Origin of the sequence: Microbacterium sp. MYb64 (assembly GCF_002979495.1) — a bacterium.
Classification (GTDB): Bacteria; Actinomycetota; Actinomycetes; order Actinomycetales; family Microbacteriaceae; genus Microbacterium; species Microbacterium azadirachtae_A.
In genome coordinates this window covers 56,674-97,193 of sequence record NZ_PCOW01000015.1, presented here as the reverse complement: position 1 = coordinate 97,193, position 40,520 = coordinate 56,674, and the positions used below count along the sequence as shown (strand labels likewise).

Below are 40,520 nucleotides of genomic sequence, written 5' to 3'. Positions count from 1 at the left end.
GACGCCAACCCGGCCCCCAGCCCGCGGACGGCGTCGCGCAGGGTTCCGTCGCCGCCGGCCACCAGCACGAGCGAGGCGCCGGCGGCGGCCACGGCGGCGACCGCGGCGGCGGTGTCGTCGGGCGTGGTCGCCACCGACGACGGGGTGAATACCACGACCGGCTCGAGCCCCGCGTCCGCCACGGCGGCGGCGCCCATGGCACCGGCCGCGGTGAGGATCCGCACCCCGGGGTGCGAGCGCGCGAGGACCGCCAGCGCCTGTCCGGCGCGTTCGTGCGCGCGCGGGACGGAGCCGTGCTCCGCCGCCCGCGCCTGCACGGCCGCGCCGTCGGAGCCGGCGAGGCCCGCGGGCCCGCCGACTCCGGCGACAGGGTTGACGACGAGTCCGATCACGGGATCAGGCCCCGGCGGTGGCGCCGACGAGCTCCGCGTCCGGCAGGCCGCTCGCGGCCGGACCGGCCGGGATCTCTCCGAAGTACTTCCGGCGGTAGGCGCGCCAGGTGATCGCCCAGCGCTCCGGGTCGTCGAGGTCGTCGTGGTGCGTGTGGTGCACGGTCTGGTTGTGCGGCGCCGTGCGCACGAGCTCGGGGTTGTCCCTGGCCTCCTGCGCGACCTGCGCCAGCGCCGCCACGTACTCGTCGATCTCGGCCTTCGAGTAGCACTCGGTGGGTTCGAGGGTGAAGGGCTGCGGCACGACGTACGGGTGGTGGCTCGTCCAGTAGTGGAAGCCGTGGTCGGCCATCCGGATGCCGATCTCCTCCGACGTGATGCCGGTCTCCTCGAACAGCTCCTGCCACGAGTACCGCACCTGCTCGATGCGGCGGCGACCGGTCGCGTACGGCGCGGACGCCCCCGGGATCTCGAGCACCTTCTTGAGCAGGTAGTTGTTGTTCAGCGCCGCGATCTGCGAGGCCGCGAGCATGCCCTCGGCGCCGAGCGCCATGATCCATGCGTACGCCCGCACCACGTGCAGGATCACGCCGTGCGCCGGCGCCACGTGCCCGATCGACAGCTCGCCGGGCTCGCGGACGACGAAGCGCCCTTCCACCTGCTCCACGCGCGGTCCGGGCAGGAACGGCGCGAGCGCCGCGCTCACCGCATTGGCCGCGGCGCCGGGGCCTCCGCTGCCGTGCGGTGCGGAGAACGTCTTGTGCAGGTTGAACTGGCACACTTCGAATCCGGCGTCGCGGGCGCGCGTGATCCCGAGGATGCCTGCGGCGTTGGCCTGGTCGTAGGAGGCGAGGGCCCCGACCTCGTGCGCGGCGTCGACCCACTCCTTGATCGCGGGGTTGTAGATGCCGGTGTCCTCGGGGTTGGTCACCATGATCGCCGCCGTCCGCTCGGAGAGCGCCGCCTTGAGCGCGCCGAGGTCGGGGTAGCCGTCGGCGTCCGGGTAGATCGTGATGACCTTGTATCCGGCGACCTTGGCCGCGGCCGCGTTGGACGGGTGGCTGAAGATCGTCGTGATGACCTCGTCGCGCTGATCCGCCTCGCCGCGCGACGCGTGGTAGGCCCGGATCATCGCGATGTTGGTCCAGATGCCGGCGGATCCGCCCGGGGAGGCGAGCGACACGGCGTCCATGCCGGAGATCTCGGCCATGAGCCGCTCGAGGCGCCAGATCGTCTCGAGCGCGCCCTGCGTGTCGGCCGGATCCTGCGCCGGGTGCAGGGCCCGCAACTGCGGAACCTCGATGAGCTGGTCGTTGATCTTCGGCGAGTACTTGATCGTGCACGTGCCCTGGCCGATGTCGACGTTGAGGTCGGATCCGAGGTTCTCCTGGGACAGGCGCAGGTAGTGCTTGAGCACGCGCATCTGCGCGATCTCCGGCAGCGCCGGCGGGGTCTGACGGCGCATCCCCTCGGGGAGGGCGGCGACGACGTCGCCGACGGCCTCCCGCACCGCCGGCTCGACCGGTGTCACGAGGACGCCTCTCTCGCCGGGCGTGGACAGCTCGAAGACGATCGGCTCATCCCAGCTGGCCTGCTGGAATCGGCGGGGGCTCTGCTTCGGGGCGATGGGAAGGCTCACTTCGTCTCCTCCTTGCCGTCGTCGCTCAGTGCGTCGCACGCGTCCTGCTCCTCGGGGTCGATGGCCGTCGCGAGCGCGGCGGCGAGGCGGTCGATGTCGGATGCGGAAGTGGCCTCGGTCACGCACACGAGCAGGGTGCGCTCGTCGACGACCACGCCCGGCTCGATGCCCTGCGCGCGGAGCGCCGTCACGACATCGGCGGCACGGGCCGAGTCGAAGCGGACCGTGAACTCGCGGAGGTGCAGCGCGTCATCGCCCAGGGCGACGCCCGGGATCGCGGCGAGCTGCCGCTGCGCATACGCGGTGCGGGCGAGCAGCAGTTCGCCGAGATCGGCCATGCCCTGCGGTCCCATGAGCGCGAGGTGCACACCGGCGGCGATGCCCCACAGCGCGGCCGCGGTGCCGACCCACTCCTTGCCTTCCTCGCGGTGCGCGAAGGAGGTGCGGTCGTAGGCGACGTCGCCGAAGCCGTACTCGCCCGGCACGTCGGTCGACTCCAGGCCGAACAGCCGGGACGGCATCTCCATCACGAACCGCGGCTCGTCGTGCACGGCGACGAAGCCGGCGTGCGCACCGCCGAACCACTGATGCAGACCGAGGGACTGGATGTCGCCCGTGACGATGTCGGCCCCCTGCAGGGCGGGCGGGGTCAGCACGCCGTACCCGATCGGGTCGGTGCCCACGACGACGACCGCGCCGGCGGCGTGCGCCGCCTCGGCGATCTCGCGCAGCTGCGTCTCGACGGCGCCGGTGAAGCTCGGCGTCTCGATCCACACGGCCGCGACATCGTCGGAGAGCCGTGCCCGCAGGGCCGCGAGATCCGCGATGCCGCCCGCGGTGGGGATCCGCTCGATCTCCAGGTCGGCGCGCGTGTAGTCGCGAACCTTCGAGTCCTTCTCCGGCAGCACGTCGCTCACGGCGAGCACGACGCCGCGGCCGGTGAGCCGGCCCGCCATCGCGAGGCCCGTGGCGGCGGCCTGGTAGCCGTCGTAGGTCGGCACGTTCACGACGTCCATCGCGAGCAGCTCTGCCATGAGCGACTGGTACTCGAAAAGCGCCTGGAACCGGCCGTGGTCCTCATACGGCTCGCCGGCGTACGCGGTGAGGAACTCGCTGCGGCGGATGACCTCGTCCACGACCGCCGGCACGTAGTGGTTGTAGGTGCCGGCGCCGAGGAAGCTCAGACGCTCCTCGGTGGTGCGGTTCTGCGCGAGGATCCCGCGCACGTGCCGGGCGAGGTCCTGCTCGGCCGGCAGCGGCGCCGGCACGTCCAGCGGACGGCGCAGGCGCAGGTCCTCCGGCACGTCGGCGTAGAAGTCCTCGACAGAGGCGGCGCCGACGGCGGCGAGCATCTCCGCGTGGGTCTCCGGCGCCGTGTTCGGGATGTAGGGATGCACGAACGTCTGCGTCATGCCAGCTCCTTCGACGGGGTGGCCTGGGTGGGCCGGGGGGTATGGGCAAAGGTGAGGAAAGGGATGCGGTCCGTGCTCGGCGAGGCGATCACGGCGACGCCGTAGGCGCCCAGCGCGAGCTCTCCCGCGGCCTCGGATCCGGTGATCAGATCGCGGCCGGACATCGGCAGCCGGAAGGTCACGGGGTCGGCCGCGTGGTTCAGGAGGAACGTGTAGTCGGTCGTCCCGTCCGAGCGGGTGACGGCCTCGGCCTGCACGGAGTCGTCGTCGCGCGCGGGCAGGCCCGCCGTGCGGAGGACGTCGCGGAACACCGCGGCGAGGCCCTCGGGCCGCAGCATGGCGCTGAGGTACCAGGCGGATCCGGCTTCGTGCGCCCGCCGGGTGACCGCGGGGCGCCCCGCGAGCTCGCCGGTGGCGTACGCGCCGCGGATCTCGACGTCGGGATCAGCCTCGATCCACTCGCCCCAGTGCGGCACCGCGAGCGCGTCCTCCCCGTAGGAGAGGTGCTCGAGGACGCCGTCCGCGATCGGCCACTGCTCGTCGACCTCGACGCCGAGCAGGTCGCGCAGCGGACCGGGGGCGCCGCCGTCGTGCACCTTCTCGGTGCTGTCGACGACGCCGGAGAACGGTCCGACGACGAGCGTCCCGCCGCGGGCGACGAAGGCGCGCAGCGCCGCAGCGGGCTCCTCCTCCAGGATGTAGAGGTTCGGCGCCACGATCACGTCGTAGCGGTCGAACGGGGTGCCGCTCGCCTCGCCGCCCACGCGCACGGCGTCGACGGGGTGCCCCAGTGCGTACAGCGCGCGGTGCCAGCCACGGGCTTGCTGCGCCCACTGCAGCCGCTGCGAGGGCAGCGACTCGACCGCGCTGGATCCCCACCAGGAGTCCCAGTCCACGACGAGGCCCACGCGCGAGCGCACGCGGCTGCCGCGCACCGGCTCGAGCCTCTTCAGCTCGAGGCCCAGCGCCTTGGTCTCCTGGAAGCTGCGCGACCGCTCTCCGCGGTGGCCGAGCATCGACGAGTGGAACTTCTCCTGGCCGTACTTCGCCTGGCGCCACTGGAAGAACATCACCGCGTCGGATCCGTGCGCCACGGCCTGCAGACTCTCCACGCGGATCTTCCCCGGGGCCTTCGGCACGTTCACGTCGCGCCAACTCGTCGCGCTCGCCGACGACTCCAGGAGCAGCCAGGGGCGCCCTCCCTTGAGCGCGCGCATGAGGCCGTAGTTGAGCGCGGCGCCGACGTGCGAGGTCGGATCCATCGGATCCGGATACGCGTCGTCGGTCACCACGTCCTCGCGCTCGGCGAAGCGCCAGTAGTCGAGGTCGCGGAACATGCTCATGAAGTTCGTGGTCACGGCGATGTCGGGGGTGACCTCGCGCAGCACGTCGATCTCCACCTGGAAGAGCTCGAGCATCGCGTCCGAGGAGAACCGCTCGAAGTCGAGCAGCTTCGTGGGGTTGATCGGCCCCGGCGCCTTCTTCGGCGTCTCGATGTGCTCCCACGACGTGTAGCGCTGGCCCCAGACGTTGACGCCCCAAGCCTCGTTCAGGCCGTCGAGGTCGCCGTAGCGGTCCTGCAACCAGCGCCGGAAGTGCCGGGCCGACTCGGGGCACCAGCAGCGCGAGACGTGATCGCCGTACTCATTCGAGATGTGCCACATCGCAAGTCCGGGGTGCTCGCCGTAGCGCTCGGCGATCGCACGCGTCATGCGCGCGACGTTCTCTCGCCAGATCGGCGAGGACGGGCAGTAGGTCTGCCGCGAGCCGAACTCCAGGCGGTGCCCGTCGGAGTCCCAGGGCGCCATCTCGGGGTGGGCGCGCAGCAGCCAGGACGGCGGAGTTGCGGTCGCGGTCGCGAGGTCGATGCGGATGCCCGCGTCGTGCAGCAGATCCAGGATCCGATCCAGCCAGCTCCAGTCGTAGACGCCGGGCTCCGGCTCGAGCTGCGGCCAGCTGAAGATCGGCAGGCTCACCATCGTGACGCCGGCCTCCTGCATGAGGCGGACATCCTCGAGCCACACGTCCTCCGACCACTGGTCGGGGTTGTAGTCGCCGCCGAAGGCCAGGGCGTCGATGCGGACCTCGCGGATCCGCTCGTCGTCGAGATGCTGGGCCACGAAGGCTCCTCCCTGAGTCTTTTCGTGCACGTGCCGTGCCGATGACGACGTTTCCCATCGTCAGGTGTATTTTGTATACATAACACTATGACGCGATCGAGATCGCGTCAACAGCACGAGCCTCGAGCACTGTCGCTAAGGTTCCACTGGAGGGGAAAGATGGCCATCGAACGCAAGAACCTCCGTTCACAAGTGCGCGAGGAACTCCTCGCGCGCATGCGCACGGGGAACGTCCGGCCCGGCGAGGGCATCAACGAGGTGCAGCTCGCCGCCGAGCTCGGCGTCAGCCGCACGCCGCTGCGCGAGGCGCTGATCGCTCTCGAGTCCGAGGGGCAGATCTCCAGCGAGAACGGCAAGGGCTTCCGCTTCGTGCCGCTCAGCGCCGGCGAGTTCGAAGACCTGGCGCCCGTGATGGCGACGCTGGAGAGCCTCGCCCTCGAGCTCAGTCCCGTCGAGGAGCTGAAGACCGTGGGCGCGCGCCTGGTCGAACTCGCCGAAGCGTTCACGGATGAGCACGTCGAGCACTCCCTCGTGATGACGAAGGACGACGAGTGGCACACCGTCATGCTGTCGGCCTGCCCGAACCGGCGCCTGCTCGACGTGATCGAGAGCGTGCGCGGATCCTTCCACCGCTATGAGGCCCTTCTCGTCGCCGAGGACGTGAAGATCGACCGCGTCGCCGCGGAGCACGCCGCCATCGCCCACGCTCTCGCGTCCGGCGACGTACCCGCCGCGATCGAGGCGCTCAAGGTCAACTGGCTGCACGGCATGCGCCGGATCCTCGACAACTCGTCGAGCGCGTACTTCTCGGCCTGAGCCTTGCTCGGGCGAGCCGTCACCCCTTGACGGCTCCCCCGAGCAGGCCGGCCACGAATTGCTTCTGGAACACCAGGAACAGCACGAACAGCGGAAGCGTCGCGAGCAGGGATCCGAGCATGAGCCCGGAGTAGTCGACCCGGCTCAGGCCGATCATCGTGTTCAGCGCGACCGGGACCGTGTACCTGTCCTCGCTGTTCAGCATGAGCAGCGGCCAGATGAACGAGTTCCACTGGCTGATGAACGTGTAGATCACGAGTGCCGCGATCTGCGGGCGGGCGACCGGGAGCACGATCCGGTAGAACGTGCGCAGCTCGCTCGCGCCGTCGATCCTGGCCGCCTCGATGAGCGTGGCGGGGAAATCGAGGAACCCCTGGCGCATGAGGAAGATGCCGAACGCGTTCGCGAGGAACGGGACGATGAGCGCCTGGTAGCTGTCGATCCATCCGGCGCTGGCCATCATCTGGAACAGCGGGACCAGCAGCACCTGCATCGGGATCATCATCGTGACGAGGATCACGCCCAGCAGCACCCCGCGTCCGCGGAACCGATAGGTGGCGAGGCCGTAGCCGCACATGATGCTGACCAGCGAGCTGAACACCGTGTAGACCACGGCCACGAGCACGCTGTTCAGCATCACCTGGCCGAACCCGATGCTCTCCTGCAACCGGCCGAGGTTCTGCCAGAACTCGCCACCGGGAAGGAGCGGCAGCGGCGTGACGAACAGGTCGCTGGTCTTGTGCGTGGAGGCGATGACCATCCACAGGAACGGGACGAGCGCGAGCACGCTCGCCACGACCATGACCGCGTAGACGGGCGCCCGAAGGACGATCCTGCGCATCAGCGGCTCACCGGAACGTCCGGAGGGCTGACCGGCGCGCCGACCGCGGCCGGTGGTGATCAGCTGCGTCGTCATGGCTTCTCCCTCAGGATGCGGAACTGGATCACGGCGATGATCCCGGTGAGGATCACGAGCATCCACGCGATCGCACTGGCATAGCCGAAGTCGAACTGCTGGAAGCCGATCTTGTACAGGTACAGCACCGGCGTCAGGGTCGCATTGTTGGGACCGCCCCCGGTGAGGATGAAGTTCTCGTCGAAGAGCTGCAGCGCGCCGATCGTCGACGTGACGCTCGTGAAGATCAGCACGGGCCGCAACTGCGGGACGACGATGTGCCGGAAGATCTGCCAGCGCCCCGCGCCGTCGATGCGCGCGGCCTCGTAGAGCTCGGGCGGGATCGACTGGAGCCCCGCAAGGATGATGACCATGTTGTAGCCGGTCCAGCGCCAGGTGATCGAGGCGATCACGGCGACCCGCGCCCACCACTCGTTGTTCAGCCAGTCGATGGGCCCGGCGCCGAACAGCGCGAGGAACTGGTTCAGCAGGCCGCCGTCCGTGGTCATGATCACGCGGAACACGACGGAGTAGGCCACGAGCGTCGTGATGGCGGGCAGGAACGTGAGCAGGCGGAAACCCGCCCGGAAGCGCAGCCACGCCTGGTTCAGCAGGTAGGCGAGGCCGACGGCGAGCGCCATCATGATCGGCACCTGGACGACGAGGATCAGCAGCGCGTTGCCGAGGCTCTTCAGCACCAGCGGATCCCGGAGCATCCGCGCGTACTGGTCGAATCCGACGAAGGTGCTCACGCCGCCCGAGGTGCGGAAGAAGCTCTGCAGCAGCGACACCGCGAGCGGGTACGCGAAGAACAGCACGAGCAGCGCGGCGGCGGGAAGCGCGAACCACATCCCGGGTCGCTGCATGCGCGCGGCGAAACGACGACCCGTGCGGGGGGACTCGCGACGACTCTCGTCGCGACTCCCCTCCGCCGGAGGCCGCCGCACAGTGGCGACGGTCATGTCAGCCCGCGATCTTGCGGCCGGTCGAGTTCGCGATCTGGGCGGCCGCGTCGTCCAGCGCCTTCTTCGGATCCTCGCCGTTCAGGACCGCGGCGCCGACGGCGTTCGTGACGGCGTCGCTCGCGACCGACTGGTCGGATGTGAAGGTGATGGACGGGATCTTCGGCGTGAGCCGGGCGAAGGCCTGGAACACCTTCTGCCCGCCGAAGTAGTCGCTCGGCTGCTCGAAGAAGTCGGCCTTGAGCGCCGGGAGGTACGCCGGGAAGAGGCCCTCCTTCTGCATCATGCTCGACTGGTTGCCGCTGTTCGCCAGCACGTAGGCCATGAAGTCGGCCGCGAGCTGCGGGTTCTTCGCCTGCGCGGGGATCGCGAGACCGGATCCGCCGTTGTTCGACGTCGGCGCACTGCTGCTGTCGAAGACCGGCAGGTCCCGCACGGCGTACTTCCCGCTGAGCTCCGGGGCTTCGCCCTCGAGCGTCCCGATCCACCAGACCGCCTCGGGCGTGACGGCGGAGTCGCCGTCCTTCGCGCTCGTGACGCTCGCATCCCAGCCCTTGGCGTTCTTGATGAGCCCCTTCTGCTGCATGGTCTGCAGCAGGGTGAGCGCCCGCACGGCGTCGGGCGAGTTCACGGTGATCTCGCCCTTGTCGTCGAAGTAGCCTGCGCCCTGCTGCTGCAGGTACATCGAGAGGGATCCGCCCGCGGAGAGATCCGCCGTGAGCAGGGTGTGCCCCGTGGCGGCCTTGATCTTCTCGCCCGCCGCGACGAGGTCGTCCCAGGTCTTCACCGCCGAGGGATCCACGCCCGCGGCCTGGAAGTAGTCGGTGCGGTAGTACAGGCCCACCGTGCCGGAGTCCCAGGGCGCCATGTGCAGTGCGCCGTCCTTGCCGGTGCCGGTCGCCCACTTGAACGGGTCGAAGTCGGCCTTCTTGTCGCCGAGCACGGGCGAGAGATCGGCGAAGCCCTTCGGGAACTGGGTGAGGTAGCCCTGGTTGTGATCCGTCTCGAGCGTGATCATGTCGGGGAGCCCCGTGCCGGCCTGCAGGCCGACCGAGATCTTGTCGTAGGCGTTGTCGTAGCCGATGTCGACGACCTTGATCGTGGTGCCCTTGTGCGCCTTCTCGTAGTCGGCGCCGAGCCGCTTGAGCGCGGTCGCGGCGACGTCCCACGACCAGATGGTGATCGTGCCCGTTCCGACCCCATCCGCTTTCAGGGCCTCACCGCTCGTGGGCGCCCCTCCGCCGAACGCGCACCCGGACAGGGCGACAGTCGCCGTCGCCCCGATCGCCAGCGCGAGCATGCCGCGTCGCTTCATCATGACCTCCTCGTCAGAACTGGATATTGCATACAGTACACGCGTGGTTACGCAAACACCAGGTTCATCGAGGTCGACTCCGCCGACGCCCCTACCGCACCGCAAGACGTCGAAACCCCCACGGAGCGTCGGGCCCCCTCCTGCTTGCGCACTTGCGAGGGGGTGTCGAATCTCTGTGGGGGTTTCGCGCGTCAGCGGCTGAGCTCGACCGCCAGATCGATGAACAGCGCGGCCGACCAGGCGAAAGCCGTCGTCGCACGCTCGGCCTTGAGGCCCGTGCGCGGGTTGAAGTACTCGTGCGGACCGCCGCCGTGGATCACCAGACGCACGGTCTGCTCGCGCAGCGCCCTCGCTCGCTCGGCCTGACCGGCCGTATCCAGACCCTCGGCGATGAGCGCGCTGGTGTTGATCCAGATCGGGCCGCGCCACATCCGCTCCGGGGAGAAGTCGGGATCCGCCGCCGAGACCGTCGGCAGCCCCCACTCCAGCGCATACCGTTGCGGGTCGTCGATCGCCTCCCGCAGCGCGGTGCGGGCCTCGTCCGGCAGCCCCTCCACGCGCAGCGGCAGGAGCCCCACGACGGTGTCGCTCGCGATGCGCGCCTCGTCGCCTGCTCCCGGACCCCTGGCGATGAAGCGCCGCTCGGCCGGATCCCACAGCCGCTCCATGAGGAGCGCGGTCGTGCGCTCGGCGCGGGCCAGGTGCGGCGCGACTGGATGGCCGGGCAGGTAGCGCGCCGCGAGCGCCGCGATCTCCCTGTCCTGCTGCACGAGGTAGGCCGCGAGGTCGGGAGCCGTCGTGGGGATCGGCCCGTCGAACACCGGGCTGTCGTCGAGTCCCGAGGAGTACGGATGGCCGTATTCCGGCAGCCCGTCGCCGTCGAGGTCGGATCCGTTCCGCTCCGGCCCCGCGAACCACCAGTCCTGCGAGCGGATCACCCGCTCCAGCTGGGTCGCGGCCCACTCGGGCGCGTCCTCGACCTCGAGCACCTTGCGCAGCGCCCACGCGGCGAGCGGCGGCTTGGTGAGCGGCACGGGAGCACTCGGATCCGCGGCCTGCGAGCCGGCGCGACGCAGCGTCGCCCGATCCGACTCCGGCAGGTCGTCGCTCGTGGCGAGCACGCCCTGCTCGTGCACGACGTCGGGGAGCTGGCCGTTCTCACGCGGGAACCGGAACGCGAGCTCGAGCTGCTCCCTGGCGAGCTCCGGGTCGCCGTGACGCAGGCCGACCGCGATGAAGTACGCATCCCACTGCCAGAGTCCGACGTAGCCGATCTTCGAGGGCACGATCGCCCGAGCGCCCTCGAGCGAGGGCAGCTCCACGATGTTCGCGCCGAGCACCCACCAGCAGAAGGCCGCCATGTCCTGCAGGTCCTCGCGCACCCGCGGGCAGCGGTCGAACCACGCCTCCCACAGCGTCTCGAGCGCCTCTTCGGCCGCGTCGTGGGCGCCGTCGTGCTGAGCGGAGACCGCGACCGTGCGATCGGCGGCGACCTCGATGCGGATCCCGGATCCGACCTCGTGGCGGGACTCGCCGCCGTCCGGCAGCACCAGGCGGACGGAGGCCGCCGGATCCCCGCCGATGCTGAGCGTGCGCAGCCCGTCGAAGGTGAGGGTCACGGCCCCGAATGAGATCCGGTGCGGCTGCACGTCGACGATCGGGAGGATCCGGCCGGACGCGTCGTGCACGACGAGCGCGTCGAGCACGCGGCACTGATCGAGCCGCCGCTCGTACTCGGACGTGTGCACGCGCACACCCTCGCCCTCGCCCTCGCCCTCGCGGAACACCAGCAGGCGCGAGCGCGGCATCGTGAACGGGGCCGTCACCAGGTCGAGGTGGCGGCCCGCGGCGAGCGCGAGCTCCGCGGCGGAGGCGACCCCGGCGGTCGGGATGGGGACATCCGTCACGTCAACGCCCTCCGAGACCCGACGCAGCCATGCTGTTCAGGATCCGGCGCTGCCCGATCACGAACACGATCAGCATCGGCACGGTCGAGATCGCCGAGGCGGCCATCACCAGCCCGTAGTTCACCGAGCCGAACTGCCCCTGGAACGACTGCAGCAGCAGTGGCACCGTGAACAGGTCGGGGGTGTTGAGCAGCACGAGGGGGAACAGGAACGAGTTCCACACGTCGAGCGCGACGATGATGCTGAGCGCAGCGAGGCCCGGCTTGAGGTTCGGCAGGATCACCTGGAAGAAGGTGCGGATCCGGCCTGCCCCGTCCACGAGCGCCGCTTCCTCGAGCTCCCGCGGCAGCGACAGCACGAACTGGCGCATGAGGAAGACCGCGAAGGGGTTCGCGATCATGCCGGGGATGATGAGGGCGAGGTGCGAGTCCACCCACCCGAGCTGCGACATCAGCAGGTAGAACGGGATCAGCGTGACCTGCTTGGGGATCATCTGCGTGGCGAGGAAGACGATGAACAGCACCTTCGACCCGCGGAAGCGGATCCGCGCGAACGCGTAGCCGGCCATCGAGGCCGTGATGAGCGTGCCGATGACGACCAGCACCGCGATGTAGGCGCTGTTCAGGTACGCCTGCGCGAACGGCACCGCGTTCCAGGCCTGGACGTAGTTGTCGAAGGTCCACGGGCTCGGCAGCACCGACAGCGGGTTCTTCAGCAGCTGCGGCAGCGTCTTGAACGAGGTCAGCAGCATCCAGATGAACGGGAAGACCATTCCGAGTCCGGCGACGACCAGCACGACGTGCAGGATCGTCGCGGACAGGCGCCGGCGCCCCTTGCCGGCGACGCGCGGACGGATCCGCCGGCCCGGCGCGACGAGGGCGATCGTGGAATCGGTGGCGGGCGCGTGTCCGCCGGTCGTGATGCGCGTGGTGTCGACGCTCATGCGGGGTCATCCTCGTAGTGGACGAACTTCTTCTGCGCGGCGAACTGGATCCCCGTGATGACGAGGGTCAGCAGCAGCAGGATGATGCTCGCGGCCGATGAGAGGCCGAAGTTGAACTGCTTCATGCCGAGGTCGTAGATGTGGTAGACGATCGTGCGCGTCGCATTGTCGGGTCCGGCGTTCTTGACCAGGACGTAGACGGTGTCGAACGTCTGCAGCGACGAGATGAACGCGATCACCGAGGAGAAGAAGACGATCGGCGACAGCAGGGGCAGCCGGATCGCGGTGAACAGCCGCCAGGCGCCCGCGCCGTCGATCCGCGCGGCCTCGATCACCGACGGCGAGATGTTCTGCAGGCCGGCGAGGAAGATGATGACGTTGAGGCCCAGGGACGACCAGATCGTGACGATGCACACGGCGATCAGGGCGAGCCGCGGATCCTGCAGCCAGTCCGGCGGCGCGACCCCGAAGACCTTCGAGATCGCCGACGACAGCACGCCGTCCGCGCGGAACATCTGCTGCCACATCATCGCGACGGCCACGGTCGAGGTGACCACCGGCGCGAAGAACAGCACCAGGTAGAGCGTGCGGGTCTTCAGCTTCTCGAGCGCGACCGCGATCGTCACGGCCAGAGCGAGGCCGATCGGCACCGTGATGATCGCGATGAGCAGCGTGTTCAGGATCGCGCGGCCGAAGAGCGGATCCGTGAGCTCCGTGGCGAAGTTGTCGAATCCCACCCAGCTGAGGTCGGTCAGGCCGTCCCAGTGAGCGAACGCGAGCACGAGGCTCGCGAGGAAGGGCACGAGCACGAAGAGCCCCATGCCCACCAGCTGCGGCCCGACGAAGGCGTAGCCCCAGCGCCGGTCGCGGCGGCGCCAGGCGGCCTCGCGCCGCCACCCGGGCGCCGTCGTCGACGGCGCCCGGGTGTCTACAGCCTGCGTACTCATGGTCACTTGCCGTCCTGGACCAGCTTGCCGACGGCGTCGAGCGTGGCCTGGGCGTCCTGCTTGCCCTGGTAGAGCGCGAGGAACTGGTCGCCGATGCCGCCGCGGATGCCAGGAAGGCGCGCCTCGGTGGGGTAGTTGACGAAGCCGATGTCGCGCATGTCGAGGAAGGTCTGCGCGTGCGCCGGGTAGCCGTCCAGCACGACGTCGTCCGCGCCCTTGATCGACGGAACGGCGTTGCCGCCGCCCTTCAGGCGGAGGGTCTGGCCCTCGGCGGAGAGGAACTCGGTCCAGAACGTGAAGGCCGCGTCCTTGACCTTGGTGCCCTTGTTGATCGCGAGGAACGAGGTGGCGACGCCGGTGGGCGCAGCCTTGCCGTCGGGCGTGGGCCACGGCGCGATGTCGTACGAGTCCTTGGATCCGGCGGCCTCGACCGTGCCGATCGTGTAGCGCCCCTGGACGAAGAAGCCGGCCTTGTGCGAGACGAAGAGGCTGTCGGCGCCCGCGCCGTCGGGCAGAGTGTCGGCGACGAGGAACGTCTTGTCCTGGAACAGGGATCCGAGCTGATCCAGCGCCTTGACGGCGCCGGCGTCCTTGTTCGCGACGAACTTCCCGCTCTTGTCGTACGGCGCGGAGACGCCCTGTGAGCTCAGCCAGCTCCACTGCGTGGACCAGTAGTTCCAGAACATGGTTCCGGTGAGACCCGCATCGCGGAGCTTCTTGTTCATGTCGAGGAAGGCACTCGTGGTCCACTTGCCCTCGCCGGCGAGCGTGGCAGGATCCTCGGTGATGCCGGCGGCCTTGAGCGCCTCCTTGTCGTACCAGAACACGTCGGGGTTCGAGTCGTTGGGAGCGGCGTAGATCTCGCCGTCCTTCTCCGCCGCACCGAACAGCCCGGGCGAGAAGTCGTCGACCTTGCTCTTGCTCTTCGCTCCGTCCATGAGGGACTTGAGCGGCATCAGGCGGTTGGATCCGACGAACTGACCGACCATGTCGTCGCCGACGTAGAAGACGTCCGGCGCCGTGTTGCTGGTCAGCTGTGCGAGAAGCTTGGAGTGGTAGTCGTCGTAGCCGGCGACGGGCTGCAGCTTGACCGTGATGTCGGGGTGCCGCTTCATGAACTCCTTGTCGAAGTCCTGATAGCGCTTGAGCTCGTCGGCGCTGCCCCAGGTCGACCAGACCACGGTGGATTTGCCGCCGGCAGCGCTGCCGCCACCGGAGGCGCCGCCGCTGCACGCGGCGAGGCCGAGCATCAGCGCACCGGCGGAGACCGCGGCGAGAGTGCGCAGGAGTCGAGGGTTCGAGCGGGGCATGACGCCACCTCTTTCGTCGTTGAAGGGCCCTTCGGGAGTGCGGGACGCACTCAGTATTATGTATACAGAGCGCGATCCTGTCAATGAGTGCTCTTGTTCCGGGTGACGCGCGCGACCGAGCACGCCGAGTGCACGGCCAGGTGCCGAACGCACGGCCTGTTCACGCGAAGAACCGGTGCACCCGGCAGGATCCCGTGCACTCGCGCTCGGTACCGGCAGGATCCGGTGCACTCGCGGCCCGCCCCCGGGGCACCGGGGGCATACGCTCGAGGGGTGAGCCTGCTCGTCACCGTCCCCACCGCCGAACTCGCCGCCGACATCGCCGCTCAGGGTCCGCTGCCCGACGGCGTGGAGGTGCAGGTCTGGGACATGACCACGCCCCCGCCGGCACCGCGGATCGACATCGTCGTGCCGTCCTACCTCGGACGGCAGCGCTTCTCCGCGCTGGACGGCATCGAGGTCGGTCTCGTGCAGGGGCAGATGATCGGCTACGAGGCTGTGATCGACCGCGTGCCCGCGGGGGTTCCGTTCGCGAACGCCGCCACCGTGCACGAGCCCGCCACCGCCGAACTCGCCCTTGCACTGACCCTCGCGGCGCAGCGCGAGCTGCCGCGGTTCGTGCGCTCGCAGGATGCGGGCGTGTGGGATCGGGCGTTCACGTCGAGCCTTGCGGATCGCCGTGTGCTGCTGGTCGGCATCGGCGGCGTCGGCAAGGCGGTGGCCCGTCGCCTCGCCGGCTTCGAGACCGCCATCACCGCGGTCGCGCAGACCGCCCGCACCGAGGTGATCGACGGCGTCGGCGAGATCGCCGTGCATGCGCTCGCCGACCTGCCCGCGCTTCTCCCCGACGCGGAGATCGTCATCCTGTCGCTGCCCGGCGGATCCGCCACGCACCGGCTGTTCGACGCGGCCATGCTCGCGCGCATGGCCGACGGGGCGCTGCTCGTCAACGTCGGCCGTGGAACGCTCGTCGACACGGACGCGCTGGTCGCCGAGAACGGCCGGATCCGCGCCGCCCTCGACGTCATGGATCCGGAGCCGCTGCCCGAGGGCCACCCGCTGTGGACCGCGCCCGGAGTGCTGTTCACCCCGCATGTCGGCGGTGCCTCGACGGCCATGAGCCCGCGCATCGCGGCCCTCGTGCGGACCCAGATCGACCGCATGCTCGCGGGCGCGGAGCCGGTGAACCTCATCCCGCGCTGAAATCCGGTGACACGCCCCCACGAGATCGCCGCGTTTCGTCTCGGTCGCCTCCGGCTGGTCCCTGAGCCTGTCGAAGGGCGCTCAACGACCGGGGCGGGAAGCTCCTGATCGAACCGATTCGATCCCCGCGTTTCCGGGATGCGCCGGCGTCCCGGTACCCTGATCGCATGGCCGAGATCGAGCAGCAGTCCGCCCCCGGATCCGAGTGGTGGCGCACCGCCGTCATCTACCAGATCTACCCGCGCTCCTTCGCCGATGCGAACGGAGACGGCATCGGCGACCTGCCGGGCATCACGTCGCGCCTCGACGCGCTGCAGGACCTCGGCGTCGACGCGATCTGGCTGAGCCCGTTCATGCCCAGCCCGCAGAAGGACGCGGGCTACGACGTCTCGGACTACCGCGGCGTCGATGCGCTGTTCGGCACGCTCGACGACTTCGACGCGATGCTCGCGGCCGCGCACGCCCGCAGCATCCGCGTGATCGTCGACCTGGTGCCGAACCACTCCTCCGACCAGCACCGCTGGTTCCAGGAGGCGCTGACGGCCGCCCCCGGCAGCCCCGAGCGCGCGCGATACATCTTCCGCGACGGCAAGGGCGAGCACGGCGAGCTGCCGCCGAACAACTGGCAGAGCGTGTTCGGCGGCGGCATGTGGACGCGGATCACCGAGCCGGACGGCACACCGGGCCAGTGGTACCTGCACATCTTCGACCCGAGCCAGCCCGACTTCGACTGGACGAACGAAGAGGTGCGCGAGGAGTTCCGCGGCGTGCTCCGCTTCTGGCTCGACCGCGGCGTCGACGGCTTCCGGGTGGATGTCGCCCACGGCATGATCAAGAAGGCGGGGCTGCCCGACTACACGCCCGACGACGGCGCCGACTCCATGGGCGGCGATCAGGAGGACGTCCCGTACTGGGGCCAGCCCGGCGTGCACGAGATCTACCGCGACTGGCACGACGTGCTCGCGGCCTACGACGGCGACCGCGCCCTGTGCGCGGAGGCCTGGCTGCCCACGCTCGACCAGATCGCGCTGTGGGTGCGCCCGGACGAGATGAATCAGGCGTTCAACTTCAACTACCTCATGACGCCGTGGAACGCGAAGGAGCTCCGCGCCGTGATCCGCGACTCCCTCGACGCGTTCGGGGCGGTCGGCGCCCCCAGCACCTGGGTGCTCTCGAACCACGACGTCGTGCGCCACGCCTCGCGCCTCGCCCTCACCTGGGACAACCCGCAGGGCGACGGCATCGGCCCGCGCGATGAGCCCAAGCCCGATGCGGCCCTCGGTCTCACGCGCGCCCGCGCCGCGACCACCGTGATGCTGTCGCTGCCCGGATCCGCCTACCTGTACCAGGGCGAGGAGCTCGGGCTGCCCGAGGCGATGGAGATCCCGGATGAGTTCCGGCAGGATCCCACCTGGTTCCGCACGAGCGGCGAGCGCTACGGACGCGACGGCTGCCGCGTGCCGCTGCCGTGGAGCGGCACCACGCCGTCCTACGGCTTCAACGACACCGGCGCCTCCTGGCTGCCGCAGCCCGCCGAGTGGGCCGAGCACGCGCGCGCCGCCGAGGAGGGCGCGGACGGCTCCACCCTGGAGCTGTACAAGACCCTGCTGCGGCTGCGCAAGGAGCGCGGGCTCGGATCCGGATCCCTCATCTGGGAGGACCTGGGATCCGACGCGGTGGCGTTCCGGCGCGGGGATCTTCGCGTCGCGGCGAACCTCGGCGAGGCGCCCCTGTCGCTCCCGGCGGGTGCCGCGATCGTGGTGCACAGCGCCCCCGAGGCCGGGACCGTGCTGCCGGCGAACTCCGCCGCCTGGTACACGATCGGCTGATACCCCTCAGGTCGTTGAGCGAGGACGCGCAGCGACCGAGACGAAACGCGGCGCCCTCTCAAGGAGCGGCAGAGGCGTCACGCCGGGTCGAGCGCCTCCACGGGCGGCTCGCCGGCGTCGACCGGAGCGACCGCCGCGTCGCGGCGACGCTGCGTCGCCGCGGTCACGAGCTGCACCCCGAGCGTCACCGCGAGCACGACGCCCGAGAGCAGCAGCAGCTGGTCCGGCACGGCGCCGGCGGCGAGCGCGAGACCGCCGAGCGCGCTGCCGAGCGCACTGCCCAGCATCATGGCGCTGTTGTTGAGCGCGAGCACGAGGGCGGCCACCGCCGGCGGCACCATCGTGGCGAGCCGGGTCTGGGCGGCGACGCCGGATCCGCCGTTGAAGAAGGCGCAGACCAGGAACCAGATGAGTCCCGCCACGGCGCCGGCGGCGCCGGGCAGCATGAGGCCGGCCCAGCCGAGCAGCGCGGCGGCGAGCACCGTGGCGACGATGACCGTGAGCACGGCGACGGGGCCGCGGCGATCGGTCACGCGTCCGGAGACGATGTTGCCGGCGAGACTCACGATGCCATAGCCGAACAGGGCGCCGATGATCGGGTACCCCTCGCCGATGCGCGGGCCCAGGATGAGCGTCGCGTAGGTGAAGCAGAAGTAGCTCGCGCACATGAGGCCCATCGGCACCAGCAGCACGAACAGGATCGCCGGGCGCGTGAGCGGGCTCAGCGCCTCGCGCAGCGAGAGCGGCGGGAGGCGCAGCGGGCGCACCTTCCACAGGATCCCGACGAGCGCCGCCGCGCCGACGCCGACCACGAGGAACAGCGGGATCCGCCAGTCGGCCTGTCCGATCACGAGCCCGACCGGCACGCCGAGCGCGGTCGCGAACAGGAAGCCGCCCATCACGAGCGAGAGCGCCCTGCCGCGGTAGTGCTCCGGGGTGCGCGCGATCACGTAGGAGCCGATCACGGCGTTCAGCAGCGCCCCGCCGAGGGCCGACACCACCCGGCCGCTCATCGCCCAGAAGTAGGTGGGCGCGAGGCCCACCATGAGGTTGCCGAGCACGAAGACGCCGAGAGCCAGCACGATCGTCGACTTGCGCTCCCAGCGCCCGGTGAGCGCGCCGAGCACGGGACCCGCGATCGCACCGGTCGCCGCGAACACGCTCATGAGCTGCCCGGCGGCGGCCGCATCGACGTCCAGGTCGGTGGCGATCTGCGGCAGCAGCCCCGCCAGGACGTAGCCGTCGATCCCCATCGAGAAGGTCGCGACGGCGAGCCAGATCAGCGCTCCTGGCCGGAAGCCGGTGTCGTCAGCAGTCGTTCGCACCAGGTCATCCAACCAGAGCGGATCCGCTCCGCGCTCCCCTTTTGCGAGGATTCCGGACGAATTGTCGGACACCGCCTCAGCCGACCACCTCGAACGCGGCGGACAGCAGGGTCTCGTCCCGCGACGACGGCCCGACCAGGAGCTCGAAGGCGCCGGGCTCCACCCGGCGGATCCCCGCCGCGTCCACGATCGTGCAGTCGGCGACCGGCAGCTCCAGCCGCACGCGCGCGGACTCCCCCGGAGCGAGGTCGACCCGGCGGTAGGCCTTGAGCTCCTTGTCGGTCCAGCTCGCGCTCGTGACAACGTCGCGCACGTACACCTGCACCGTCTCGCGCACGGGACGGGATCCGGTGTTGGTCGCCGTCACCTCGGCGACGATCGTGTCGTCCGCGACGAGCGTCGCCGACACGAGCCCCAGCGCGGAGTACTCCACGGTCGTGAACGAGAGCCCCTCGCCGAACGCCCAGGCCGGCGCCTGGGTGAGGTCGGCGTAGCGGGTGCCGTGCTGCCCGCGGATCTGGTTGTAGTACGTGGGCTGCTGGCCGACGTGCCGCGCGAACGAGATCGGCAGCCGCCCAGAGGGCTCGATCGCACCGATGATGAGCTCGGCGATCGCGCGCCCTCCGTGCATGCCGGGGTTGGCGGCCCAGATCACAGCGGCCGCCCCCGCCGCCGAGGCCGGGAGCACGAGCGGCTTGGAGGCCAGGAGCACCACGACCACGGGCGTGCCGGACGCGATCAGGGCATCGAGCAGCGCGTTCTGGCCGCCGATGAGCTCGAGGGTCGCGGTGGAGCGGCCCTCGCCGACGAGCTCGATCCTGTCTCCGACCACGGCGACGACGACGTCCGCGGCCTCGGCGGCGCGGACCGCCTCCGCGAGCAGGAGCGGATCGGACGCGGCCGGCACCACGACCGGCGGCCTGGGCTGCCCGTCCGGGAACGTCGCTCCGAGCGGATCGTCCTCGAGGGTGAGGATGTCCGCGCCCTGCGCATGCCGCACGGCGAGGCCATCGACCGCGCGCAGCCCGTCGAGCACCGTCGTGATCATCTCGCGGGGCTGGCCGTCGAGCCAGCCCGCCTGGCCGGATCCGCCGGCCCAGTCACCGAGCTGGGTCTGCGCGTCGTCGGCGAGAGGGCCCACCACGGCGACGCGGATCGGATCCGCGGCCGTGAGCGGAGCCGTCGCCCCGAGCGGCAGCACCCCGTCGTTCTCCAGCAGCACGATCGACCGCCGCGCCACCTCGAGGTTGAGGTCGGAGTGCGCCGCGCTGCCCACCACGGCGTCCAGATCGGACGAGGGCAGGCGCGGATCCTCGAAGAGCCCGAGGTCGAACTTCAGCGTGAGGATGCGGGCCACCGCGGCATCGAACGCCTCCGGCCCGAGCAGGCCCTGCTGCACGGCCTCGAGCGCGCCCTCGTAGAAGTGCGGGGTGGTCATCACCATGTCGTTGCCGGCGCTCACCGCGGCGGCGGCGGCATGCGCGTAGTCGGGCTGCACGCGCTGCTCCCAGACCATCCTGCCGACGTTGTCCCAGTCCGTGATCAGCGTGCCGGTGTACCCCCACTCGCCGCGCAGCACGTCGCTGAGCAGCCAGTCGTTGACCGTGATCGGCACTCCGTCCGTGGTCTGATAGCCGAGCATGAACGTCCGGCACCCCTCGCGTGCGACCCGCTCGAACGGCGGCAGGAACCAGCTGCGGAGCTTCCGCCGGGAGATGTCCGCCTCGCTCGCATCGCGGCCGCCCTGGGTCTCCGAGTACCCGGCGAAGTGCTTCGCCGTGGCGAGGATCGCGGTCGGATCCTCGAGCCCCTCCCCCTGATAGCCGCGCACCATCGCGCTCGCGAGCTCGCCGATGAGGAACGGATCCTCACCGAACGTCTCGCTGATCCTCCCCCAGCGCAGATCGCGCGCGATGCACAGCACCGGCGAGAACGTCCAGTGGATCCCGGTCGCCGCGACCTCCTCGGCCGTGGCGCGGGCGACCTGCTCGATGAGCACCGGATCCCAGGTGGCGGCCATGCCGAGCTGCGTCGGGTAGATCGTCGCGCCCGGCCAGAACGAGTGCCCGTGGATGCAGTCCTCGCCCACCAGCAGCGGGATGCGCAGCCGCGTCTCGGCGGTGAGCCGGTTGGCCTCGAGGATGCGCTCCGGCGAGGTGTGCAGTATCGAGCCGACGTGACGCCGCAGCACGTGGTCGCGCAGGTCGTCGCGCGCGTCCAACTGCAGCATCTGACCGACCTTCTCCTCGACCGTCATACGACCGAGGAGGTCGGCGACGCGTTCGGCCGTGCCGAGGCTCGGATCGCGGAAGGGCAGGACGTCGCTCATGCGGTGGTGGTGCTCTCTGGTTCGGCGGCCGCTCCGGCCGCGGGGGACGAAGCCGGCAGCGCGGCGGGACGCACCGCGGTCACGGCGGCGTTCTGGTCGATGCCGCGCTTCTTGAGCGCGCGGGCACGCTCTCCGGCGGAGCGCAGGCGGGGGTTGACGTATTCGTCGATCCCGAAGTTGATCAGCGACAGCGCGACGCCGAGCAGGGCGATGCAGAGCCCGGCCGGCACGTACCACCACCAGTAGTCCGGGAAAGCGTTGTTCTGCTGCGCCCAGAACAGGATCGTGCCCCAGTTCAGGTTCGACACGGGGATGACCCCGATGAACGCGAGCGTGGTGAGCCCCAACACGGCGGCGGTCATGGTGCCCACGAAGCTCGACGCGATGATCGCCATCAGGTTCGGGAGCATCTCGACCAGGATGATCCGGTGCAGCGGTTCGCCGTTGGCGCGCGCGGCCTGGATGAAGTCGCGATTGCGCAGCGACATGGTCTGCGCACGCAGCACCCTCGCACCCCACGCCCAGCCGGTCAGCCCCAGCACCGCGGCGATGATCCACAGCGGCGGATCCTGGAACTGCGACGCGACGATGATGATGAGCGGCAGCGCAGGGAGCACGAGGAAGACGTTCGCGAGCGCCGAGAGGGCCTCGCTCTTCCAGCCGCGCAGATAGCCGGCCGTGACCCCGACGACGATGGCGACGACGGTCGCCATGATCGTCGCGAGGAAGCCGACGAGCAGCACGCCGCGGGTGCCGTAGACGAGCTGACTGAACACGTCCTCGCCGATGTGCGTCGTACCCAGCAGGTGCTGGAGCGACGGCGCCTCCAGCGTCTGATCCAGGTGCTGCGCGGTCGGCGGATACGGCGCGATCCACGGGGCGAAGATCGCGACGAGCACGAAGGCGCCCAGGATGATCAGGCCGGTCGCCGACTTGGGGTTGCCGAACATGGCGAGCGAGGCGCGCAGCTGCGACCAGAACGTGCGCCGGGATCCGGCTCCGGCGTCCGCGGTCAGCACCGCGACCGTCTCGGGTGCGCCGGCGCCGGGGGCCGGTGCCAGGAGCTCTTGCTTCGTGGTGGGAACGTTCATGCTCAGCCCTCCGTCTGACGGGTGCGCGGATCGAGGACGGCGTAGACGATGTCGGCGATGATGTTCGCCACGAGCACCGCCATCACCAGGACCAGGAAGATGCCCTGCATCAGCGCGTAGTCCTTGGCATTGGTCGCGTTCAGCAGGAGCAGGCCGATCCCGGGGTAGGAGAAGACCATCTCCATCACGATCGTGCCGCCGACGATGAAGCCGAGCGAGAGCGCGAAGCTCTGGATCTGCGGCAGCACGGCGTTGCGCGCGGCGTACTTCCAGAGCACCCGCCGGTTCGGCAGGCCCTTCGCCTGCGCGACCGTGATGTAGTCCTCGTCGAGCACCGTGAGCATCATGTTGCGCATGCCGAGCACCCAGCCGCCGAGCGACGCGATCACGATCGTCAGCACGGGCAGCGCGGCGTGCGAAAGCACCTGGCCGATGAACTCGGCGTTCCACCCCGGTTCGACGCCGACCTCGTAGGCGTGCCCGGCCGGGAACCAGCCCAGCGTCGAGGAGAAGAACGCGATGAAGATGAGGCCGAACCAGAAGTAGGGCACCGTGCCGAGGAAGGTCGTCACCGGCACGAAGACGTCCAGCGCGCTGCCGCGCCTCCAGCCGATCACGGCGCCGACGCTCGTGCCGATCGCGAAGGAGATCACGGTGGCGACGCCGACCAGCCCGAGGGTCCACGGCAGGGCGGAGGCGATCGCCTCGCCCACCGGCGCCATGCCGGTCGAGATCGAGACGCCGAGGTCTCCGCGCAGCAGCATGCCCCAGTAGTCGAGGTACTGCTGCCACAGCGGCACCGAGGAGTCGAGGCCGAACATCAGGCGCAGCGCCTTCTCCGCGGCGGGCGTGAGCTGCCCCTGGCTGCGGGCCATGAACGAGTCGACCGCGTCGCCCTTCATCATCCGCGGGATGAAGAAGTTGATCGTGATGGCCGCCCAGGCGGTGAACAGGTAGAACGCGGCGCGGTTCAGGATGAAGCGCCACGGCACGCGGATCCCGCCCCGCTCGGCGCGGGTCGCGGTGGTGCCGACGAGCGTCGGGTCGACGGCGGGGGCGGTCGTCGGTTCGGCGCTCACAGCGCACCTCCTGCCACGGGCACCGCGGGCCTGCCGAAGTGCTTCTCGGGATCGGGCGACGCGGCGCGCAGCTCGCGGGTGTACGGATCCTGCGGATGGAGGATCACGTCGTCGGCAGGGCCGCGTTCGACGACCCGGCCCTGGTTGAGCACCATGATCTCGTCGCTGAAGTGACGCGCGGTCGCGAGGTCGTGCGTGATGTAGAGCACGCCGAGCCCCTCCTCCCGCTGCAGCTCGGCGAGCAGGTTCAGCACACCGAGCCGGATCGAGACATCGAGCATCGAGACCGGCTCGTCGGCGATCAGCAGGTCGGGACGGGAGGCCAGAGCCCGGGCGATCGCGACGCGCTGGCGCTGTCCGCCGGAGAGCTCGTGCGGACGGCGGTCGATCACGGCGTCGGGTTCCAGCCGGACCCGGTCGAGGAGGCGCCGCACCTCGGCGTCGACGTCCTTCCGCGGAACGACCCGATCCAGCTGCAGCGGACGCTCGATGTGGTGCCGGATCGAGTGGGACGGATTCAGCGACGCGAACGGATCCTGGAACACCATCCGCAGGCGCTGCCGGTAGCGGCGCAGGCCAGCACCCCTGCGCGGGATCGCCTCGCCGTCCAGCAGCACCTCGCCGTGCGTGGGCGATTCCAGCTGGGTGAGGATCTTCGCGATCGTGGACTTGCCGCTGCCCGACTGCCCGACCAGGCCGATCGTCTGGCGTGCTCCCAGTGTGAAGCTCACGTCGTCGAGCGCCTTGATCCGGCCGGCTCCGCGGACGTTGTAGATCTTCGTGACGTTCTTGATCTCGAGCGTCGTCATCGCCGCACCATCCCTCTCTCGCCGGTGAGCCGGGGGAACGAGCTCAGCAGCGTCCGGGTGTACTCGTGCTGCGGGTCGGTCCAGATCTGCTCGGCGGTGGCCAGCTCCACGATCTCCCCGGCGCGCATGATCGCGATGCGGTCGCTGATCTCCAGCAGCAGCGGCAGGTCGTGCGTGATGAAGACGACCGAGAAGCCGAACTCGCGGCGCAGCTGTGAGATCTGGCTGAGGATCTCGCGCTGCACCAGCACGTCCAGCGCCGTGGTCGGCTCATCCATGACCATGAGCTGCGGACGCAGCGCGAGGGCCATCGCGATCATCACGCGCTGCCGCATCCCGCCGGAGAGCTCGTGCGGGTAGGAGCGTCGCCGCTGCCCGCCCACCTTCACGATCTCCAGGAGTTCGACGACCGCGTCCCGGCGTTCGGTGCGGGTCATCCCCGGGCGGTGCACCCGGAACACGTCGTCCAGCTGGGCGCCGATCGTGGCCACAGGGTTGAGCGCGTTCATCGCACCCTGGAACACCATCGAGATCCGGTCCCAGCGGAAGCGGCGCATCTGCTCGACGTCGAGCGCGTTCACGTCGACGTCCTCGCCGGACGCGTCGTGGAACGTGACGCTGCCGCTGGTGATCACGGCCGGCGGCTTGAGCAGCCGCTGCACGCCGTACGCGAGGGTCGTCTTGCCGCAGCCGCTCTCGCCGGCCAGGCCGACGATCTCGCCGCGGCCGATCTCGAGGGTGACGTTCTTGACCGCCGCGACGGGCGGATCCACGTCGTACACGACCGAGAAGTCGCGCACGGAGAGAAGGGGGTCTGTCATGAGGGCATGCTCCTGTAGCGGTCGTCGAGCGAGGCCGTGCGTCGCACGGCGCCCGCTCGACGACCGAGAGGGATCGGACTGCTACTTACCGGCCGGCTTCAGCTTCAGCACGACCTGGACGGCGGAGGGCTGGGTCGGGTCGGCCGTGGCGTACTGGTCGTCCTCGCTCGGCCACCCGGTGTACTTCCGAGTGTTGTACTCGCCCAGTTGCGGGTGGGTGCCGATCGGGATCGCCGGCACGTCCTCCACGAAGATCTTCTGCAGCTTGTTCAGCGCATCCGTGCGGGTGGCATCGTCCGAGGCCTGCGCGTACTGCGCCAGCAGCGCGGTCGCCTCGGGGTTGTTATAGCGGCCGAAGTTGTCGGAGACCTTGCCGCCGGCCGCCTGCTCCAGGTAGGCGCCGTTCATCACGTCGTCGTAGATGTGCCAGGGGTTCGTACCCGATCCCGTCCAGTGCAGCGCGGCGTCGAAGTTGCCGGTCGCGACGTTGCTGAGCCAGGTGTCCGCGTCGGGGGTGGCGACCTTGGCGTCGGCGCCCAGCGTGCTCTTGACCTGGGTGGCGACGAGCTGGATCCCGGTGACGTAGTCGTTCCAGCCCTGCGGATCCTGCAGCGTGAACGACACCGGAGCGCCGGCCGGATCGATCAGCGCGTCCTTGTTCCAGGTGTATCCCGCATCGGTGAGCACCTTCTTGGCGCCGTCCACGTCGATCGAGAACGTCTTGTCCTTGTACTCGGGGGCGATGTACTGGTCGCCCGTCGGCTGCGGGATGCCGGTCACGCTCGTCAGCTCCGGACCGGCGTTGCTGCGCGCCTTCTCGGCGTGCGCCTTGCGGTCGATCACCATGTTCACGGCCTTGCGGAACGCGGGGTCGTTGAACGGCGCCTTCGTCGTGTTCACCACGATCATGTCGGGGCTCAGCACGTTGGCGGCCCAGAACACGTTGTGCTTCGCGTCCTTGTCGACGTAGTTCTTCTGGAAGTCGGTGATGAAGATCTGCGCCCAGTCCGTCTCGCCGTTCTGCAGACCGCGGAGCAGACCGGTGTTGTCGTTGTACTCGAGGTACTTGAGCTGCGGGACGGGTACGTCGCCGCCCCAGTAGTCCTTGCGCGAGGAGAGCACGACGCCCTGCGAGGAGAAGCTCTTGATCGTGTACGGCCCGGTGCCGATGGCCTCCTTGACCGGATCCTTGGTCGGGTCGGCGATCGCCTTCCACTGGTGCTCCGGCACGATGCCGACCTGCAGCACGTCGCCCTGCTTGACGAACTTCGACTCGCTGAAGCTCAGAATGACGTTGTCGCCCTCCTTCTTGATGTCGGCCAGTTTGAGTCCGCCGAGATCGAGCGCCGGGGTGTTCTTGATCAGCGTGTAGGTGAAGACGATGTCGTCTGCGGTGAACGGCTTGCCGTCGCTCCACTTCACGCCGGTGCGCGGAGTGACGGTCAGCTGCGTGTAGTCGGCGTTCCACTCGACCTTCGAGGCCAGCCAGGGCGTGGTCTCGTTCTTGCCGACCGGGTTCACCATCGCGAGCGGTTCGTAGATCATGCGGTCGTAGCCGAGCGACATGCCGGATCCGGTGCTGATGAACGGGTTGTTGATCTGGGTGGCCAGCACGGCGGCTCCATCGGGCTTCGCGATCGTGAGCGAACCGCCGGCCGAGCCGGACGTGCTGCCACCGCCGGACGAACAGCCGGTCAGCGCCACCGCGCCGATCGCCGCGAACGCCGTCACCGCGATCAAGGTCTTCCTGAGCGTCATTGCTTCTCCTTCTGGTGGGGCACGGCCGTCGTGCGCCATCTGGTGCGGGGTCCCGCTTTCCCTGAGGGAATTTACTTACTAGCGGGAAAGTAAGTAAAGGTGAGGTTACCGATCAGTAAGCTGGATGACAAGCAGGGGAGGGGAAACGAAATGGTCACGACCACATCGAGCCGCGTGAAGTCGCGCCCCGAGACCGAGCGCAAGCGGACCGAGATCCTGAAGGCCGCGATGGAGATCTTCGGCGCCAAGGGATCCACGAACGGCACCCTCGCCGACATCGCGGAGCAGGTCGGCATGACGCATGCCGGCGTGCTGCATCACTTCGGCTCGAAGCAGAAGCTGCTGCTCGAAGTGCTCGCCTACCGCGACGAGAGCGACGTCGCCGGACTCGCCGAGAAGCACATCCCCGACGGCCCGGCCCTCTTCCTGCATCTGGTCAAGACGGCGCTCGTGAACGAGCTGCGGCCGGGCATCGTGCAGGTCTACACCGTGCTCTCCAACGAGTCGGTGACCGATGACCATCCCGCGCGCGGGTTCTTCGAGCACCGGTACGCGAAGCTCAGGGAGGAGCTGGCCGCCGCGTTCGACGAGTTGTGCGCCCAGCAGGGCGTGACCGACACCACGCGCATCGCCACGGCCTCCGCGTCGATCCTCGCGGTCATGGACGGCCTGCAGCTGCAGTGGCTGCTGGACCCGTCGGCCGTCGACCTCGCCGAGGCCAGCTCGTTCGCGATCGAGGCGATCGTGAACGGCGTGCTCCGCCCCGGTCCCCCGCTCGAGACCTACGCGCCCGACGCGTCCCGTCGCTGACCGGTCGCCGCGACCTCCGAGGGATCCGTCCGGGTGGCGGATCCGCGTAGGCTCGGCGCTATGACGATCGACCTCGAAGCGCTCTTCATCGACCTCCACCGCAACCCCGAGCTCTCGTTCCAGGAGACGCGCACCGCCGCGATCGCCGCCGGGCACCTGCGCGACCTCGGGCTGGAGGTCACCGAGGGCATCGGGCGCACCGGCGTGATCGGGGTGCTCGCGAACGGCCAGGGCCCCGTCGTGTGGGCGCGCGCCGACATGGACGCGCTGCCCGTGACCGAGCAGACGGGTCTCGCCTACGCGAGCACCGCGACCGGCATCGATCCCGAGGGCCACGAGGTCGGCATCATGCACGCCTGCGGCCACGACATGCATGTGACCGCGATGATCGGCGCCGTCGAGGAGCTCGTCCGCACCAGGGACGAGTGGTCCGGCACGCTCGTCGTCGTCATCCAGCCCGCCGAGGAGTACGGCGCCGGCGCCCGCGCGATGCTAGACGACGGCGCCCTCGACCGCTTCCCCCGCCCCGATGTCGTCATCGGACAGCACGTCACCCCCTTCCCGGCCGGCATGATCGGCGTCCGTCCCGGCCCGCAGATGTCGGCATCCGACGGCCTGCACGTCGTGCTGCACGGCCGCGGAGGGCACGGCTCGCGCCCGCACTCCACGATCGACCCCGTGGTCATGGCCGCCGCGACCGTCATGCGCCTGCAGACCGTGGTCTCGCGCGAGGTGGATCCGCACGACCTCGCCGTCGTCACCGTCGGCGCGATCCACGCCGGCACCAAGAACAACATCATCCCGGCCGAGGCCACGCTCGATCTCAGCCTGCGCTACCCCGACGAGGCTCTGCGCGAGAAGGTGCTGGAGAAGGTCGAGCGCGTCATCAAGGCCGAGGCGATGGCATCCGGCGCCCTCGAGGATCCGACCATCGAGACGCTGCACACGCTGCCAGCGACCATCAACGACGCCGCCGCGACAGAGCGCGCGACGGCAGCCTTCCGGGCCGCGTTCGGCGACGCGAACGTCATCGACCCCGGCCTGTTCACCGGCAGCGAGGACGTGTCCTGGTTCGCGCGCGACGCCGGCGTTCCGCTCGTGTTCTGGTTCTGGGGCGGCGTCGACCCGGTCCGCTACGCGACAGCTGTGGCGAACGACACGGTCGACAGCGAGATCGCCACGAACCACTCGCCGTTCTTCGCCGTCGAGATCCACCCGACGATCGAAGTCGGCGTGCAGGCCCTGACGGTCGCCGCCCGCGAGTTCCTGGACTGACACGCGCCCTGACGCGCAGCAACTTTGCAGGACTTTTGTAACTCTGCAGGACGGATCCGCCCGATTCGTCCTGCGGAACTGCAGACGTCCTTCAGAATGACGACCGGAGGATCCAGAACCGCGTCTGACCGGATCCGCGCTCAGACGTCGACGCGGACGGGCGGCAGTGCGGCGAGCGGGGCGTGCGCCTCGTGGTGCAGCCGCTCCATGCGCTCGTCGAGCTCGCTCGCGGCGTCCGCCGCGGCGGTGAGGTCGTCCACGAGGTGCGCGGGCACCTGGCCCTGGAACTTGTAGTGGATCTTGTGCTCGAGGCTCGCCCAGAAGTCCATCGCGATCGTGCGGAACTGCACCTCGACGGGCACCATGATCGGGCCGGAGGAGAGGAACACCGGCACCTCGAGGATCGCGTGCAGGCTGCGGTAGCCGTTGGCCTTCGGCGTCGCGATGTAGTCCTTCACGATGCGCACGGTGATGTCGTCCTGTGCGGCGAGCAGGTCGAACAGCCGGTAGACGTCGGCGACGAAGCTGCACGTCACGCGCACGCCGGCGATGTCGGTGATGTTGGCGCGGATCGTGTCGAAGTCGGGCTCGATCCCCCGGCGGGCCACCTTCTCCACGATGCTGTCGGGCGTCTTGACCCGGCTCTTCACGTGCTCGATCGGGTTGTAGGAGTGGTGGTGCGTGAACTCGTCCCGCAGGATCGAGATCTTGGTCTCGATCTCGCGCATCCCGAACTCGTACTCGTGCAGGAACCGCTGGAACTCGTCGCGCAGCTCGCGCGCCTCGGACAGGGTCTGGTTCAGCGCATCGTCGTCCAGGGGGGCCATGCTCATGTCTGCGACGCTACGCAAAAGGAGTTCGGATCTCCTGTGTGTTCGTTCTGAGCGGACCAACGAGTCGTCGAGAGAGCGCTCTCCGGACCCTCGCATCTACCCGTTCCGGACACGCCCGGGGGCCGCCGACGGCAAAGAGTGATGGAACAGTGATGCAACAACCCGCGCGCGAAATTGCATCCGCCCCGTTCCAGGCGTAATTTAGCCGCTCGTGGCAAATGACAGCCGTGAGAGCGCCGACGCCCCGCAGGTAGCCAAACGCATCCTGCTCGGGGAGCCGCTCAGCACAGAGAAGGCGAACGAACAGCTCCTCCCGAAACGGATGGCGCTGCCGATCTTCGCATCCGACGCGCTCTCCTCCGTGGCCTACGGCCCGCAGGAGATGCTGATGACCCTCGGGCTCGGCGGTCTGGCGTTCCTCGCCTTCGCGCCCTGGGTCGCCGCGGCCGTCGTCCTGCTGCTGATCGTGATCGTGCTGAGCTACCGCAAGCTCATCCAGGCGTACCCCTCGGGCGGCGGCGACTACGAGGTCGCGTCGAAGAACCTCGGCGAGATCCCCGGCGTCGTCGTGGCTGCAGCCCTCCTCGTCGACTACATCCTCACGGTGTCCGTGTCGATCGCCTCCGGCGTGGACAACATCATCTCCGCGGTGCCGCAGCTCGACCCCTGGCGCGTCGAGCTCGCGGTCGGCTTCGTCATCCTCATCGTGGTCGTGAACCTGCGCGGCGTGCGCGAGGCGTCCACGTTCTTCGCGATCCCGACGTACGTCTTCGTCGGATCCGTCGCCGTCATGATCGTCACGGGCCTGGTGCGCACCTTCCTCGGCGACGCCCCGATCGCCGAGAGCGCGCAGTACACGATGCACGGCGACCAGCTCGCGAACGCGGCGGTCATCCTGCTCGTGCTGCGCGCGTTCTCCAGCGGCTGTTCCGCCCTGACCGGCGTCGAGGCCGTCTCCAACGGCGTGCAGGCGTTCCGGATCCCGAAGATCCGCAACGCGCAGGCGACGCTCGCGATGATGGGCGGGATCGCGATCCTGCTGTTCACCGGCCTCACCGCGCTCGGGCTGATCACCCAAGTGCACTACGCGGAGAACCCGTGCCGCGACCTGGTCGGCTTCAACTGCGCACTCCCCCAGCAGTCGCTCATGGCGCAGATCGCCTCGGCCGTCTTCGGCGGCGGATCCCTGCCGTTCTTCATCATCCAGGCCGCGACCGCGTGCGTGCTGCTCCTCGCCGCCAACACCGCGTTCAACGGCTTCCCGCTGCTCGGCGCCGTGCTCGCCCGAGACGGCTACGCCCCCAAGGCGCTGAACACCCGCGGCGACCGCCTCGTGTTCTCGAACGGCATGATCCTGCTCGGCATCGCCGCGATCGGCGTACTGGTGCTGTTCCAGGCGAACCTCACGAACCTGATCCAGCTCTACATCATCGGCGTCTTCGTGTCGTTCTCGCTCGGCCAGGTCGGCATGGTGCGGCATTGGCGGCGCCTGCTGGCCGGGACCAAGGTCATGAGCGTGAAGGACGCGCAACCCGTGCGCCGCACGGCCTACACGGGCCTCGCGATCAACTCCCTCGGCGCGTCCATGACGATCGCGGTGCTCGTGATCGTCACGGTCACCAAGTTCACGCACGGCGCCTGGATGGTGTTCATCGCGATCCCCGTCCTCGCGCTGCTCATGATGGGCGTGAAGCGCTACTACCGCGACGTCGAGCACGAGATCTCGATCGACGACACGACCCACTTCGGATCCGAGGGCGATGTCGCGATCATCCTCGTCAACCGGCTGCAGAAGCCGGTGATCAAGGCGATCGACTATGCGATCGCCGCCAAGCACCAGAAGACGATCGCGCTGCACGTCGCCGCCAACCCGGAGGACGGCGTGCAGCTGCAGAAGGACTGGCAGCAGCACCGGATCCCGATCCCCCTCGTGATCGTGGAGTCGCCCTTCCGCCACTACGCGGCGCCGGTCGAGGCGTACATCAACAAGTACCGGCAGAAGCACGGGCCCGCGGTGGTCACCGTGTACCTGCCGCAGTACATCGTGGGGCACTGGTGGGAGTCGATCCTGCACAACCGCCGCGCGCGCCGCGTGGCCACCCAGCTGATGATGGTGCACGGCGTCACGATCACGCTCGTGCCGTGGCTGCTCGACTCCTCCGAGCTCATCTACGGACGCCGCTCCCGCCCCGTGCCCGGCCAGCAGCGCGCCGGCCGCCCGCTCTACGGCGACGCGAACGCCCAGCCCGGCCGCCGCGCGCAGCGCCCCGCCGGCCCGCCCGAGAAGGGCTGACCCGGCTCCGGCCGTCCCTCCCGTTTCGAAGCGCGCACTTTGCTGGATCCACTACCGGAACACCGCTAAGTGCGCGCTTCGAAACGGGCATCCTTGGTGCGGGGCCGGTGCCAGCCACGGTAGGGGTCCCACCAGTGCGGGCCTCGGATCTCGGGGACCCCGTGGCGCATGCGGACCTGCCAGCCCGAAGTCTCCAGAGTGCGGTGGTGATGCCAGCACAGGGCGACACCGTTGCTCGTATGCGTGGGGCCCCCGCGGGCGTGTTCCTGGACGTGATGGATCTCGCACCAGGTCGCGGGGACGTGGCAGCCGGGGATCACGCATTCCCGGTCGCGGAGGACGATCGCGCGACGCTGCACGGCGGTGAAGATGCGGGCCGTGGTGCCGATCGAGACGATCTGGCCCCGCTCGTCGAACAGGACCCGCTGGATCCCACCCGCACAGGCCGTGTGCCGGGCGACAGAGACCGGGACGTCCCCGCCGGTGCCTTCCAGGCGTGCCCGCCCGGTCCCGGAGACATAGTCCTCCGCGGTCACCGAGACCACCAGGGTCGGGGCAGCACCACCCAACTGAGGCATGCCAGCGGACGCGGCAGCCGCATGCAAGATCATCGCGAGGTTGTCATGGTTCCGCTGCGCCGGAGTACGGGCCTCGTCCGGGACGGGAAGCCCGTCTACCGTGTCGGGGCTGGCATCCGAGCCGCCACCGGTCTTGTCTGACACGGTGTCGTCGGCGCGGAACGCGACCGGCCCAGTCCCCGAACCCGACGATGGTGCCGACAGCGACGGTGATCCGGTCGCGGCCGGATTGTTGAGCGCATCGTTCAGACGCTGCAACTGCGCGGCGACCTCGGGCAGCAGCCCACCCGAGACCGGGTGCACCCCATCCCGGAGCGCACCGACCCGCAACGCCCTGTTCCGCTCCCCCGCCCGATCCTCAGGCTCGGCCCCGTCCGGATCCAACCGCAACATCAACACCCGCGAGAAATCCGCCAACTCATCCGTCGACGGACAAGGCCCCGGACGCCCCTGCTCATCCGGCAGATCCTCCCCCCGCGCCGTACGCGCGAGCAACCCGTCCACCACCTCCCGCTCCTCCGCGCTGATCCGGTTCCCCGCCCGCTGCACCGGACCGACCGCTGCCAGCAACCCCGCCACCGAGACCACCCCGTCCCGCAACACCTCCGCCATCGCAGGGAACACCGCCGAACCCAACCCGCCACTGGACAGCAGCACCTCCCGGTGCGTGAAACCGGCGGCGCGCACGAACCCCCGCGCCGTGCCCACATCGGTCCGCAACGCCCGCCGCAACAGCTCCGTCACATCCCGACACCCCGCCACCGGCGACACCCGCTCCTCCACGACCCGCCGATCCCGATCCGCGACCTGCCCCACCAACCCGGTCAGCACCGCATCCACCCGCCGCCGCACCGACCCGGCCACCACCAACGCCGACACCAAACCAGCGCCATCGACCCCGTCGAACCCCGCGCCCATCTCCACCGACGCGCACAACCCCGCCAGCAGGTCATCCACCTGCTGCAGAACCTCCGCCGGACTCGATCTCATACCCCCATCCAACACGGGGCCACCGACATTCGAACCCCCAGATCAGTCCATATTTCTGAACCATGCAGAACTCCCCCGAAACGCAACCTGTGGAGGACGAAACAACCACCACCGCACACCCCCGGTGCACGACCCGGCGCCCTCCGAAGCCCCTTCACACCAGGCCCGGCCGATCGATCAGGCCGTTCCTCAGCCGGGCCGAAGCGATGGCTGAATGAGTATTCAATTCACGGTATCCTGCGTCCGTGGACGATGACACTGGGATCCTGATCTTCCTCGGCGTAGGCGTGCTGGTACTCATCGGCATCATCGTGTTCGGTGTGCTGAGCACACGACGGAAGCGCGCTGCCACACAGCGCACCTTCACCGTGCGCCAGGCGTCGATCGGCGGCCAGCCGTTCCTCGAGAGCTCCGACCTCGACGCCTCGGACAAGCGCCAGGAGGAGCTGTTCCGGGCCACCTATCTCATCGGCGGCAGTCTCGTGCTCGCGTGGGCGGGGGCCGACGGCGACCGGATCGAGCAGGAGGTCCATGTCTCGCGGATCTCGCGGAGCCTCCGCGCCGGGTGGCCGCAGGCGAAGCTCGGCCTCTCGGTCTACTTCCGGGAATGGGAGGGCAGCGAATTCCCCGTGCGCTTCACGGTGAAGGGGCGCGACAAGGTGACGAGCGTCGAGCTCGACGCGACCGGCGTGCGTGCCGTCGACGCCGCCCAGAATCTCGTGTGGTCGGCGCCGTGGGAGAGGCTGCTCGTCTCGAACGGAACCGACATCGTGCTCTCGGACGGTGCGTCGAAGACGATCCGGTTCGAGCCTCTGGCGGACGAGCCCGAGCTGGAGGAGATCCTCATCAAGTACGGCACGATGAAGCAGATGCACTTCTGACGCGCCCGACGCGGATCCTGCCCGCCGCGTGTGGGACCCGCATGGGTTCCCGGCGCAGGGCGTGAGCAAAGCGTGAGGAACCCCCGCTCGCGGTGACGGAACCGGTTCGATCGGATCCGTGCTCGACATCATCTACGCAGCCCTCGTGCTCGCCGTGTTCGCCCTCGTCGCGCTGATCGCGAAGGGGGTGGAGAAGCTGTGATCGTCGTGGAGATCGTGGCCGCCGTCCTCGCCATCGCCGCGATCGGCTACCTCGTGGTGGCCCTCGTCGCCCCGGAGAAGTTCTGATGGGCGCCGCGGACATCTGGCTCGGCGTGCTGCAGGCCGCCACCCTCATCGCCGTCCTCGTGCTGCTGTACCGCCCGCTCGGCGACTACATGGCGCGCGTCTACACCGGAGCGAAGGATCTGCGCGTGGAGCGCGGCATCTACCGCCTGATCGGCGTGGACGCCTCCTCCGAACAGACCTGGCGCGCCTACGCCCGCAGCGTGCTCGCGTTCTCCGTGGTCGGGCTGCTCCTGCTCTATCTGCTGCAGCGCGTGCAGCAGATCCTGCCGCTCTCGCTCGGCCTGCCCGCGGTGCCGGAGGGCCTGGCGTTCAACACCGCCGCGTCGTTCGTCGCCAACACCAACTGGCAGTCGTACTCGCCGGAGCAGACCATGGGCCACCTCGTGCAGCTCGCCGGCCTCGCCGTGCAGAACTTCACCTCGGCCGCGGTCGGGATCGCCGTCGCGATCGCCCTCGTGCGCGGCTTCGCGCGCCGCGGCAGCGCGACGATCGGCAACTTCTGGGTCGACCTCATCCGCGGCCTGATTCGGCTGCTGCTGCCCCTCGCGATCCTCTCGGCGCTCGCCCTCATCGCGGGAGGCGTGGCGCAGAACCTCTCCGGCTTCACCGACCTGCACACGGTCGCGGGCGCCGCGCAGTCGGTCCCCGGCGGGCCCGTCGCCTCGCAGGAGGCCATCAAGCTCCTCGGCACGAACGGCGGCGGCTTCTACAACGCCAACTCCGCGCACCCGTTCGAGAACCCGACCGCGTGGACCAATCTCCTCGAGATCCTGCTGATCCTGGCGATCCCCTTCGCACTGCCCCGCACGTTCGGGCGGATCGTCGGCGACCACCGTCAGGGCTACGCGATCGCCGCCGTGATGGGCACGATCTTCCTGGCCTCCCTGGTCGCGCTGAGCGCCTTCGAGGTGAACGGCCAGGGTGCCGCGCCGCAGCTGGCCGGAGCCGCGATGGAGGGCAAGGAGCAGCGCTTCGGGATCCTCGGATCCACCCTCTTCGGCACCGCGTCCACGCTCACCTCCACCGGTGCCGTGAACTCGATGCACGACTCCTACACGGCCCTCGGCGGCATGATGCCGATGATCAACATGATGCTCGGCGAGGTCGCCCCCGGCGGCGTCGGATCGGGCCTCTACGGCATGCTCATCCTCGCCGTGATCGCCGTGTTCGTGGGCGGGCTGCTGGTCGGCCGCACCCCCGAGTACCTCGGCAAGCGCCTCGGCCCGCGCGAGATCAAGCTCGCGAGCCTCTACATCCTGGTGACGCCGACCCTCGTGCTCGCCGGCACCGCACTGAGCTTCGCGATCCCGCCGATCCGCGCCGACGTCGAGAACACCTCGATCCTCAATCCCGGCCCGCACGGCCTCAGCGAGGTGCTGTACGCCTTCACCTCGGCGGCGAACAACAACGGATCCGCCTTCGCCGGGCTCACCGCGAACACCCCCTGGCTGAACACCGCACTCGGCGTCGCGATGCTGCTCGGCAGGTTCATCCCGATCGTGTTCGTCCTGGCGCTGGCCGGATCCCTCGCCCAGCAGCAGCGCGTGCCGGAGACGGCGGGAACGCTGCCCACGCACCGCCCGCAGTTCGTCGGGCTCCTCATCGCGGTCTCCGTCGTGGTCACCGCCCTCACCTACTTCCCCGTGCTCACGCTCGGGCCGCTCGCAGAAGGACTCGTCCGATGACCGTCATCACCCCCTCGGTCCCTGAGCCTGTCGAAGGGCTCACCCACCCGGCTCCGGAGCCGCACCCCGGGTCCGGATCCGGATCCCCGAAGCGCCCGCAGCGCGCGTTCGGCTGGTCGCAGCTCGTGCGGGCGCTCCCCGGCGCACTGCGCCGGCTCAACCCCGCGACGCTGCTGCGCAACCCCGTGATCCTGCTGGTCTGGGCCGGGGCCGCGCTCACCACGGTCCTGGCGATCGCCGAGCCGTTCCTCGGATCCGGCGCCGCGGAGTCCGGCGGCACGCCGGTGCCGAACGGCTTCACCTGGTCGATCGCGGTCTGGCTGTGGCTCACAGTGCTGTTCGCGAACGTCGCGGAGTCGGTCGCCGAGGGCCGCGGCAAGGCGCAAGCCGCCACGCTGCGCAAGACCCGCACGAGCACCATGGCCCGCCGCGTCACGGGCTACGACGCCTCCTCCGATCCGTCGGCGGAGCGCGCGGCGACCGAGGAGGTCTCGTCCTCCGACCTGCGCCGCGACGACGTCGTGATCGTGGTCGCGGGCGAGCCGATCCCCGGCGACGGCGACATCATCGCCGGCATCGCGACCGTCGACGAATCGGCGATCACCGGGGAGAGCGCCCCTGTGGTGCGCGAGTCGGGCGGCGACCGCAGCGCCGTGACCGGCGGCACCCGCGTGCTGTCGGACCGGATCGTGGTGCGGATCACCTCGAAACCGGGCGAGACCTTCGTCGACCGCATGATCGCGCTCGTCGAGGGCGCAGACCGGCAGCGCACGCCCAACGAGATCGCACTCAACATCCTGCTTGCGAGCCTGTCGATCGTCTTCCTCGTGGTCGTGATCGCGCTCAACCCGATCGCGTCGTACTCCGCGTCGCCGGTCAGCATCCCGGTGCTGATCGCCCTCCTCGTGTGCCTCATCCCGACCACGATCGGAGCGCTGCTGAGCGCGATCGGCATCGCCGGAATGGACCGGCTCGTGCAGCGCAACGTGCTCGCGATGTCGGGCCGCGCGGTCGAGGCCGCAGGAGACGTGACCACGCTGCTGCTCGACAAGACCGGCACCATCACCTACGGCAACCGTCGCGCCACCGATGTGCTGCCGGTCACCGGGGTCTCTGCGGAGGAGCTGCTGCACGCGGCGGCTCTGTCCTCGCTCGCCGACCCCACGCCCGAGGGTGCCTCGATCGTCGAGCTCGCCGCCGCTCGCGGCATCACGGCCACCGCGCCCCAGGGCGCGGAGACCGTGCCCTTCACGGCGCAGACGCGCATGAGCGGGGTGGATCTGGCCGACGGATCGCAGATCCGCAAGGGCGCAGGATCCGCGATCCGCGCCTGGATCGAGACGTCCGGATCCGGCGCCGGCGCCGACGAGGCGGCCCGCTTCGCCGACGAGATCGCCGCCTCGGGTGGCACCCCGCTCGTGGTGGCGGTGGTCTCTTCGGCAGGAGAAGCCCGGATCCTCGGCGTCGTGCACCTCAAGGACGTCGTCAAGGAGGGGCTGTCGGAGCGGTTCCAGGAACTGCGCAGCATGGGGATCCGCACCGTGATGATCACGGGCGACAACCCGCTCACGGCGAAGGCGATCGCGGCCGAGGCCGGCGTGGACGACTACCTCGCCGAGGCCACTCCTGAGGACAAGCTCGCCCTCATCCGCCGTGAACAGGAGGGCGGGCGCCTCGTCGCGATGACCGGAGACGGCACCAACGACGCCCCCGCGCTCGCGCAGGCCGATGTCGGCGTCGCCATGAACACCGGGACCTCGGCCGCCAAGGAGGCCGGGAACATGGTCGACCTCGACTCGGATCCGACCAAGCTCATCGACATCGTGCGCATCGGCAAGCAGCTGCTCATCACCCGTGGCGCGCTCACCACGTTCTCGCTCGCGAACGACATCGCGAAGTACTTCGCGATCATCCCGGCGATGTTCATGGGCGCGTTCCCGGGGCTCGCAGCGCTCAACATCATGCAGCTGCACTCGCCGGCATCCGCCGTCACGAGCGCGATCATCTTCAACGCGATCGTCATCGTGTTCCTGATCCCGCTCGCCCTGCGCGGCGTGAAGTACAGGCCGGCGAGCGCCTCGCAGATCCTGCAGCGGAACCTGCTGATCTACGGCGTGGGCGGCGTCATCGCCCCGTTCGTCGGCATCAAACTCATCGACCTCGTCGTCGCCCTCATCCCCGGCTTCTGATCCACGCCCTTCCCCGAAAGGCACACCATGTCGAACCTCCGCGGCACCGTCCGCCTCACCGGCGTCGCCGTCCGCGCGATGCTCGTGCTCACCCTGCTCCTCGGCGTCGGCTACACGCTCGCCCTCACCGGCATCGGCCAGCTCGTGCTGCCCTGGCAGTCGAACGGATCCCTCGTCGACGCGGAGGGGAACGCCACGGGCGGCTGGACCGGCGGCGAGGCCCCGGTCGGCAGCGCCCTCATCGGCCAGTCCTTCACCGACGCGAAGGGCGACGCCCTGCCGCAGTACTTCCAGCCCCGTCCGTCCGCGGCGGGCGAGAAGGGCTACGACCCCACAGCCTCGGGCGGCAGCAACCTCGGCCCGAACAATCCCGACCTCGTGAAGGCGATCGCCGAGCGCCGTGCCGCGATCGCGGCCCGTGAGGGCGTCGCCGAGTCCGCGGTGCCCGCCGATGCCGTCACGGCCTCGGCCTCGGGGCTCGACCCGCACATCAGCCCGGCCTACGCGCTGCTCCAGGTGAACCGGGTCGCCGAGGCGCGCGGCCTGGATGCGTCCGCCGTGCGCACGCTGGTGGAGTCTAGGATTCAAACGCGCGATGCGGGATTCCTCGGCGAAGAGCGGGTGAACGTGCTCGCGCTGAACCAGGCCCTCGACGCCCTGCAGCGGTGAGACGCGGCGACGAGAGGGCACGTGCAGTGAGCGAGGCGATGATGGGCGCGAGGCGCGAGGGCGGATCCGGAGCCCGCGGCCGACTGCGCGTGCTGCTCGGCGCGGCGCCGGGCGTCGGCAAGACCTACGAGATGCTCGGAGAAGGGCGCCGTCTGTCCGAGGCCGGGCGCGACGTGGTCATCGGGATCGTGGAGACGCACGGCCGCGATGCGACGCTCGCGCAGACCAGGGGCATCGAGCAGGTGGCGCGCCGGACCGTGTCGCATCGCGGGGTGCAGCTCGACGAACTCGACGTCGACGCGGTGCTCGCGCGCCGGCCCGCGCTCGCCCTCATCGACGAGATGGCGCACACGAACGCGCCAGGATCCCGCAACGCCAAGCGCTGGCAGGACGTGCAGGAGCTGCTGGACGCGGGCATCGACGTCATCACGACCGTGAACGTGCAGCACATCGAGTCGCTCAACGCCGTGGTCGAGAAGATCACCGGGGTCGTGCAGCAGGAGACCGTGCCGGATGCGGTGATCCGCGGGGCCGACGAGGTGGAGGTCGTTGATCTCGCCCCGCAGACCCTGCGCGACCGCCTCTCGGCGGGTCAGGTGTATCCGGCCGAGCGGATCGACGCCGCCCTGTCGAACTACTTCCGCCTCGGCAACCTCACCGCCCTGCGTGAACTGGCGCTGCTGTGGCTGGCCGACGAGGTGGACAGCGCGCTGCGCAGCTACCGCACCCAGCACGGCATCGACAGCGCCTGGCAGGCCCGCGAGCGCGTGGTCGTCGCCCTCACCGGCGGCCCTGAAGGCGAGACCCTGCTGCGCCGCGGCGCGAGGATCGCCGCGCGCTCGGCCGGCGGCGAGCTGCTGGCCGTGCACGTCACGACGCAGGACGGACTGCGCGGCGACCGCCCAGGGGCGCTGAGCGCCCAGCGCGGCCTCGTGGAATCGCTCGGCGGCAGCTACCACCAGCTCGTCGGCGAAGACGTGCCCGGCACGCTGGTGGAGTTCGCGCAGTCCGTCGACGCGAGCCAGCTCGTGATCGGCGTGAGCCGGCGCTCCCGCCTCTCCGCGGCGCTCACCGGGCCGGGCATCGGCGCGGAGATCATCCGCCGCTCCGGCGACATCGACGTGCACATC

General features: G+C 69.8%; 31 protein-coding genes and 1 pseudogene (1 of these 32 running past the window's edge). 12 read left to right on the top strand and 20 right to left on the bottom strand.

The genetic code is table 11. The features are described from left to right. The 4 genes from CQ044_RS13770 to CQ044_RS13755 all read right to left on the bottom strand — a co-directional run. Window positions 1–392 (bottom strand): NAD(+)/NADH kinase (locus CQ044_RS13770; RefSeq protein ID WP_181158321.1); only part of this gene is annotated, 392 nt, incomplete at its 3' end. A 4-nt stretch (window positions 393–396) separates the two neighbouring features. Continuing rightward, window positions 397–2,028, bottom strand: a complete 1,632-nt coding sequence (gene gcvPB / locus CQ044_RS13765; protein ID WP_105688989.1) for an aminomethyl-transferring glycine dehydrogenase subunit GcvPB — start codon at window positions 2,026–2,028, stop codon at window positions 397–399. Then, window positions 2,025–3,440 carry an aminomethyl-transferring glycine dehydrogenase subunit GcvPA gene (gene gcvPA / locus CQ044_RS13760; protein ID WP_105688988.1) on the bottom strand — a complete coding sequence of 472 codons (1,416 nt, stop codon included), beginning with the start codon at window positions 3,438–3,440 and terminating at the stop codon, window positions 2,025–2,027. The genes gcvPB and gcvPA overlap by 4 nt, the downstream gene beginning before the upstream one ends. Continuing rightward, a complete protein-coding gene (locus CQ044_RS13755; RefSeq protein ID WP_105688987.1) occupies window positions 3,437–5,560 on the bottom strand; it encodes a beta-galactosidase in 2,124 nt (707 codons plus the stop codon). The genes gcvPA and CQ044_RS13755 overlap by 4 nt, the downstream gene beginning before the upstream one ends. 159 nt (window positions 5,561–5,719) lie before the next feature. Between CQ044_RS13755 and CQ044_RS13750 the strand changes: the two genes are divergently transcribed. Then, window positions 5,720–6,376 (top strand): GntR family transcriptional regulator, encoded by a 657-nt coding sequence (locus CQ044_RS13750; protein ID WP_105688986.1) that lies wholly within the window; start codon window positions 5,720–5,722, stop codon window positions 6,374–6,376. A gap of 19 nt (window positions 6,377–6,395) precedes the next feature. On the opposite strand, the gene CQ044_RS13745 is transcribed toward CQ044_RS13750, so the two are convergent. The 7 genes from CQ044_RS13745 to CQ044_RS13715 form a co-directional block, all read right to left on the bottom strand. Beyond that, a complete protein-coding gene (locus tag CQ044_RS13745) occupies window positions 6,396–7,292 on the bottom strand; it encodes a carbohydrate ABC transporter permease (protein WP_105688985.1) in 897 nt (298 codons plus the stop codon). Further along, window positions 7,289–8,137, bottom strand: coding sequence for a carbohydrate ABC transporter permease (locus CQ044_RS13740; RefSeq protein ID WP_105688984.1), 849 nt, complete (start codon window positions 8,135–8,137; stop codon window positions 7,289–7,291). The genes CQ044_RS13745 and CQ044_RS13740 overlap by 4 nt, the downstream gene beginning before the upstream one ends. Before the next feature lie 97 nt (window positions 8,138–8,234). Then, a complete protein-coding gene (locus CQ044_RS13735) occupies window positions 8,235–9,551 on the bottom strand; it encodes an ABC transporter substrate-binding protein (RefSeq protein WP_258133314.1) in 1,317 nt (438 codons plus the stop codon). 188 nt (window positions 9,552–9,739) lie between these two features. Continuing rightward, the gene (locus CQ044_RS13730; protein WP_105688983.1) at window positions 9,740–11,455 is read right to left on the bottom strand and encodes an amylo-alpha-1,6-glucosidase; all 1,716 of its coding nucleotides are present in this window, start codon (window positions 11,453–11,455) and stop codon (window positions 9,740–9,742) included. A gap of 1 nt (window position 11,456) precedes the next feature. Further along, window positions 11,457–12,398 (bottom strand): carbohydrate ABC transporter permease, encoded by a 942-nt coding sequence (locus CQ044_RS13725; RefSeq protein WP_105688982.1) that lies wholly within the window; start codon window positions 12,396–12,398, stop codon window positions 11,457–11,459. Further along, window positions 12,395–13,345, bottom strand: a complete 951-nt coding sequence (locus CQ044_RS13720; RefSeq protein WP_105688981.1) for a carbohydrate ABC transporter permease — start codon at window positions 13,343–13,345, stop codon at window positions 12,395–12,397. The genes CQ044_RS13725 and CQ044_RS13720 overlap by 4 nt, the downstream gene beginning before the upstream one ends. A gap of 2 nt (window positions 13,346–13,347) precedes the next feature. Continuing rightward, window positions 13,348–14,655: a sugar ABC transporter substrate-binding protein gene (locus tag CQ044_RS13715; RefSeq protein WP_105688980.1), complete on the bottom strand. Its 1,308-nt coding sequence runs from the start codon at window positions 14,653–14,655 to the stop codon at window positions 13,348–13,350. A gap of 273 nt (window positions 14,656–14,928) precedes the next feature. Here CQ044_RS13715 and CQ044_RS13710 point away from each other — a divergent pair, with 273 nt between their 5' ends. Beyond that, the gene (locus CQ044_RS13710) at window positions 14,929–15,858 is read left to right on the top strand and encodes an NAD(P)-dependent oxidoreductase (protein WP_105688979.1); all 930 of its coding nucleotides are present in this window, start codon (window positions 14,929–14,931) and stop codon (window positions 15,856–15,858) included. A 167-nt stretch (window positions 15,859–16,025) separates the two neighbouring features. Then, entirely contained in the window at window positions 16,026–17,687 is a 1,662-nt protein-coding gene (locus CQ044_RS13705) for a glycoside hydrolase family 13 protein (RefSeq protein WP_105688978.1), read from the top strand. A gap of 77 nt (window positions 17,688–17,764) precedes the next feature. Here the strand turns inward: CQ044_RS13705 and CQ044_RS13700 are convergent, their stop codons facing one another. The 7 genes and pseudogenes from CQ044_RS13700 to CQ044_RS13670 form a co-directional block, all read right to left on the bottom strand. Next, window positions 17,765–19,012, bottom strand: a complete 1,248-nt coding sequence (locus CQ044_RS13700; protein ID WP_258133313.1) for an MFS transporter — start codon at window positions 19,010–19,012, stop codon at window positions 17,765–17,767. 76 nt (window positions 19,013–19,088) lie between these two features. Further along, entirely contained in the window at window positions 19,089–21,341 is a 2,253-nt protein-coding gene (locus CQ044_RS13695; protein WP_105688977.1) for a glycoside hydrolase family 3 N-terminal domain-containing protein, read from the bottom strand. Then, window positions 21,338–22,432: an ABC transporter permease gene (locus tag CQ044_RS13690; RefSeq protein WP_105688976.1), complete on the bottom strand. Its 1,095-nt coding sequence runs from the start codon at window positions 22,430–22,432 to the stop codon at window positions 21,338–21,340. Before CQ044_RS13690 ends, CQ044_RS13695 begins: the two co-directional genes overlap by 4 nt. A 2-nt stretch (window positions 22,433–22,434) precedes the next feature. Beyond that, a complete protein-coding gene (locus CQ044_RS13685) occupies window positions 22,435–23,511 on the bottom strand; it encodes an ABC transporter permease (RefSeq protein ID WP_105688975.1) in 1,077 nt (358 codons plus the stop codon). Beyond that, window positions 23,508–24,218: pseudogene (locus CQ044_RS13680) on the bottom strand (ABC transporter ATP-binding protein); the annotation flags it as partial. The pseudogene CQ044_RS13680 and the gene CQ044_RS13685, both read right to left, overlap by 4 nt. Before the next feature lie 98 nt (window positions 24,219–24,316). Beyond that, entirely contained in the window at window positions 24,317–25,141 is an 825-nt protein-coding gene (locus tag CQ044_RS13675) for an ABC transporter ATP-binding protein (protein ID WP_045271754.1), read from the bottom strand. Between the two features lie 81 nt (window positions 25,142–25,222). Further along, on the bottom strand, window positions 25,223–26,899 hold the full coding sequence (locus CQ044_RS13670; protein ID WP_105688973.1) for an ABC transporter substrate-binding protein: 1,677 nt from the start codon (window positions 26,897–26,899) through the stop codon (window positions 25,223–25,225). Window positions 26,900–27,049: 150 nt separating this feature from the next. On the opposite strand from CQ044_RS13670, the gene CQ044_RS13665 reads away from it, so the two are divergent. Both CQ044_RS13665 and CQ044_RS13660 read left to right on the top strand, forming a co-directional pair. After that, complete coding sequence (locus CQ044_RS13665) at window positions 27,050–27,709, top strand: TetR/AcrR family transcriptional regulator (protein ID WP_105688972.1); 660 nt, start codon at window positions 27,050–27,052, stop codon at window positions 27,707–27,709. Window positions 27,710–27,769: 60 nt separating this feature from the next. Next, window positions 27,770–28,984 (top strand): amidohydrolase, encoded by a 1,215-nt coding sequence (locus CQ044_RS13660; protein WP_105688971.1) that lies wholly within the window; start codon window positions 27,770–27,772, stop codon window positions 28,982–28,984. 140 nt (window positions 28,985–29,124) lie between these two features. Here CQ044_RS13660 and CQ044_RS13655 read toward each other — a convergent pair whose 3' ends face one another. Continuing rightward, window positions 29,125–29,817, bottom strand: coding sequence for a GTP pyrophosphokinase family protein (locus tag CQ044_RS13655; protein ID WP_045271749.1), 693 nt, complete (start codon window positions 29,815–29,817; stop codon window positions 29,125–29,127). Between the two features lie 211 nt (window positions 29,818–30,028). On the opposite strand from CQ044_RS13655, the gene CQ044_RS13650 reads away from it, so the two are divergent. Further along, window positions 30,029–32,110 carry an APC family permease gene (locus CQ044_RS13650; RefSeq protein ID WP_374954862.1) on the top strand — a complete coding sequence of 694 codons (2,082 nt, stop codon included), beginning with the start codon at window positions 30,029–30,031 and terminating at the stop codon, window positions 32,108–32,110. A 65-nt stretch (window positions 32,111–32,175) separates the two neighbouring features. Here CQ044_RS13650 and CQ044_RS13645 read toward each other — a convergent pair whose 3' ends face one another. Further along, a complete protein-coding gene (locus CQ044_RS13645; protein WP_181158320.1) occupies window positions 32,176–33,645 on the bottom strand; it encodes an HNH endonuclease signature motif containing protein in 1,470 nt (489 codons plus the stop codon). 278 nt (window positions 33,646–33,923) lie between these two features. Here CQ044_RS13645 and CQ044_RS13640 point away from each other — a divergent pair, with 278 nt between their 5' ends. The 6 genes from CQ044_RS13640 to CQ044_RS13615 all read left to right on the top strand — a co-directional run. Continuing rightward, window positions 33,924–34,559 (top strand): hypothetical protein, encoded by a 636-nt coding sequence (locus tag CQ044_RS13640; RefSeq protein ID WP_105688969.1) that lies wholly within the window; start codon window positions 33,924–33,926, stop codon window positions 34,557–34,559. A gap of 198 nt (window positions 34,560–34,757) precedes the next feature. After that, window positions 34,758–34,847 (top strand): potassium-transporting ATPase subunit F, encoded by a 90-nt coding sequence (locus tag CQ044_RS13635; protein WP_105688968.1) that lies wholly within the window; start codon window positions 34,758–34,760, stop codon window positions 34,845–34,847. Then, on the top strand, window positions 34,847–36,532 hold the full coding sequence (kdpA, locus tag CQ044_RS13630) for a potassium-transporting ATPase subunit KdpA (RefSeq protein WP_105688967.1): 1,686 nt from the start codon (window positions 34,847–34,849) through the stop codon (window positions 36,530–36,532). The genes CQ044_RS13635 and kdpA overlap by 1 nt, the downstream gene beginning before the upstream one ends. Further along, window positions 36,529–38,721, top strand: a complete 2,193-nt coding sequence (kdpB, locus tag CQ044_RS13625; protein WP_105688966.1) for a potassium-transporting ATPase subunit KdpB — start codon at window positions 36,529–36,531, stop codon at window positions 38,719–38,721. Before kdpA ends, kdpB begins: the two co-directional genes overlap by 4 nt. Window positions 38,722–38,748: 27 nt before the next feature. Continuing rightward, window positions 38,749–39,390 carry a potassium-transporting ATPase subunit KdpC gene (gene kdpC / locus CQ044_RS13620; RefSeq protein WP_105688965.1) on the top strand — a complete coding sequence of 214 codons (642 nt, stop codon included), beginning with the start codon at window positions 38,749–38,751 and terminating at the stop codon, window positions 39,388–39,390. Window positions 39,391–39,431: 41 nt separating this feature from the next. Beyond that, window positions 39,432–40,520, top strand: the 5' portion of a protein-coding gene (locus CQ044_RS13615) for an ATP-binding protein (RefSeq protein ID WP_105688996.1). The gene runs 1,683 nt beyond the window's last position; only the first 1,089 of its 2,772 coding nucleotides appear in the window; the start codon lies at window positions 39,432–39,434; the stop codon falls past the right edge of the window.

Coding starts and splice junctions, on each gene's coding strand:
- CQ044_RS13660 (WP_105688971.1), top strand. CDS start 27,770: ATGACGATCGACCTCGAAGCGCTCTTCATCGACCTCCACCGCAACCCC.
- CQ044_RS13665 (WP_105688972.1), top strand. CDS start 27,050: ATGGTCACGACCACATCGAGCCGCGTGAAGTCGCGCCCCGAGACCGAG.
- CQ044_RS13740 (WP_105688984.1), bottom strand. CDS start 8,137: ATGCAGCGACCCGGGATGTGGTTCGCGCTTCCCGCCGCCGCGCTGCTC.
- CQ044_RS13735 (WP_258133314.1), bottom strand. CDS start 9,551: ATGATGAAGCGACGCGGCATGCTCGCGCTGGCGATCGGGGCGACGGCG.
- CQ044_RS13690 (WP_105688976.1), bottom strand. CDS start 22,432: ATGAACGTTCCCACCACGAAGCAAGAGCTCCTGGCACCGGCCCCCGGC.
- CQ044_RS13695 (WP_105688977.1), bottom strand. CDS start 21,341: ATGAGCGACGTCCTGCCCTTCCGCGATCCGAGCCTCGGCACGGCCGAA.
- CQ044_RS13675 (WP_045271754.1), bottom strand. CDS start 25,141: ATGACAGACCCCCTTCTCTCCGTGCGCGACTTCTCGGTCGTGTACGAC.
- CQ044_RS13670 (WP_105688973.1), bottom strand. CDS start 26,899: ATGACGCTCAGGAAGACCTTGATCGCGGTGACGGCGTTCGCGGCGATC.
- kdpA (WP_105688967.1), top strand. CDS start 34,847: ATGGGCGCCGCGGACATCTGGCTCGGCGTGCTGCAGGCCGCCACCCTC.
- CQ044_RS13725 (WP_105688982.1), bottom strand. CDS start 12,398: ATGAGCGTCGACACCACGCGCATCACGACCGGCGGACACGCGCCCGCC.
- CQ044_RS13705 (WP_105688978.1), top strand. CDS start 16,026: ATGGCCGAGATCGAGCAGCAGTCCGCCCCCGGATCCGAGTGGTGGCGC.
- CQ044_RS13745 (WP_105688985.1), bottom strand. CDS start 7,292: ATGACGACGCAGCTGATCACCACCGGCCGCGGTCGGCGCGCCGGTCAG.
- kdpB (WP_105688966.1), top strand. CDS start 36,529: ATGACCGTCATCACCCCCTCGGTCCCTGAGCCTGTCGAAGGGCTCACC.
- CQ044_RS13715 (WP_105688980.1), bottom strand. CDS start 14,655: ATGCCCCGCTCGAACCCTCGACTCCTGCGCACTCTCGCCGCGGTCTCC.
- kdpC (WP_105688965.1), top strand. CDS start 38,749: ATGTCGAACCTCCGCGGCACCGTCCGCCTCACCGGCGTCGCCGTCCGC.
- gcvPA (WP_105688988.1), bottom strand. CDS start 3,440: ATGACGCAGACGTTCGTGCATCCCTACATCCCGAACACGGCGCCGGAG.
- CQ044_RS13750 (WP_105688986.1), top strand. CDS start 5,720: ATGGCCATCGAACGCAAGAACCTCCGTTCACAAGTGCGCGAGGAACTC.
- CQ044_RS13720 (WP_105688981.1), bottom strand. CDS start 13,345: ATGAGTACGCAGGCTGTAGACACCCGGGCGCCGTCGACGACGGCGCCC.
- CQ044_RS13655 (WP_045271749.1), bottom strand. CDS start 29,817: ATGAGCATGGCCCCCCTGGACGACGATGCGCTGAACCAGACCCTGTCC.